This is a genomic window from Thermoplasmataceae archaeon, from assembly GCA_038729425.1.
Lineage (GTDB): Archaea > Thermoplasmatota > Thermoplasmata > Thermoplasmatales > Thermoplasmataceae > B-DKE.
The window spans coordinates 1-57,671 of record JAVYSB010000004.1 but is presented as its reverse complement, the minus strand read 5'-3'; the positions used below and the strand labels follow the sequence as shown (position 1 = coordinate 57,671).

The 57,671-nt window shown below is 44.0% G+C and carries 53 protein-coding genes and 2 tRNA genes (1 of these 55 running past the window's edge); 23 read left to right on the top strand and 32 right to left on the bottom strand.

The annotated features are described in order from the left end of the window. Positions 1-748, bottom strand: partial view of a thioredoxin domain-containing protein gene (locus QW597_04940; protein MEM0155929.1) — the 5' end (the start) only. It extends 1,322 nt beyond the left edge of the window; the window shows 748 of its 2,070 coding nt (coding positions 1-748); its start codon is at positions 746-748; the stop codon falls past the left edge of the window. Positions 749-917: 169 nt separating this feature from the next. Between QW597_04940 and QW597_04935 the strand changes: the two genes are divergently transcribed. Further along, positions 918-1,484, top strand: a complete 567-nt coding sequence (locus tag QW597_04935; GenBank protein MEM0155928.1) for a histidine phosphatase family protein — start codon at positions 918-920, stop codon at positions 1,482-1,484. Between the two features lie 130 nt (positions 1,485-1,614). On the opposite strand, the gene QW597_04930 is transcribed toward QW597_04935, so the two are convergent. Beyond that, positions 1,615-2,082, bottom strand: coding sequence for a GAF domain-containing protein (locus QW597_04930; GenBank protein MEM0155927.1), 468 nt, complete (start codon positions 2,080-2,082; stop codon positions 1,615-1,617). Positions 2,083-2,196: 114 nt separating this feature from the next. Between QW597_04930 and cysS the strand changes: the two genes are divergently transcribed. The 3 genes from cysS to QW597_04915 are packed head-to-tail and all read left to right on the top strand — an operon-like array spanning position 2,197 to position 5,287. After that, positions 2,197-3,567 (top strand): cysteine--tRNA ligase, encoded by a 1,371-nt coding sequence (cysS, locus tag QW597_04925; GenBank protein ID MEM0155926.1) that lies wholly within the window; start codon positions 2,197-2,199, stop codon positions 3,565-3,567. Next, positions 3,564-4,103: an isochorismatase family cysteine hydrolase gene (locus QW597_04920; protein MEM0155925.1), complete on the top strand. Its 540-nt coding sequence runs from the start codon at positions 3,564-3,566 to the stop codon at positions 4,101-4,103. The genes cysS and QW597_04920 overlap by 4 nt, the downstream gene beginning before the upstream one ends. Beyond that, positions 4,100-5,287, top strand: a complete 1,188-nt coding sequence (locus tag QW597_04915; protein MEM0155924.1) for a nicotinate phosphoribosyltransferase — start codon at positions 4,100-4,102, stop codon at positions 5,285-5,287. The genes QW597_04920 and QW597_04915 overlap by 4 nt, the downstream gene beginning before the upstream one ends. Before the next feature lie 135 nt (positions 5,288-5,422). Here the strand turns inward: QW597_04915 and QW597_04910 are convergent, their stop codons facing one another. After that, positions 5,423-6,043, bottom strand: a complete 621-nt coding sequence (locus QW597_04910) for an HAD family phosphatase (GenBank protein MEM0155923.1) — start codon at positions 6,041-6,043, stop codon at positions 5,423-5,425. A gap of 69 nt (positions 6,044-6,112) precedes the next feature. Between QW597_04910 and QW597_04905 the strand changes: the two genes are divergently transcribed. From QW597_04905 to QW597_04885, 5 genes are all read left to right on the top strand, one after another. Beyond that, on the top strand, positions 6,113-7,126 hold the full coding sequence (locus QW597_04905; GenBank protein MEM0155922.1) for a zinc-binding dehydrogenase: 1,014 nt from the start codon (positions 6,113-6,115) through the stop codon (positions 7,124-7,126). A gap of 96 nt (positions 7,127-7,222) precedes the next feature. After that, positions 7,223-8,392 (top strand): hypothetical protein, encoded by a 1,170-nt coding sequence (locus tag QW597_04900; GenBank protein MEM0155921.1) that lies wholly within the window; start codon positions 7,223-7,225, stop codon positions 8,390-8,392. Positions 8,393-8,525: 133 nt separating this feature from the next. After that, positions 8,526-8,879, top strand: a complete 354-nt coding sequence (locus QW597_04895) for a DUF2173 family protein (protein MEM0155920.1) — start codon at positions 8,526-8,528, stop codon at positions 8,877-8,879. 378 nt (positions 8,880-9,257) lie between these two features. Then, positions 9,258-9,425 carry a hypothetical protein gene (locus QW597_04890; protein ID MEM0155919.1) on the top strand — a complete coding sequence of 56 codons (168 nt, stop codon included), beginning with the start codon at positions 9,258-9,260 and terminating at the stop codon, positions 9,423-9,425. A gap of 49 nt (positions 9,426-9,474) precedes the next feature. Continuing rightward, positions 9,475-10,425 (top strand): hypothetical protein, encoded by a 951-nt coding sequence (locus QW597_04885; protein ID MEM0155918.1) that lies wholly within the window; start codon positions 9,475-9,477, stop codon positions 10,423-10,425. Here QW597_04885 and QW597_04880 read toward each other — a convergent pair. The 9 genes from QW597_04880 to QW597_04840 all read right to left on the bottom strand — a co-directional run bounded on the left by QW597_04880 (position 10,418) and on the right by QW597_04840 (position 19,311). Then, positions 10,418-10,918: a winged helix-turn-helix transcriptional regulator gene (locus QW597_04880; protein ID MEM0155917.1), complete on the bottom strand. Its 501-nt coding sequence runs from the start codon at positions 10,916-10,918 to the stop codon at positions 10,418-10,420. The two genes, QW597_04885 and QW597_04880, sit on opposite strands and share 8 nt — an antisense overlap. Further along, positions 10,919-11,191, bottom strand: a complete 273-nt coding sequence (locus QW597_04875) for a hypothetical protein (protein MEM0155916.1) — start codon at positions 11,189-11,191, stop codon at positions 10,919-10,921. 10 nt (positions 11,192-11,201) lie between these two features. Next, positions 11,202-16,343 carry an ATP-dependent helicase gene (locus QW597_04870; GenBank protein MEM0155915.1) on the bottom strand — a complete coding sequence of 1,714 codons (5,142 nt, stop codon included), beginning with the start codon at positions 16,341-16,343 and terminating at the stop codon, positions 11,202-11,204. A gap of 106 nt (positions 16,344-16,449) precedes the next feature. Then, positions 16,450-17,553 (bottom strand): DUF763 domain-containing protein, encoded by a 1,104-nt coding sequence (locus tag QW597_04865; GenBank protein ID MEM0155914.1) that lies wholly within the window; start codon positions 17,551-17,553, stop codon positions 16,450-16,452. 38 nt (positions 17,554-17,591) lie between these two features. Next, the gene (locus QW597_04860; GenBank protein ID MEM0155913.1) at positions 17,592-17,741 is read right to left on the bottom strand and encodes a 30S ribosomal protein S27ae; all 150 of its coding nucleotides are present in this window, start codon (positions 17,739-17,741) and stop codon (positions 17,592-17,594) included. Between the two features lie 5 nt (positions 17,742-17,746). Beyond that, entirely contained in the window at positions 17,747-18,049 is a 303-nt protein-coding gene (locus tag QW597_04855) for a 30S ribosomal protein S24e (GenBank protein ID MEM0155912.1), read from the bottom strand. Next, positions 18,046-18,549 (bottom strand): DUF359 domain-containing protein, encoded by a 504-nt coding sequence (locus tag QW597_04850; GenBank protein ID MEM0155911.1) that lies wholly within the window; start codon positions 18,547-18,549, stop codon positions 18,046-18,048. Before QW597_04850 ends, QW597_04855 begins: the two co-directional genes overlap by 4 nt. Further along, complete coding sequence (gene spt4, locus QW597_04845; protein ID MEM0155910.1) at positions 18,527-18,721, bottom strand: transcription elongation factor subunit Spt4; 195 nt, start codon at positions 18,719-18,721, stop codon at positions 18,527-18,529. The genes QW597_04850 and spt4 overlap by 23 nt, the downstream gene beginning before the upstream one ends. Next, positions 18,718-19,311, bottom strand: a complete 594-nt coding sequence (locus tag QW597_04840; protein MEM0155909.1) for a DNA-directed RNA polymerase — start codon at positions 19,309-19,311, stop codon at positions 18,718-18,720. Before QW597_04840 ends, spt4 begins: the two co-directional genes overlap by 4 nt. Before the next feature lie 203 nt (positions 19,312-19,514). On the opposite strand from QW597_04840, the gene QW597_04835 reads away from it, so the two are divergent. From QW597_04835 to QW597_04825, 3 genes are all read left to right on the top strand, one after another. Then, entirely contained in the window at positions 19,515-20,732 is a 1,218-nt protein-coding gene (locus tag QW597_04835; GenBank protein ID MEM0155908.1) for an acyl-CoA dehydrogenase family protein, read from the top strand. A 3-nt stretch (positions 20,733-20,735) separates the two neighbouring features. Next, positions 20,736-21,740, top strand: a complete 1,005-nt coding sequence (locus tag QW597_04830) for an NMD3-related protein (GenBank protein ID MEM0155907.1) — start codon at positions 20,736-20,738, stop codon at positions 21,738-21,740. A gap of 404 nt (positions 21,741-22,144) precedes the next feature. Further along, a complete protein-coding gene (locus tag QW597_04825; GenBank protein ID MEM0155906.1) occupies positions 22,145-23,416 on the top strand; it encodes an arginine deiminase family protein in 1,272 nt (423 codons plus the stop codon). Between the two features lie 4 nt (positions 23,417-23,420). On the opposite strand, the gene QW597_04820 is transcribed toward QW597_04825, so the two are convergent. The 5 genes from QW597_04820 to QW597_04800 form a co-directional block, all read right to left on the bottom strand. Then, positions 23,421-25,232, bottom strand: coding sequence for a hypothetical protein (locus QW597_04820; protein ID MEM0155905.1), 1,812 nt, complete (start codon positions 25,230-25,232; stop codon positions 23,421-23,423). Positions 25,233-25,452: 220 nt separating this feature from the next. After that, on the bottom strand, positions 25,453-25,968 hold the full coding sequence (locus QW597_04815; protein ID MEM0155904.1) for a hypothetical protein: 516 nt from the start codon (positions 25,966-25,968) through the stop codon (positions 25,453-25,455). A 253-nt stretch (positions 25,969-26,221) separates the two neighbouring features. Continuing rightward, entirely contained in the window at positions 26,222-27,694 is a 1,473-nt protein-coding gene (locus QW597_04810; GenBank protein ID MEM0155903.1) for a phenylalanine--tRNA ligase subunit alpha, read from the bottom strand. Positions 27,695-28,352: 658 nt separating this feature from the next. Next, a complete protein-coding gene (locus QW597_04805; protein MEM0155902.1) occupies positions 28,353-28,535 on the bottom strand; it encodes a hypothetical protein in 183 nt (60 codons plus the stop codon). Between the two features lie 114 nt (positions 28,536-28,649). Further along, positions 28,650-29,666, bottom strand: coding sequence for an aldo/keto reductase (locus QW597_04800; protein ID MEM0155901.1), 1,017 nt, complete (start codon positions 29,664-29,666; stop codon positions 28,650-28,652). Positions 29,667-29,872: 206 nt separating this feature from the next. Here QW597_04800 and QW597_04795 point away from each other — a divergent pair, with 206 nt between their 5' ends. Next, on the top strand, positions 29,873-30,703 hold the full coding sequence (locus QW597_04795; protein MEM0155900.1) for a DNA adenine methylase: 831 nt from the start codon (positions 29,873-29,875) through the stop codon (positions 30,701-30,703). 53 nt (positions 30,704-30,756) lie between these two features. Here the strand turns inward: QW597_04795 and QW597_04790 are convergent, their stop codons facing one another. From QW597_04790 to QW597_04770, 5 genes are all read right to left on the bottom strand, one after another. After that, positions 30,757-31,860 (bottom strand): DUF5808 domain-containing protein, encoded by a 1,104-nt coding sequence (locus tag QW597_04790; protein ID MEM0155899.1) that lies wholly within the window; start codon positions 31,858-31,860, stop codon positions 30,757-30,759. Between the two features lie 36 nt (positions 31,861-31,896). Further along, positions 31,897-32,301 (bottom strand): GntR family transcriptional regulator, encoded by a 405-nt coding sequence (locus QW597_04785; GenBank protein ID MEM0155898.1) that lies wholly within the window; start codon positions 32,299-32,301, stop codon positions 31,897-31,899. A 1,223-nt stretch (positions 32,302-33,524) separates the two neighbouring features. Continuing rightward, positions 33,525-33,597 (bottom strand) — tRNA-Pro (locus tag QW597_04780). 41 nt (positions 33,598-33,638) lie between these two features. Continuing rightward, positions 33,639-34,400, bottom strand: coding sequence for a 3-hydroxyacyl-CoA dehydrogenase (locus tag QW597_04775; GenBank protein MEM0155897.1), 762 nt, complete (start codon positions 34,398-34,400; stop codon positions 33,639-33,641). Positions 34,401-34,421: 21 nt separating this feature from the next. Beyond that, positions 34,422-35,600 carry a thiolase family protein gene (locus tag QW597_04770; GenBank protein ID MEM0155896.1) on the bottom strand — a complete coding sequence of 393 codons (1,179 nt, stop codon included), beginning with the start codon at positions 35,598-35,600 and terminating at the stop codon, positions 34,422-34,424. Between the two features lie 209 nt (positions 35,601-35,809). On the opposite strand from QW597_04770, the gene QW597_04765 reads away from it, so the two are divergent. Beyond that, positions 35,810-36,394 (top strand): hypothetical protein, encoded by a 585-nt coding sequence (locus tag QW597_04765; protein ID MEM0155895.1) that lies wholly within the window; start codon positions 35,810-35,812, stop codon positions 36,392-36,394. Positions 36,395-36,459: 65 nt separating this feature from the next. Then, a complete protein-coding gene (locus QW597_04760; GenBank protein MEM0155894.1) occupies positions 36,460-36,915 on the top strand; it encodes a peptidylprolyl isomerase in 456 nt (151 codons plus the stop codon). Between the two features lie 36 nt (positions 36,916-36,951). Here QW597_04760 and QW597_04755 read toward each other — a convergent pair whose 3' ends face one another. Continuing rightward, on the bottom strand, positions 36,952-38,733 hold the full coding sequence (locus QW597_04755; GenBank protein ID MEM0155893.1) for an ABC transporter ATP-binding protein: 1,782 nt from the start codon (positions 38,731-38,733) through the stop codon (positions 36,952-36,954). After that, a complete protein-coding gene (locus QW597_04750) occupies positions 38,717-40,468 on the bottom strand; it encodes an ABC transporter ATP-binding protein (protein ID MEM0155892.1) in 1,752 nt (583 codons plus the stop codon). The genes QW597_04755 and QW597_04750 overlap by 17 nt, the downstream gene beginning before the upstream one ends. A gap of 278 nt (positions 40,469-40,746) precedes the next feature. Here QW597_04750 and QW597_04745 point away from each other — a divergent pair, with 278 nt between their 5' ends. After that, complete coding sequence (locus tag QW597_04745; protein ID MEM0155891.1) at positions 40,747-41,394, top strand: 30S ribosomal protein S3ae; 648 nt, start codon at positions 40,747-40,749, stop codon at positions 41,392-41,394. Between the two features lie 8 nt (positions 41,395-41,402). After that, positions 41,403-41,495, top strand: a tRNA-Met gene (locus tag QW597_04740). A gap of 319 nt (positions 41,496-41,814) precedes the next feature. On the opposite strand, the gene QW597_04735 is transcribed toward QW597_04740, so the two are convergent. Beyond that, positions 41,815-42,585: an SDR family oxidoreductase gene (locus QW597_04735; GenBank protein ID MEM0155890.1), complete on the bottom strand. Its 771-nt coding sequence runs from the start codon at positions 42,583-42,585 to the stop codon at positions 41,815-41,817. A gap of 46 nt (positions 42,586-42,631) precedes the next feature. Continuing rightward, positions 42,632-43,294, bottom strand: coding sequence for a class II glutamine amidotransferase (locus tag QW597_04730; GenBank protein ID MEM0155889.1), 663 nt, complete (start codon positions 43,292-43,294; stop codon positions 42,632-42,634). 296 nt (positions 43,295-43,590) lie between these two features. Here QW597_04730 and QW597_04725 point away from each other — a divergent pair, with 296 nt between their 5' ends. Together QW597_04725 and QW597_04720 are read left to right on the top strand one after the other, a co-directional pair. Next, positions 43,591-44,430, top strand: a complete 840-nt coding sequence (locus QW597_04725; protein MEM0155888.1) for an ABC transporter ATP-binding protein — start codon at positions 43,591-43,593, stop codon at positions 44,428-44,430. Further along, complete coding sequence (locus QW597_04720) at positions 44,420-45,142, top strand: ABC transporter permease (GenBank protein ID MEM0155887.1); 723 nt, start codon at positions 44,420-44,422, stop codon at positions 45,140-45,142. The genes QW597_04725 and QW597_04720 overlap by 11 nt, the downstream gene beginning before the upstream one ends. A gap of 12 nt (positions 45,143-45,154) precedes the next feature. Here QW597_04720 and QW597_04715 read toward each other — a convergent pair whose 3' ends face one another. Further along, entirely contained in the window at positions 45,155-46,450 is a 1,296-nt protein-coding gene (locus tag QW597_04715) for a DEAD/DEAH box helicase (protein ID MEM0155886.1), read from the bottom strand. 268 nt (positions 46,451-46,718) lie between these two features. On the opposite strand from QW597_04715, the gene QW597_04710 reads away from it, so the two are divergent. Then, complete coding sequence (locus tag QW597_04710) at positions 46,719-48,404, top strand: TIGR04190 family B12-binding domain/radical SAM domain protein (protein ID MEM0155885.1); 1,686 nt, start codon at positions 46,719-46,721, stop codon at positions 48,402-48,404. A gap of 9 nt (positions 48,405-48,413) precedes the next feature. On the opposite strand, the gene QW597_04705 is transcribed toward QW597_04710, so the two are convergent. Together QW597_04705 and QW597_04700 are read right to left on the bottom strand one after the other, a co-directional pair. Further along, positions 48,414-50,042, bottom strand: coding sequence for a thermopsin (locus QW597_04705; protein MEM0155884.1), 1,629 nt, complete (start codon positions 50,040-50,042; stop codon positions 48,414-48,416). A 168-nt stretch (positions 50,043-50,210) separates the two neighbouring features. Next, the gene (locus QW597_04700; protein ID MEM0155883.1) at positions 50,211-51,173 is read right to left on the bottom strand and encodes a hypothetical protein; all 963 of its coding nucleotides are present in this window, start codon (positions 51,171-51,173) and stop codon (positions 50,211-50,213) included. Between the two features lie 213 nt (positions 51,174-51,386). Here QW597_04700 and QW597_04695 point away from each other — a divergent pair, with 213 nt between their 5' ends. Further along, a complete protein-coding gene (locus tag QW597_04695) occupies positions 51,387-52,496 on the top strand; it encodes a hypothetical protein (GenBank protein MEM0155882.1) in 1,110 nt (369 codons plus the stop codon). A 28-nt stretch (positions 52,497-52,524) separates the two neighbouring features. Here the strand turns inward: QW597_04695 and QW597_04690 are convergent, their stop codons facing one another. The 3 genes from QW597_04690 to QW597_04680 form a co-directional block, all read right to left on the bottom strand. Then, on the bottom strand, positions 52,525-53,244 hold the full coding sequence (locus tag QW597_04690) for a hypothetical protein (protein MEM0155881.1): 720 nt from the start codon (positions 53,242-53,244) through the stop codon (positions 52,525-52,527). Between the two features lie 12 nt (positions 53,245-53,256). Next, positions 53,257-53,622, bottom strand: coding sequence for a heavy metal-binding domain-containing protein (locus tag QW597_04685; protein MEM0155880.1), 366 nt, complete (start codon positions 53,620-53,622; stop codon positions 53,257-53,259). Positions 53,623-53,949: 327 nt separating this feature from the next. After that, a complete protein-coding gene (locus QW597_04680) occupies positions 53,950-54,246 on the bottom strand; it encodes a hypothetical protein (protein ID MEM0155879.1) in 297 nt (98 codons plus the stop codon). A 660-nt stretch (positions 54,247-54,906) separates the two neighbouring features. On the opposite strand from QW597_04680, the gene QW597_04675 reads away from it, so the two are divergent. Further along, a complete protein-coding gene (locus QW597_04675; protein ID MEM0155878.1) occupies positions 54,907-57,270 on the top strand; it encodes a plasma-membrane proton-efflux P-type ATPase in 2,364 nt (787 codons plus the stop codon). 120 nt (positions 57,271-57,390) lie between these two features. Beyond that, positions 57,391-57,522 carry a hypothetical protein gene (locus tag QW597_04670; GenBank protein ID MEM0155877.1) on the top strand — a complete coding sequence of 44 codons (132 nt, stop codon included), beginning with the start codon at positions 57,391-57,393 and terminating at the stop codon, positions 57,520-57,522. Positions 57,523-57,671: the final 149 nt, after the last annotated feature.

Below are 57,671 nucleotides of genomic sequence, written 5' to 3'. Positions count from 1 at the left end.
CGCCAATTTGGTCGTAGATGCCGCCTAGACTCATTTTCCTCATGGTCATTTCGACCATTTCCAGTGCTTTTCTTTCTCCTGTTCTCAGGAAATAGCGTATGAGGAAAAGCATATAATGAGGCGTGGGGAATTTTGGGGCTATTCCAAATCCACCATTCTCGACATCGTAATTATCCTTCAGTTCATTGAATGATTCATTGAGAAACCGCTCGTCAACAAGATTTCCCGGGGCCGAGGCTGGCTGCTTCTCCAGTCTTGAGACTATTTCTTCCCCCTTCTCCACCAGTTCTTTCCTGTTGTTTTTCCACAATTCCCCAATGGCGTTTGAGAGATCAATTATGCCCATGCGGTCTCCTCTAGAATTTCTAGGGATATACGTCATCGCAAAGAGCGGCTTGCGGTCAGGTGTGACAATGACATTCAGGGGCCATCCACCGCTTCCGGTGAGCATCTGGCTTGCGGTCATGTAAAAGTTATCTATATCGGGTCTCTCCTCACGGTCCACCTTGATGCAAACAAAGTTCCTGTTCATGGCTTCCGCTACATCTTCGTCCTCAAAGGATTCCCTTTCCATGACGTGGCACCAGTGGCAGGTAGAATAACCAATACTGAGAAATACTGGCTTATCTTCGTTTTGTGCTCTCTTGAATGCTTCCCCTGACCATGGATACCAGTCTACCGGATTATGCGCGTGCTGGAGAAGATATGGACTCCTTTCATGTATGAGCCTGTTTTCGTGCTTGTTCATCTGTCTGGCCACATTGCACAATCAATATTTAAAAGTAACATGCCCCCCGGGCTACTTTCACCTTATAATTCTGGCTGCTATGAATTTACCTGTCTGCGCTAATACGTGAAATCAGGGGTTCCCTCGATTTCAGGTATAATTAATAATGACGAGAGGTATTACAAATTTGATGAAAGAAGCTTTCCTTATAAGACATGGTGAAAGCGAAGCCAATGTCAAGGGTATAGTTTCGGAAGATATTGATCACTACCACCTTACAGAAAATGGCAGAGAGCAGGCAGAACGTTCTGCAAAAATGTTGAAGGGATGTCACATTGACCGGATTTACTCCAGCCCTATTCTGAGGGCACGGGAAACTGCGGAGATCGTTTCAGACGTATTAGGTGTTCAGGTGGAGATCGAGGACGACATACGTGAAAGTGGGCTCGGGAATATGAACGGAAAACCCTTTCATAGCTTACCATTTGGTGGGAGGGAGGAATTTGGAATGGAGCCATGGCCATCTCTGGTGAAGAGGATGGAGAGAGCCTTGCAGAAACACGAAGGTAAGAATATTTATATCAGCCATGCTCTTCCTATCAGGGCGGTAATTGCCAATTACTTGGGGCTCTCTGAACTTGACAGTTATGGTATTGAGATAAGATTCGCCTCTATTTCGGTCGTTGACCTTTCAGAAAGCAGAGTATTAAGCATTGGCTCTCTGAAACCAAGTGAGGCAGTAAGGAAATCATTTTAATTGTGTTGTTTTGACGGGCACTCCGTTATTGCACTACACATTGCAATATATTGAAGCCCACCCCGGACCCAAGTCCATGGAGGATTCTGGACAAAGACGGTATCTCCACGTGGAATACGATTTTGCCAGATCAGGAAAGAGATATGGATCTGACGACATTTGATATCTCGCTTGCTATTTCAGAAATGAAGCTTTCATCTTCTTTTGTAAATGCTCCCCTCGTGTCTGAATCTATATCGATCTCTCCCACCGCGATCCCGTCGTATCGCACCGGAACAACAAGCTCAGAGTTTGTATTAACGAAGCATGCGAGGTATTCGGAGTTCGCTTTAACGTCAGGTTCGTTAACTATGGCGTTCAGCACTATCGCTTGGCTGCAAAGCCCATCACCCAGAGATATCCTCTCATGTTCTGTTTTCTCCCCTGAATAACTGTGGAGAACAAGGGTATCTCCTTTAAGTACGTAAACACCGACCCAGTCATATTTATTATTGAATGTTCTCAGGGTTTTACAGAGTTCCCGCATGTAATTCTTCCCGCTTTTTGCAACCCCTTCTCGAATTTTTTCAATGAACTTGGACCTGTCTACCCGATTCACGAACAATAATTTTATATCCGTATTAATAACTATTGCTTATTTCCCTTAAAAGCAGTCAGGGCACGAGTTTTCTGTTAACTTTTAATACACTCAGAGAATACGGCACTTAATCTTATGTATATAAAGGACACCATGAAGGGAAAAACCCTCTTCAAGGAGATCCATCCCGGAAGAGTAAACATGTTTGTATGTGGTCCAACAGTGTACGACATACCACATATTGGCAACGCAAGAGTTTACGTATTCTTCGATATGGTGGCTAAGTACCTTAGGATTAAGGGGCTTTCTGTATTCTACCTTCAAAATATAACAGATATAGACGACAAGATACTGAAGAAGGCCGTCGAGAATGGGGAAAATTACCAGAATGTCGCTGAAAGATACTACTCCGTCTATATGGATATTGTGAGAAAACTAGGTATTGACAGCGTCAACTTATATGCAAGAGCAACTCTGTACATGGAGGAAATAATCAACCAGATTGAAAGGCTTATTGGGAAAGGATATGTATACGAAACGGAAGATGGGCTTTACTTCCGCATACGAAATTTTCCGGATTATGGGAAGTTATCTGGCCAGAAAATAGAACAGGTTGAACCCGGTTCGAGAGTAGAGGTAAACGAAAACAAGGAGGACCCCGGCGATTTTGTTGTTTGGAAAAAGCAGAAACCCGGTGAACCTTCCTGGGACTCCCCTTGGGGGCAAGGAAGACCCGGCTGGCATATTGAGGATACTGCGATCACTGAGTGCTATTTTGGCCCAGAATACGACATTCACGGCGGGGGCTCTGATCTGATCTTTCCACATCATGAGGGGGAGATAGCGCAGATGAGGGGAATCAGCGGCCTCCCGATCCTTGTAAACTACTGGATGCACCTTGGTATGCTTAACGTAAATGGCGACAAGATGTCAAAATCACTGAAGAATTTCATAACGATAGACGAGGTTATGAAACTGTACAGCAAGGAGCAGATCAGGTTTTTTCTGCTTAACGCGAGCTACAGGAACACAATGATATACTCGGATTCCGCAATGAAGGAAAGTTCTGAAGCACTGAAGAAAATCCAGAATGCGTTTGACAGGCTGAAAGGTCTGTATGGAAATACAGGTTCAGGGAAGCCTGAAAACAGCTCGATAAAGAAGAACCTGATGCGGTACCTTGAGAATGATTTTGATACAAGAGGCTTTTTTGCTGAGATACTGACCATGGTTTCAGAAATAAATAGAAGATTTGACTCCATTAACGAAAGGGAAGGGGTGGAGTATCTGGAAATATTCAGATGGCTCAATTCCTTCATGGGTGTTCTAAATGAAGAGTCTAGTTGCAGTATTCCGTCCAAGTTGATAGACGACCTTGTTGATCTGAGGGGTGACCTTCGTGCTGAGAAGATGTTCGCCATTTCAGACAAAGTTCGCGACATACTTGCGGAGAACGGGATAATGGTTGAAGACGGTGAAAAAGGAACTGGCTGGAGAAAAGCATGATCAACAATAGTGCGATTGTTGTTGTGGACCTTGTCAATGATTTTGTAAACGGCGTTTTTGGCAGTGAAGAGGCAAAGAAAACTGCGCTACGCACTAGGGGCTTTCTCGATAAGCTCCGAGGGAAATACCAGGTAATTTTCACCATGGACAGCCATCTGGAAAATGATCCTGAATTCAGGGTGTGGAAGCAACACTGTGTTGCTGGCACAGAAGGAAGTCACTTGGTGAGTGAACTGGAATCATTTCCAGGGTATAGGATTAAAAAGCGCCACTTCGACTCCTTCTTCGATTCAGATCTGGACGGGATACTGAGGGCGAATTCCATATCAGGTATTTTTGTTTCCGGCATATCCACTGACATCTGTGTTTTGCACACGGTATCTGGCGCCTTTTTCAGAAATTATGATATCACTGTAATATCTGATTTATGCTCTTCCATTGATCTGAAAAATCATGAAAAGGCACTAGAGGACATGCACAGGAATTATGGTGCAAGGATAATGAATTCAAAAAAGACGCTGGAGGAATTATTGTGAGAGAAAGAAAATTCAATGTTGCAACTGACAGGGAAATAAGAGAATGCCAGGCTTCAGATGTTTACTTCGAGAGGTCACTAAAATCCCTGGAGATCATGAGCAGAGAGAATGATGTAGTGGCAGAAGTTACTGTATCCGGTCCACTTGATACCTGGGTCAATTTTTCTGGACTGGACGAGGTCATTTCCCTCCTCAGGGGAAGGAAAATTAATCTTTATGCAATCCCGGAAGGTACCATCATTAATCCTAGGGATTCTCGGGGGCTCCCTGTCCCGTTCGCCTGGATTGAGGGAGACTATTCGCTTTTCGGCAGATGTGAGACGCCGATCCTTGGTTTTCTCTGCCAGTCTTCCGGCATTTCCACTAAATCAAGCAAGATAAGGATCGCTGCTGGTGACTCGAAGTTCTATTCCTTTGGAATCAGGAGGATGCATCCAGCTCTCTCCCCAATGATTGACAGGGCAGCTTATATTGGCGGAGCTGACGGAGTTTCAGGAATTCTTGGTGCTCAAATAATAGGGGAAAAGCCGATTGGAACAATGCCCCATGCCCTGTCTCTCCTTGTTGGAGATAACCGCGCCTGGGAAAGTGTGATTGAAAACTCCGCTCCCGGATCAAGAACTGTATTGATAGACACTTTCAGCGACGAGAAGTTTGCAGCTCTCAAAGCAGCGGAAAGTTTTCCGGACATAGATTATATAAGGCTGGATACCCCATCTTCAAGGCGGGGAAATTTTTCAGCAATTGTCAGGGAGGTCAGATGGGAACTTGACCTGAGAGGCTACAACAGGGTGAAGATCATGGTATCCGGTGGTCTTGACGAAGAGAGCGTTAGGGAGCTAAAAAAAGCTGGAGCAGATGCTTTTGGAGTTGGAACGAGCATATCCGCGGCAAAACCCTTTGACTTCGCAATGGACCTCGTGGAAATAAACGGAAAGGCAGGAACGAAGAAGGGAAAACTTTCCGGCAGGAAGAACGTACTGAGGTGTGACAGGTGCAACACTATTAGGGTATTTCCATTTGGAAATGAGATAACTGAATGCAGCTGCGGTGGAAAAATGGAGCCCTTGCTAAAAAAATTCCTGAGCGACGGTGAACTCACTGAAGAATATGATACTGCAAAGAAAATAAGGGAACGTACTCTTAGAGAACTCACAAGGATTGGTTCATCAGGCGGCAATTGATTTTTCCTGCGATAAAAGGCTTTCACTTTATCCTTTCGATGGCAGTGCCGAGCGATAACTACCGGCAGGGGCTTCTATCCACACATTAATCTGTTGAGGGTTTCCGATTCAATAACAATGATTGAAACCACTGAACTAAGCGCCGGATTTTTCCAGATTTTTTATTACCTTTAGGACCTCCGAAACTTCGTCAACAATGAAGTTTGGAGAATCCGTTTCATAATCCTTTCCATGTTTGATTAGAACTGAAATTGCACCAATGTCATTTGCAGGAATTATATCTGTCATTGCGTCTCCGACAACCACGACGTTCATAGGTTTACTTACTCCAAGCATCTGCATTGCTTTCCTGTAAGGTTCAGGGTCCGGTTTCCCCTTTGAAACATCATCGATGGTCACGATCTTCTCCGTAGGAAGTCTCATCCTGCTGACCAGTTTCCGCCGTGATGAGGTCACTATTGCAGCCGGAATGTTCATGTCACTCAATTTTGCAAATGTGCTTTCCACATCGGGATAGAGTGAAACCTGCGACATACGTTCCTCAAAGAAACGCTCCTCTTCCATTTCGACGGCGTAAGGATCGTCAGAATATTTTGCGGCAAGAGTCTGGCCGGGAAGACCGATCAGCGGCTGTATCTCGGACACTTCAGGCATTACGCCAAATTTAATGAAGGCGTGCGCCCACGCTTCGACCCTGAGTCCGAAAGAGTCTAGGAGGGTCCCATCAAGATCAAAGATGACCGCTTCAATTTTCATTTTTGGCGTATTATGTTGGAGATATTATCTTTTCCGAAGCAAAGAAATATGCCAAACATATAACAGGTCATGAAAGCAGCCTATCTGACCGAACTAAAAAAACCACTGGTAGTCAGGGAAACCGAACCTGAAGAACCTTTAGGAGACGAAATCATTCTAGAACAGGAAGTTACAGGCGTCTGCTATCGTGACATTTTGACAATGGACGGTTTCTTTCCAAGGGTAAGACTCCCCATAATTCCTGGACATGAGATCGCGGGCAGAATAACAAAAATTGGGCCTGAAGTCAAGAATTTCAGGGTTGGTCAGAGAGTTGCAAGCCTAATTTATATCCCTTGCGGAAAATGTGAATTCTGCACCTCTGGCAGGGAGAACCTTTGCCCGAACAAGAAGACATTCGGGGAACTTCTGGACGGTTCATACAGAAAGTATGTGAAAATATCGGAGAGGTCAGCCGTTCCTGTTCCAGAAGGCGTCGGCGATCATGAAGCCGCGATTTCTGCCTGCGTTACTGGAATGATTTACCATGCAATCAAGGTTGAAGGTGGGATCATGGAAGGAGAGACAATCCTCCTCACCGGGTCCGGTGGAGGGGTTGGCATGCATGCCATACAGGTTGCTAAGGCACTTGGGGCACGCGTGATCGCAGAGACTTCCTCGAAATGGAAAACGGATGAAATACTCGCAGCAGGCGCTGATGAAGTTGTGTTTGCTGAAGAGGATTTCAGCAAGAAAGTGAAAGAATTGACCGGCGGCGGAGTCGATATTGTACTTGAGGACGTGGGCAAGCCGACCTTTGAGAGTTCATTGAGGAGCCTTAAAACTGGGGGAAGGATGGTGGTAATTGGCAATGTTATCCCTGATCCCGTAAGCCTCCCCCTTGGACTGGTAATACTCAAAGGTAACAGGATCACTGGGAGTATAAGTTCCACGCGTGAGGACATGAAGAAGGTACTTGGAATGAGCGCATCTGGGAAGATCCACACGATTTCCAATCGGCTAGTTACACTCGACAGGATAAATGAAGCCTACAGTGATATAAGAAACAGAAAGAGCCTCGGAAGGGTGATGATAAAACTATAAAATACCTCCTCCTATGGGCAAACTGCCTCCGACGAGGTTGTTTGTAAAAATTTTCCAAAAGCATATTAATTTATACTTGATTCAACATGCTATTCAATGAAATCCACAAGTATGGTCGTAGTTGTTGTCGCAGTGGTTCTGGTTGCGAGCGTGGGATATATTGTTTATACTGATCCCTCTTTGTTTTCAGGTGGCAAATCTACTCCCCCAACTCTAAATGGGCTCAATATCGTTTCGACCGGTACCGTGAATACTTCAATGGGAGGTCACTGGTCTGAGGTGTTTGCAGTTAACGGAGGAATAGGAAATATCAGCCAACTGTATAAGGGATACCCATACCTCTTCACTGGCCCACTTGAAATGCTAGTTAACAATACGACAGCTCAAGTGAGTTCCCTGCAGCTCGCTGGTTTCCAGTCCACCACGAACAATAGCGCTCTCTTGTTCGGGTACCTTGGCCTGTCATCGGTAAAACTGGCAGACATGATAAATGGATCAGTCTTTAAAAACATATCAATGATTAACGGCCAGCCAGGGTATTATGCCGTGAAGGGCACAACCACCAATGGTGCCCTTTACGCTTATGTATCTTACCATTACGGCCAATCTTACGAAAGTGTCGTCTATGCCATATATAAGCAGAGCCTAATGTATGGGGTATATAACGGAAGTTCGAATCTTTCACTTTCGCATTTTACTGATCTCTTAACTAATCAGGTTAACGTCCTAAATTCCTACAACACTAGCTTCAAGGCATCAGAGAAGCTAATTCAGGCCAGCACCATCAATAACAACCTGTCAAACTCGGGATGGGTTAGCGTATTTAACGCCAGCATAACACTCTTCAAAGCTTCTGGACTAATAAACAGCAGCCTGAACAGCACTGGATACTCGATGGTCACCAACGAGGCTGGTAACTTCACCTCAAATATCAGTTCAATGGGCTTTTCCCTATTCACAAATAAATCAGATGCTGGGCTCGAGCTAGGATATGTTGGAATGACCAGTACAGCAGCTGCTAATGAAACGTTCAAGAATGCAAGCCTCATTCTGGGAGAATTAAGAGGACAGGCTCCCACTTACGGAAACACAACAAGTGGTGTAAAGCTGGAATACGCAAACGCAACTGCGTATTCTAGCGGAAACGAAACCGATTTAACTATTGCCCTGTACGGATCGTATATTATCGAAGTTGAGTATGTTGGAGTACAATTATCTCAAACAAGCCTTTTGGGAGTCATGCAGGCTGAAGCCAGCCTGCTATAAACTCCCAGATTCTTTTTTTTTATTTTCGAGCTCCTGCAATCCGGTGTTTTCAAAAATTTTCGAGATTCATCCTTTTTGATATTCCTTTACCTATAAGGTATCAAACCTTTAAATGTATGAATATTACAATTCTATGGACCTTAACGAATTCGAAAACATGAAAGGTGTCGTCGCAGTAGGCGAATTTGATGAGCTAGGCACTCTAAGATCTTTTCATTCGAAAACACTCACTGGACAGCAGGCAGACTCCACCTCAAGGCTCAGTGGATCGCTGGTGTCTTTCCTGGAAACCATTACTTCACTGTACACCAATTATTGTGGCGTCAATATAGCACCATTCCAAAGCGTTACGATACAGGGCATAGAATACTCTTTGTTCCTACAATGCGGATCCAGGGCCTGCCTTGGCGTGATAGTGAAGGACAGCGAAGTGAATTTTGACGGCATAAAGAAGAGACTATATAGCCTCTGCAATTATGGAAGATAAATGAAGAAGTCATGCCTCTGTTGCCCAGACTTTTTTTCGTGCTGAACATCTTGGGCCACAGATTACAATGAACTTCATTAGTTTTGCAGACATGGTTCTATTCGGGAAATATAAGGAAGACATTTTATTGTTTTGAACCAATTTTGGTGTTCAGCCTGTCACAGGTTATAATCCTCCAATCTGTACATATGGATAACGATACTGTGTGTGAAAGGGCATATGCGCAAAAATAATTACACAGATGTTTCAGGTCCTGTGATCACTGACGGTGAAATCAGAATTAACCGGATTGTGTTCTGATTCATAATTCTCAGAATCTCTTCTGAAGAGTACATAACAAACCAAATGTTTTTATCAGACCGTTAATTGCGATCTTTGGTGCTTCCCATGCAGGAAATGATATGCAATATAGAATTTGACAAAGATGATGATCAGTTTATAGCAAAGCTCAGGACAGAAATAGGTGGGCTCAGGGAATACACGGGGAACACATTTGACGAAGTCCTGAACGATGTGATGGTAGAACTTGAAGAAGAGTTTTCGTAAAGCAAGATTGTACCAAAAATAAATTATTTTACCATGGCATAAATCATAAGTGAACCTCCCGGTAGTTATTCTTGCAGTGGTGCTTATAACAGGCCTAGGCATTCATGCTCTTGGCCCGCGCGATGATGGAGCAGGGAGTGTAATCTATGGTAATATTCCCAATATAAACATTCAGCTTCCAGGAAATATAAGTTATAACCTCACATATCTGGGCCTTATTTATCTTAACCAGGGGCAGCCATCTGTTAATTACTTTGCTAATGATAACTGGCATGGCGTTGACAATAATGGAAACCTCTCATACAGTTCGAATTTCACAATATCAAACAGCGGAGAGGAAAGTGGACATAATCGATATGGTTCAAATGGGCAAAGTTTTCTCGTTATCATCAACGTTACCCCTGAGAATGCTACACCAGAGAAACTATTCTCATTAAACAGCTCTAATCTCGGCAACTTTTCAGAATATACTTACTATAAAGTCAGTGTCTACATTCATTTCTCTTCCCTCACAGCAGTGGGACCAGGTGCCTTGGTCATTCTTGTGTCAGATTTCAGCGCAAAGAACAATACCATGAACCTAGGACGGGATGACTTTTACGGAGATGGACAGATGCCAGGTCACCCAGGATCAATGGTCAACGGGTACTTTTTTAATCCCGGAAAATACCAGGCACTATTTTGGTGGAACGACACCTACAACCTTAACGGTGGGAGTCAGACCTTATTAAATTCAACGGGCAATAAGTATGACTTTAACTTCCCAGAGACCGCAATAAACTTTGTATTCAACGTCAGCGGAATGGCTAGTACCATTTATCAGGACCCTTACCTTGCTACCGCGGGGGTGAATATTACTACCCTTCACATATCTTCGGTTCAGCAGTCCATAGTAAATTTCATTTTGCAGCATGAAGAATTATTGAGCGTGGGAATGGCAATGGGAGCTGTCCTGTTAGCAGTTCCTTACATAATGTACAGAAGAAGGAAGTTTATTTGAAGAGATTTATAAAATTACTGGACGTATAGTCAAGGAAGCTTTCTCTGTACTTAACCAGAGTTTCTATTATTCTATCTCTGTTGTTTATGGAATATATGTTATGGCCTTCTTCCTCTCTCTTTGATACTATGGCCAGTGCTTCAAGCTCCTGAAGAATTATCAGAGCGTAGTTTCTCTTCTTTTCATTAACCGGCATAAGTTTCTCCTCAGGGATGTCCTCCCTGAGCAGTTTAAAAATCATTTCCCTCTTCCTGAGATTCCTGACAAGGAACAGAATCATGTTCTGGAACGATCCCTCCGACAGAGGAAAATACCTGACAAATTTACCATCCTTTTCACCCTTAATGCTTCCGTCTTTCTCCATGGAATACAGATGGTATTCTAGCTGGCCAACGGCAGTTCCTGTCTGTCTCTGGATTTCCCTGAAATGCATCCCTGGGTTTTTCTCGATAAACAGTAGAATTCTGTCCCTGACGTTATCTGGGTCTGGCAATTATCTACCTCTTATAGCCCCCATATAAAAAAATAGGAGTATTATTAGATCAGAAACAAGGAACGCGGGAATAAAAATTTGGCTGGAGAAGAGTATTTCCAGTGAAGACAAAGTATAAATGACATTGTCCAGCAGAATGATAACAAAAGCAATTCCAACGTATAAAATTCCAGGAGATCCTGTCTTCCTCGCACCTTTGAGGGACACCGTTATCAAAAAGATGGAGATAACTATTGAAATGCCAGACACAATGATTCCATACGAGAACGACAAGATACCACACCTACCGGAAGGTCAGGGCAAATCCCATTCTGTTCATTTCCCTACGGATTATTTCCCTGTACTTCTTATCACCGATTATCTTTGTGACCTCAATAATTTTTCCTCTCTTTTTGCCTGTGAATGCGCTGACAAAATCCCCTGAGTAAAGGTAAAAGTAATTCCTCACTGAGAATTTTCTCTTGATAAGTGCAGCGAAATAGAGCGGCAGTATGTCTTTCGGCCCCATTATTATTGTTGTTCCAGAGGGAATCCTCTTTTCTGGTTTATATTTTGTAGAAACGTAACTGACTCTTTTCTCGTCTGCATTGATAACCTTTCTTACCTTCTTCCCAAGAAGAAGCTTATCAACAGCTTCATGATAATCCTTGCCAGCCTCTGACCCAGTAACGCTTTCAAATTTATCCTTGTCGAAGAACAACAGCTCATTAAGGAGAAAATCAAGGATGATATCAACAGCTTCACGTTGTGTGTACTTTTCTGGAACAAAGACGTACTTGCGGTTATAGTCCTTCGCCAGAACGTCGTTTGAATAAAGGCTCTTTATAACGGCCCTGATTCCGGGTATATTCCTTCTCACAGTTTGCAGAATTTCTTCTTCAGTTGCTCCGCTGTTGTCCAGGATCACGCTTACAATTCTGTCCTCGTCATCTGTCAGTTTGTGATTCTTCAATGCCCTGAAAAGGGATATTGTTTCAAGCGCCCCGAGGGCAGGAACTCCAAAAGGACCGTTAAACGTGTACAGCAGCCTCGACTGGAAGTAGTTTCTCAACTGGTTATTGGTTATACCCATAGAACTGGCTTCGATCTCACTCCTGATGCCAATCACTCTGTCCCTTAGAAAATTGAATAGAATTGCCTCTGACGGTCTCGCCCTTGAGAACTGTGAAACTGCTGCCTTCAGAAGCGATTCTTCGCCCATACCCTGGCTTTCGGCTTCAAGGTTTATAACAATATCTCCCGTACGCTTGAAACCATGGTCCTCAAGCCGGTCGGGAAACGATTTTTTTTCGTCATACAGAACAAGAGCATCGAGCCCAATTCTTTTTCTGATCTGTTCAAGGCTTGTAAGAATTTGAACGTAATCTGTGCCTGGAATCTCCTGAACGCTTTCAATCCAGAGCACATTATCCTTCATTTCATACTGGACGTCTGCTATTTCTGTACCGTTACTGAAAAGGCGGGAATTGAATTCTATATCCCTTGTGTAGAGCTTTCCCATGTACATGCTTATTGGATCAAGTATTGTCAGTAAAATGCTGTTACCTTTAGGTCCGGTAACGTTCTGATCACCATAGTAAAGTTCCCGATTGTAGTAGAAAGGTTTCAACCCGCTTGCCTTGATCTCCTCGTCGCCGTGAAACCAAAATGTCCGCGAAAGCTCTCCCAGCGTTACAGGTCCATACAGATTCACAAGGAACCTTATGTCACCCGCTGATCTCTTGTCTCCAAAGAGTACTCTCAGATTGTCATTCTCGTCCCTGCAGATCGCGAGTTTGTACTCGAGCACCCTGATAATCTGCCGGATGATCTTTATATCATATGCAGATCGTTTTACAATGGCCCTATCGCTGTCATACCCCTCCCCAATGTATGATAGAATTTCCGATTCCTCCTTGGAAATTCTATCATATCTCAGGTAATTCAATGTGCTGGCAAGGCCCATTGACATGTAAGTTGAGCGGTGTTTTATGAACTTGCCATAAACTATCTCTCCGGAAGATAACGCTTCTCGGAGTTCTCTCAGGGTGAACCCGGGATATCTTGCCCTTATGTCCCAGGTATCCACGGCAAACCCGTAAACTTCGAAGAACTTCTTCAGGGTGTCTACGGGTTCACTGAATCTCTTTATCCTTTCCGACTGAATGTCCCGCTTACTTTCGCCCACAAGAGCATCCAGATCCTCTTTCATTATGTACTGTTTGGAGAAAACAGGAGATATATAGTCAAGAACTACCTCACCTCCCGAGACCATGTTTTTCAATACACCTTCCAAATCCTGGGATTCAAAGGGTAGACGTATCTGGATTTCATCCAGCGTAAGGGGGCCATAAGATCCAAGAATCTTTTTCAGGCAGTATTGAACGTCATCCTCAGTCCAAGGCTTTGTTGCAAAGGGTGTTGAGTAATATTCGACGATCCCGCCCCGGAGCTTCCTTCCTATGAGAAAGGCAGACTCCAGCCTTATCAATTCGTCTTTCAGCTCAATTTCATTCATTCCCGATCTGGATTTCAACTCATTGAATGTGGATCCATCGCACAATTCAACCAGTTTCTTCCTTGTATGGTTCATTTCCAGTTTCCTGGCAAACAACCTTCTCAGTATTCCATAACTTGTCCTCGAGGCCCATGCTGATGACCTGATGTACACCGAGGAAATTACCCCGTTATTAATGAGTCTCTCCGTGATCTCGTTTGGATCAATATCACTGTATGGGAAAGGTGAATTGAAACGATCCCTGAAGGGATCGATGTAAAGGAAGTGATCGGCGAGTGCCGCATATGATTCTTCGTCCCTTATGCGGGGAACCTTGCTCCTGAAATAGTTTTCAACGACCTTTGAGTCGTTGAACATGAAGCTTATTTTCTGTTCCCCGAAGACCCTGTCAATGATCTTGCTCTGCAATTCCTTGAGAAGCTTGGACCTGTCCTCCATCAGGACTATATCAGAAACTCCCGTCAGAATGATCCCGTATGAAAATGGACTGGTATCCTCCCTGTAATCGAGGATCGAGACGTTGCCTCTGTCTATGACGTCCTTGACGTAATTCAGAGCACGTGGAACATCCATCATGTCGTTCATTATTTCGTGGTATGTCTCCTTGATGACTGGAAAGTTCTTTATGCTCTCTAGGCTTCGCAAGACCTTGTCGCTGCGCAGCTGTTGCCTTACGATTGATATGTCATAACCTTTGTATTTTCTCAGAACCATAAGTGATCTGGCAGCGCAGTGCCTGAAACGCTGCTTGAAGACCTCAGTATTGATTATCGATCTTGAAACCATGTCCTCAAAGTTGCTGGCATTTATGAGCGTCAGCTGCTCCTTGAGTGGGATTTTCTGCGGAGCCGTCAGCATGAAACCATCATCCGTCACTGTGATCCTTGTGGTCACAGAATACTGGTTGGATATGGCCTGGGCGTAGGCACGCGAAAGTGCGTCATTTATTCTTCTGCCTAGGGGGATGTGAAATATTATGCTGTAGAGGTTCTTGGAATCAATGTATCCCTCGACAAGCAGTTTCCTGTCTGTTGGAAGAGCGAATTGACTTTGAGTCTTGACATAGGATATAAGACTGTTCGCCCCGTACTCGTCGAGTTTGTAGTACTCCATTAACCAGTGAACAGTTTCTTCTCTGTCTCTTATCCTCCTATACAGTTCTTCCCTGAATTCTCCCACAAGAACACCGAGGTCGTAATTTCTTGGCAACATCTCACCTGTCCAGGAGGGGACTGTGGGTCTCATCCCAACCGCGTCTTTCACGCTGACTCTGTTACCAGTGGACCTGATGTACATATATGTTTTAGCCCCGAGCACGAACACATCGCCGTGTTTGAGCCGTTCCACAAACTTATCACTCAGTTGCCCAAGGTGCTTGCCCCTTTCATTCACGACCTGGTAATCAGCCTCTTCCGGGATGGTACCGACATTCATGAAATATATCATCCGACTGCTCTTCTTCTTACCGAATGTGTTCTTATCCCTGTCAAACCATATTTTTGAATATATGGTGCTATCCTCTATTTCGCCGCTGAGGTAGTTTATCGTAGATCTGTAATCCTCTATCTCAAGAGTGTGAAACGTGTAGGATTTCCTTATTAAATCGTAAGCTTCATCGAAGCCCCAGACCTTCTCCAGAGACATGCCCACCAGTACCTGCGAAAGAACATCGAGCGGGTTTTCCGGAATAACAACCCGGTCAATCTCCCTGTCGTAAGCAGCCTTTGTAAGAACAGCGCATTCCATCAGATCATCAAGATCAAAGACAAGGAACCTGCCCTTTGAAAGCTGATTCAGTCCATGACCGGATCTTCCTATTCTCTGTAGACCTTTAGACACAGACTTGGGACTGCCTATCTGCACAACAAGGTCTATGTTACCTATGTCTATTCCAAGCTCCAGCGATGTGGATGTGATTACACATTTCAGTTCTCCGTTCTTGAGTTTGTTCTCAACATCCAGCCTCGTTTCTCTTCCGAGAGACGAATGGTGCGCTTCAATGCTCTCAATCCCCCTTGCCTTAAGACGCAACGCCACGTGTTCCGTTCCGCTCCTTGTGTTGGTGAATACAAGCGTCGTTCTGTGTTCTGATATCAAGCCTGCAAGAACATCATACATCTTGTCATTTGCGACTTCGTAATTGGCCCTGCTGAGGTCCTTTACAGGGGTAATGGTGCTGAGGTCTAGCGACTTCTTCGTGTCGACATCTACAATTTCAAAACTTCTCGGCTCCCCGTTTGAATAACCGCAGAGAAACTGCCCTATTACATTTAAGGGTGCCTGAGTGGCAGAAAGCCCGATTCTCACGAAATGCCCGGCAATATTCTCAAGCCTTTCAAGATTTATGGAGAGCAGCGATCCTCTTTTTGTGGCAGACACTTCATGAATTTCGTCCACAATAACGTACTTAAGCCCTAGAAATTTCTCGCGGAATTTTGGAGCGGATAGTGCCAGGGAGAATGATTCTGGAGTGGTGATAAGGATGTGCGGAGGTTTCTTCAGCATCTTCTGGCGCTCTGACTGCGGAGTATCCCCGGATCTGACTGATACCCTTATTGCAGGAAAACTGTTATTGCTTTCCTTTGAAATCTGTGCAATTTCAGAAAGGGGTCTCTTAAGATTCTTGTCGATATCATTGGCTAGCGCCTTTAAAGGGCTGATATACAGGCAGTAGATTTTATCCTCCAGTGTTCCTTCCCGGGACATTAGAAAGAGTTCATTAAGTATGGAAAGAAAACCGGTCATAGTCTTTCCGGTTCCGGTTGGGCTGGACACAAGGACGCTTATTTTCCCGTGTATCAAGGGAATAGCCCTTTTTTGGGGCTCAGTGAGACCTGTGTAGTTCCTGTTGAACCATTTTGCTATCACTGGATCTAGGAACGGTAGTTCATCCTCTACCCTATAGGATATCTCACTTGCCACATCCATCTGTTAAATCCTTCTTTTAGTTAGAATCCATATATAACGATTTTGGATAGAAAAGGCATCGGCGATAAGGGTTGTAGAATCAGTATGACGCAGAATCCTTGAGAATTTATTGCTGTCTCCCCGTGAAACTGTAACTCATCTCCGAAAGATTCCTTATCAGTCTTCTCGTGTTGGGGTCACCGGATCCAGCCTTTCCCAGTGCGTCCCTGTAGAATGATATCGCAACATCATAGTCGTGGACATTCACGGGTTTCGGAACCCCGTCTTTCCCGCCAAGAGCGAAAGAGAACTTGACAGGATCTTCAAAGGAAGGGCTGTTGCCATAGATTATTTCTGCGAGGTACGATAGGGCTCTGATTGTAGATTTCCCCACACCTTTCAGGTTCATGAGTTCATTGAAATCCTTCGGATCATATTCATAGATAGCCTGCAATCTTGCCCAGTTTATGGTATAGTCCATTCTCAATTCCGGGAAAAAATTCCCGAATGAATCCAGCGTTCTCTGGCCCCCAACCATCAACTTCGATCGCGTCTCGCCAGGCTTTTCTCCCGCAACCTCTACCATTGAATTCCTGTTTCCAGCACTCTTCTTTGTGGATAAGTCAAGAGTCATGGGCCTGATATCTGAAGAAGAGATGCCAGATCTGGAATCATTGTACATGTCTCTGGCGGCGGACCAGATCCAGTGGTACCTGCGCGCCATTCTCAGTTTTTGGTCCATCCCCTGTTGTATCACAGACCATTTTCCAGAAGGGGTTGTTATTATGAATTGCAGGTACAGATCATATCCATCCTGCAGAAGATTGTTGTCTATTTTCGCCACTTTCCTGGCGTTTTCGAGAATGGGGTGGACTTTTGTATCGCTCATATACCCATCCTTGATCAGCTTTTCAGCCTCTCCACGGACCATGGACATCTTTTGTCCTTTTCCCCCCATGATTGCGATCTCGCCGCTGTGTTTTTCGTAATACTCCTTCAAGGCCGCGAGAGTTGCAGTAGTAGTCCCGCTTGAATTCCAGTCAAACCCGATGACAAGGGAGAAGGAATGAAACCAGAATGGGTCGGATAATTTCTCCAGGAAAGTTTCAACACCATACTCATTTATTATAATCTCACTGAGCGTCCCGCCAAGTTCAATCATTCTCTTGAAAAGGTACTCCGGAGGGTGTCCGTAATGCAATGGTAAAATGGAAGTACCTCTTCTCTCCATAAAAAGCTAATAAAAATTATATTATAAAGAGTTTGACTCTATTTCTTCTTTATCTCAGTATATCCACACTTACCGCAGGTTAGCCTGTTTTCGTGTTCAGCCAGGAATGTTCCCGGTCCACATCTTGGACAGAATCGCCTTAGCCGCGTAAGTTTGTCACCATCTATCCTGTAAAGTTCTCTTTTCATCATGTTTATTCACTGGCCTCTTTCTTTTTTAGACCGTTGCGTATAAGTTCGTAGTCTGGTTCGTATAGCATTGCGCTTTTGTTGTCGTCATAAACCTTGCAGTAGCCTATGAGTTCCCTCTTCCCAGATTCCTGCTTCAGGGAGTCAACTATTACAAGTTCCTTCTTTGATCCCGTATTCTTGGCAATTATGTCTCTGACAGAGTCTCTATTAGGAGAACCGCTTCCAGAATATATTATCCTGTACCGTATTTCCTTCCTTTTCAGCAGCACGTTATCCTTTGTCGATTCTATCTTGATTTCAGTCATTCCAGTTTCATCCTCTCAACGAGCTTATTAACAGTATCCTTAATGGCGGGGCTCACCTCAATACAGCCAAGCCCTTTGTCAGGTATGCCGTAAGCAACAACTGTATCAAAGTCTGAATAATAAATTATTGGTATTACAGCCAGATCCTCTTCTCCGATTACCTCTATTCGCCCACCGGTGTTCTTTCGAATCAGGCGGCCTATGAGATTGAACAGCTGAAGGGAAATTGTTCCAGGATCATTCACCACCTCGAAAGAACCAGGCACATGGGAAAAATGGCGGTGTTCGTTTCTCTTGGTCTTAAGATCAACGACTTCTATGAAGAGGTTGATTCTCGCTTCAGTGAGTCTCTGTGCCGTGACATCTCCAACGGCTATTATTTTTTTCGATTTTGCCTTCTCTAAAAGGTCTTCTAGCTGGCAGAGATTATTGCTACCCGAAGCAATTTCCCTCCGGAGATCCTCGGAGACAATATACTTACTGCCTGACTTTAATGGCATACATGCCTTCAGATGTTATGCCTGCACGTTCGGCTATAACTGAATACCTGTGCTCCTTTACGTAAATGAAACCGCTCCACTCAGAAGAAAGTTTCTCTTCTGGATGTGAAATGCAGACTTTGCCGTCAGTCAGGCGCTTGCATTTTTTGCATGCTTTTAGTACGACTTTCATTGTTGACCCTGTTCCTTGTTTCTTGCTTTTTCCAGCCACTCCAGCTTCCCAAGGCCGATCTGTTTCATCGTGAGCCCGATCTGGCTGTCATGAATCGATGAGGAATTGAGATTCATGGCCACAATTCTCACCCTGACACGGTCTCCCACCTTCAGATCCCTCTTTGTATCTTTCCCGATAAGTCTCTGGTTTGCTATGTCTTTATCAATTCGATCATCCATAATCTGGCTGATGTGCAGAAGGCCATCAAATGGACCGATTTTAACGAAAGCCCCAAATTCCTTGATAGAAATTATGACCCCGTCAACGACTTCATGCATCTGTGGATAGTATGCGATCGCTTTGTACCTTATGGTCTGGTAAACTCCGCCGTCTCCGTGAACAATTGCGCCTTCGCCGATTGGCTTCACGTCTACAACTGATACCACATAGCACTTTCCCTGAACCTTTAATGTTTCTTCATCTTCCACATCAATGAGTTTCCCTTCAATCGTCTCCCTCGCGACATTCATTAGGGACTCTGAATAGTCATTTACCAGCATATCGGGTGGGATTCTTGCTATGTTTTCGCTCTCAATCATTATATACATTTAGAACTCGCTCCTTTGCAATCTAACTTGAATTCGTGCTTGTTCCGATACCAGAGGAACAGCAATCAGGTCTCCAGGAAACAACGGCAATCTGCACAGCGGCAATAATGACTCCCGCGGCCGTCCAGGCACAGACCCGAAGTGGCACAGTTTGGAGATGTTTATCCTAACTATTAATGTTGTGTTATTTAGGGTCAATCTTCTTGATACCTGTATGTGAGGCAGACGTAACTTATAATTACGGTATCGCGTATACTTATTCTATGCTGGAAATGTCAGGCGATGATGTTTACGGAGCCCTGAGAGAATCCGTGAAAAAGTTTGTGGAAAGAGAAATCGCACCCGTTTCCGTTAAAATGGACGCGGATGATGTTTTTCCCATGGATATTTTCAGGAAAATGGGTGATATGGGTTACCTTGGTATTACCATCCCTGAGAAATATGGTGGAGGGGGGATGGATTACGTGGCACAAGCCATAATAGAGGAAGAACTTGGCTACGCATCAGCATCGTTCGCCCTTTCTTACGGTGCGCACAGCAATCTCTGCCTCGATAGTCTATATAGGAACGGTTCGGAATACATAAGAAGTGAGTACGTTCCAAAGCTTGCGAGCGGGGAATGGATCGGATCTTTGGCGCTGACTGAACCCGGATCGGGTTCTGATGCACTGTCCATGAAAACCACTGCAGTGAGGGACGGAGATGAATATGTCATTACTGGGAGCAAGACGCTCATAACCAATGCACCATACGCCGATCTCTTTCTGACCTATGCCCGCACTGGAGACGAATTTACTCCCTTTGTGGTTCTGAGCAGCGATAGAGGATTCTCCCGAGGATCTAAATTCAACAAAATGGGGATGAGAGGCTCGCCCACAGGAGAGGTATTCTTTGATTCTATAAAGGTTCCCAAGGAACGAATAGTCGGAGAAATAGGTGCTGGCAGGGAAATAATCCTCAGTGGCCTTAACTCTGAAAGAGTGATACTTGCATTTATATTTATAGGGCTTGCGAGAAGGGCGATTGACCTTTCTGTTAGATACAGCATGAGAAGGAAACAGAGTGGAAAATTCCTCTATGAGTTCGAGATGATTCAGGATAAACTTGCGAACATGTACGCAAAGTACGAAGCGGGAAAACTGCTGGCAATGAAAGCTCTCAGGAAACTTGAGGAGGACCGTATGGATGCGATGTCAGCTGCGACCGCCATTTTTTACGTTGCAGAGTCGGCTGAAAGTATAGCCAGGGAAGCGATCCAGATCCACGGAGGCTATGGATACGTCAAGGACTTCGAGGTTGAAAGGCTGATGCGAGATGCAATCCTCGGTCAGATAGGAGCTGGAACCACAGAAATTCGGAAGAAGATCATTTCATCAGGATTGATTAAAAGCTATATGAACTATGACAGAATGCCAGACTAGAATATGAAATGTATCCTCTGTGGCAAGAAAGAATCCGTTGAAAAAGGGCTCTGCGAAGATTGCCTATTCAAATCTGTCTATCTTTCTTATAATCGTGGAGAAGAAGTAGTGATATGCCCAAAATGCGACGCAGTGAAGATTGGCAAAAAGTGGTATCACCGAGATTCAGAGACGAGCATGAAGAGGATACTTTCCGCAGGAATTCGCGTCAACGGAATGGTGGATTCAGACCTGCATACCTATTTTCAGCCCTTTAACCTTATTTCTGACCACATGATCCATTTTTCTTCCAGAGTAACAACAACGGGAGGAATATCTCACATTTTCCCAGGGGATACAATACTGAAAAAGACCTTTAACAGCTGCCCGGAGTGCAACAAGAAGACAGGTTCATATTATGAGGCCGTAGTCCAGATAAGATCCTCTTACGGACAATATGATCCTTCCGTGGATGATGCCGTATCAATTGCACTGTCAATTGAACACAGTCTTGAGAAGAAGCACGCTAATTCCTTTGTGTCAAAAATTGAAAAGAAGCCAGAAGGGATAGATATTTTTCTCGGAAGAAAGAACGACGCTATGCGGATAGTCAAGAGCATAACCGAAACACGGCCGGCGAGCCTTGTCGTTACCAAGTCACTGAGCGGGAGAAAAGAGGGTGAAGATTTCTACAGGTTCACTTATGGGATACGTATTCTGAGCCTAACTGAGGGTTCAGTCATTTCAACGAGAGAAGGCACTTTTCTCATCAGGTCTGTTGGGAAGGAAATTACTCGGGTAACTGATATCAACAGTGGCAAGGACAGTGCGATAAAGTCCGAGGCTCTATTGAAAGATGACTACAAAGTGCTTGAGAAAAAATTGGAAAGGAAGAGATTCATAGTAGTGTCCAGAGATGGCGATGAAACTCAATTAATGGATCCAGATGGATTCAAGCTAACAACCTTACGAGTCAAAGCAGATTCGCAGGATGTCTACCTCTATCAGTACAACGATAGATTATTTTGAGCGTCAGCACAGAATTTTACAAAATGTGTTGAATTTTTTAAGCTGTCAATATCCAATCTATTGCCAGTTTCCGTGACCTGGATCACATGGCAAAGCCAGGTATTCCCCATTGACCTAAACGCTTTTTGAACACAATTCCTTTAATAATTACCCAGCACAAAGAGTAAACCGCAGATCGATAGTACAGCACCAGAAGACCATCACGGTTTTATCGTCAATTATTGGATTCCCTTGACCACTTTCGAATATACCGTAAACCTGACCTGCTGGGATCAGATCTAAGAGAGGGATGCTTCATTCAGAATCGAACCTGTATTCAGAAGCACAAAAATTTATGTTCAGTACTGAGCCGTTATCCAAGCAAAGCAGCCAAGATTAATATTTCAACCTCGCATTCCATGGACATGAGAATCAAAGCCGAGTGGGACAGGCTTAATGATGTTATGATACACAGGCCAGGTATAGAGATTGCTTATGCAATGTTGGCCCCTAGGCCCTTCCTTTTCGAGCGCCCCTTCAGGATATCCAGAGCAGCAAAAGAACATGAGCTTCTGGAACAGACAATGAAGGAAGCGGGAGTAAATGTGAGAGTCTTGAGGGACATGGTAGTCGATGAAGCTGAGAAGTCCTCTGATTTCAGGAAAGCACTTGAGCAGAAGGTGATATCGACTGTCAGGTTCTTTGGCACCGTGGACTCAGCGAACAGAGCTTCCGGTGAGTTTCGCAAGAACATAGAGATAATAGACTCGTCAACGTTGCTCCAGATACTCACGCTTGAGCCCTCAATAGACCTCAAGAGAGATGCTGAGGATATGCAGGTAGAATACCCCACGGTTTATTCCAATATACCTCTGGCAAACCTTTACTTCATGAGAGACCAGCAGGCTGTTGGAAACAATGGCGTTGTTGTAGGGAACATGAAGAAGGGGCAGCGATCGAGGGAGACTGAAATAACTGAATTCGTTATAAGGCATATCCTTCACGAAAAGGAAGTTTTCAGGGTTTCAGATAATGGTATTTTTGAAGGCGGAGATTTTATTCCAGCTGGAAATTTCGCGCTTATCGGAACGGGCCCAAGAACTGACATGAATGGTGCTATGGAAGTAATAAATTCCGGGAAATTTGATTATGATGAAATACTCGTTGTGGATAACCCTGTATACGATTTTATGGAAGAAAATACCAGAGACTCCATGATAAACATGCATCTTGACACTTATTTCAATATTGCTGGTGATGGCATAGCTGTGACCTCACTTGACCTTGCAAAAAAAGCCAAGGGCATAGTGATGGAAAAGGAGTCTCGTGGCGTTTACAGAAATGCCAGGTCAATCAGCCTGTTTGATTACTTGAGAGAGAAGAACTTCAGTTTCATAAATTTGAGGCTAAGTGAGCAGATGGGTTATTCTTCAAACTTCCTTACACTTTCCAATAGGAAGATACTGACAGTGAACGTTAAAGACGTTATTCAGAAACTGATGAGCAGGAAGGTATTTTCGGACACGCTGTACAGCAAGGTCAGAAGTGATCTTGAGAAGTCGGGTCCTGATAAGTTGTTTCCAGATCGGAAAGAAATATCTGACTATGGCATTGACAATATCACGCTGGAGCTAAGCGAGCTCACGGGAGGATACGGCGGAGCACACTGCATGACAGCTGCTCTCAATAGAACATGATATCCTAGATATTCCCAAAAAATGAGAATGCGACATTGATTGTGACAGCATAAGTTACCCTGACATGAGACCCAGTGGACGTAGACGATATGTATACAACGAAAGACTCCACTCCATGTCCGTAACCATCTGGCACTATGGATATTGCCATTATCAGTCTGCCTTCCGGTGAAAGAGTGACATACGTTCCAGAAGTGGTAGTATTGTTATTTTTATAGGAGAACTGTGACACCAATGATGAACCATTGGAAAGGTCAAATGTCAGGCTCATATTGTTTTTAATTCCGGATACGGCATAAAGACTCGCAACTGACATCCAGGAACCACCATTAAGAGACACCAGTGACCCAATAACAAGATTGGCCCCGGCTAGTATTCCCACCCCCCAGGCTGTCCCGCTGGTAAGGCCGTACTCAATGAAGAAAACACTGCTATTTTCGCTGGTGGAAATTCCAGGAGAGTAACTTAGGTTAAAGATATAACCCGAGTCTAGAAAAGGTGATGCGAAGCCACTTGCAACATGGTAGGAAGGGTCGTATGGAGGAAATGGAAACAGAGAAAAAGCCCATTCAACGTTACCCATTATGCCAAATACGCTGATGTAATAATTTTCTGAGCCGCTGAAAAAGGTGTCAGGAACCATAAGGGAATACCAGTTTCCTGATGATCCTGAAGTTTTGATCGTCTCGTTTTTCATTATCTGGTTTCCGTGCGGCGTGTAACCAAGGGATACGTTTACGCTACCAGTGCCCTTCAGCATTACCGCAATGTGATTGATTATGCCGCCATCTGCAACATTGAATTTCTGTGAGACACCGGTAATACCGTACGCCACCATCGACGAATTGATCCCGGCAACAGGCGTCTTTGCTGGGTCATAGAAAACCACAGGAACAATTTTGGGATAGGAAGACGTATTTACTGCAATGGTACCGTCAGCTATCAGTGGGAGCATCCCGCTGGCTGATCCCGCCTTATATGTAAAGGAACCCTTAAGCCCGTCCACCTGGATAAATCTGTTCTGACTCGTATATGTGGTACCATTAAGAGTTACAGACCATATGCTACCGTTATTCAGGCCGTAATCATAGAAAAAAAGAGCGTCTCTCGGAAGCGCTCCCGTTTTAGGATCAAATCCAATGGTAAAAGTGCCAGTAAAAACGGCATGTGGATTACCATGGTTTCCTCCAGTTATCACGGAGACAAACTGTGATCCCTGTTGGGATTTCTCCGAGGATGCAGTCACGCTGAGGTTACCCAAACCCGTGGAACTCACGCCACTTTCAATCGAAGACCTCAGTAGATGGTGTGAAGACACATTATAAAGGTTCAGGAAATATTGGGTATTCCCTGCAAGAAACGCATCTGGAAATGCTACAGTATAATAATTCAGACCGTTCACATGAACGCTTTCCTTCTCCAGGACCTGACCACCCAGAACAGTAGTACCTATAGAAACATATATGACCCCCTTTCCAGATAGCAGCAAAGATAGTGTATTAACAAATGCTCCATTAGATAGGGTAAATTCTTTTACCGTAGAACGTATTCTGAAGTGCCACGAGTGAGGATCGCTTTCTGTCGCGAACGGTTTCTGTTGGAATACTGTGGATGTTGAGAAGCTATAGTTTGTAAAATTAAGCGGCTGATATAAAATCCCGTAGAAATTAGCCTGTGAAGAAGCGTTTATGAAAATTGGGTTAATAGAGGTGCTGTAGTTGTTTGGGATATTCACATCCGAAGAGTAGTTCCCTTCTTTCAACGTAATCTCAGAAGTTGAATGGTTTGAACTGGTAGCAAAACCTTTAAATGACACGTTTGCACTCAATGAAGTTAAAGATGATGATAATAAAGAATTCACTCCAGGAGAAGAGCCAGTGGTGGAAAATTCCATACCTGGAGGATTATTATAAGATGAAATCTCTACTGGATTATTAAAAAGTATACTGGCAGTGGCAACACCGGAAATTGTAACTAGGGATGCCACAACGATCGAAAATACTATTACCCGTTGTAGGCCCCCCATATTGGCGTCCTCACGATAGAGTATATTGTAGTGTTAGATCGGCGCTGGTGATGTATCCCGGGCTGTTAAGCGTATTAATAACCACAGTTATGTAGACCTGGCTATTGGCATTAACAGTAATCGGAGTACCCGTAGTAATCGGAGTACCGTATGGTGCTGTAGCTGATGAAACCGGGGAAGCTGAGTAATACCACGTTATGAAATCTGGCAGTGTACCATTGAGATAAACGCTGGCAGCGGAGGAAGCCCCATTGACCAGTTCAAGCGCGTTTGTTATGCTGACACCACCGTGCTGGGTATAGTTGAGATCAATTGTTACATTTTCCCCCGCAGCAGAGTAATCAGTTGACATAAATCCATATGCTTGGGCCTGTGCATATCCTGGTCCATTGGCAATGTAGACGACAGCATTATTCTGGTGTGTTGACACTAGGATAGGATCATTAATGATGATCGCAGCAGTCGCAGTTGCCGGCAGTAACGCAGCAGTTACAATTGCAAAAAACAGGAAAGTTTTTCTGTTCATATTTTCTCGTGGGAATTTAAATTCTATATATAAATATAATTGTGTAGAATCTAGTCATCTTCAGATAGCTCGCGATAGTGATAAATAACTCCAAGGTATGCTAATAGAGTGTCTGTGAAAGGGCTGTGCCACATTTGCGGATCGCCTTCCACGTCCATATGCAGGATGTGCCATGAACCGACATGCGACGCGCATCTCTCAAAGCGCGGTAACATTTGTATCCATTGCCAGGAAAAATTTGGCGGCTTGGTCTTTAACTCCTAAATCTATATGACTGTAGCCATTTGAGGTCTGAGTTGTATATTTCGCGTATGTCAGATATTCCAAAATACATCATTGCCAATCTTTCGAGACCCAACCCCCATGCTATCACCGGCTCTTTGAGCCCAAGTGGTACTGTTACCTCTGGCCTGAAGAGACCGGAACCTCCCATTTCAACTTCTTTTCCGTTAATAATTGCCACGACGTCCATGCTTGGTTCGGTATATGGGTAGTAAGATGGAATTAGCCTGACTTCTTTGAACCCCAGCCTAGAGTAGAACTCCTTTATCAGCCACTTCAGAGAGGAAACGCTTGCTTCCTTCCCGTAGAATACCCCTTCGATTTGGTGCAACTCAGCAAGATGCGTCCAGTCAACACTCTCATGCCTGAATGCTTTTTCTATCGAAAATACAGCTACGGGGGGTTCCTTATGATTATACAGATATCTGATCGTATTGACTGTAGTATGTGTTCTTAGTAGAGTTCTACGGGCCTCATCCTCACTCCATGGATATCCCCAGCCGCGGTACCCTTTAATACCATTTTCATGTGCTATTTTGACCGCTGGCAAAATCTCCTGGTTTTCAAACTCTAATTTTCTGTCGACCTCGACATAGAATGTGTCCTGCATATCCCTTGCTGGGTGATGCTGTGGAATAAAAAGAGCGTCCATATTCCACCCTGCGTATTCCACATAGTGTCCTTTAATTTCGCTGAAACCGAGCTCCAGGAAGATCCTCCTTACATTTTCTATAAGGTAGGTAATTGGATGAACACTAGCCCCCCTGAGTGATTCCACAGGGGATTCGAGGTCATAGGTCCTGAATGATCGTCCTTTCCAGATCCCGGAAGTTATTACATCTCGGTCAATTTCCTCAATTTTCAGTTCTGATGAGTCAGGTAACCTGTAAGTTTCTCCTTCATCAGTAAGCGAAACGATTCTTGAACTGATTCTCTTTATTTCCAACATGTTTCCGCGGGACCTGAAATTGTCCAATATCTCCTGATCTACGTTCAAGTTTCCAGAAGCGATAAATTCCAGCGCGTTCTGCCTAGCATTGACCTTTTCTGAAATTGTTGAATTATCTGCAAGGTTAAGCATGCCAGATTTTGGCTTTATTCCTAGTTTTGAAAACTGTGTTATTGCTATTGTTCCCGTTTCCTTTCCGAGCTCCCTGAGAATCCTTTCAAAATTGGAAGGACCTGCATTTTTAAGCATTTTAACAAGCCTGAGCTCAGGCAGACCCTCAACCAGATATTTTTCCCCCTCTCGGCCTATTCTAATCTTTTCTCTTTGGATGGTCTCTATCCTCACGAGCCCTTTCTTTTCCAACCAAGATATGGAACTTGATATTTCCCTCAAATTGAGCCCTTCTGCAACTATTTCATTTTCAGATATCCTGCCTCCTTTGATCTGCTCACGTATCAATCTAAAGACAGTTATTTCATTGGGGCTTAAGTCCATCCGATGCCTAACATACCCTCAAATATGAATCTTTCCTGGATCTTTTTCACGTGATTTTTGTCGGTTCCTTACGGGTCATATTTCCATCAAACTATTAGAGGTCATATGATGCCGGAGGTTTAAGTGATTTTCCAGATGTGTTGTCTCAGTGAAAACAGGTTTATTGATTAGAACATGCAATGTTTGAGAGAAGATGTCTTTCAGCCTTTGAAAATCTCCGCTTGCGAGATACTTTTATAAGAATGTTATTTCCTTGGATAGGCTCTCTTGCCCTGAATAAGTACCTCAAAACACGGTGGCATGGGTAAATGTTTCTTTGGAGACCTTGAACCATCCTACCTCCTGACCGATGGTTTATGGTGACACTTACCATGAATGTCGATGAAAAGCTGGTAAGTGCCGTGCTCAAAATCTTTCAAGACAAAAGCCACTGTCATGGGCATATTACAAGGAAGATATCAGAGGTGAGGCGTGAACGAATGTTGTTGAAATTGACATGAACTCATTGTGAAACACCTTAGAGATTCATGGTCGAAGATAAAATTCTTAAAAATCTATTGTTTCTGGCAAGAGACAATGCGAACCTACTAAGAAACCTAGTTTTGCCAACTTCGATTCCTCATGGCAGTAGCTATGATTGCCCGGTATCATCACTCCATTAATGAGCATAGCCAGTTTCAGAATATAGAGGTAAATTATACGCTTCATTAGCAAATGCAGATTCAATGAACTTGGAAATGTCAGGATCCGCAAATAGTTCAGTATTAAAGAGAAGAGATGGAGTCTCTGTAACAATGATGACAACTACCTTAACCTCAAAGGGTACCAATGAATCTGGCATTCTTAAATCAGCTCAGCATAATGCAGATCGCTGAAATTGCTTAACAGGAAAGACGAACAAACAACCAGATTTTTGGTCTGGGAAGATTTGTAAAATGAAGAGCGGGAAAGGATTTTATTCCTTGATCTCCCTGTCTCTGGTCTGCTGCTCCTCCGCCCTCTGGTCATAGGGGTAGCTGACTTCAGGAAAGCTTACTCGATTTATGGCTTCAATCTGCTCCTTTGTCAACTGCCACCCCGTAGATCCGAGGTTTTCCCTCAATTGATCAGTGGTTCTGGCTCCGATTATTGGCGAAGTGACCGCTGGGTTTCTCATGAGCCAGTTAAGTGATATCTGGGCCATTGTCTTTCCTATTTCCTTGGAGATTCTTTCAAGCTCTTCAAGCACCTTCTTTGTTTTCTCATTCTCGTATCTTCTGTACATTTCCGGGGAAGACGAGTCCCCGACTCTTGTTCCCCTTTCTGCTTTGCCTATACCAGACTTGTACTTTCCACTTAGAATTCCACCTGCAAGTGGGCTCCATGGGATCACTGCTATGTTCTCGGCAAGAGCCATCGGCAATATTTCAAATTCAGTCGCTCTCACTAAGATGTTATAGTGGGGTTGAATACTTATGGGCAGGCTCCAACCTTTGGATTTGCATAACTGAAGTGCCTTTTCAAACTGCCATCCCCTGAAATTGCTTATCCCGACGTATCTTATGAGTCCCTCTTCAACAAGTGAATTTAATGCCCCGAAAGTTTCCTCCAATGGGGTCAGTGGATCCCATGCATGGGTCTGAAGTATGTCTATATAGTCAGTATGTAACCTTTTCAAACTGGCTTTAACGCCGGAGTAAAGGTGCTTCCTTGTAAGCCCCACACTGTTTTTCCCAGCTCCGGTCCTGAATCTCGATTTCGTAGCAAGGATAACATTTTCGCGATCATTCCCCTCTAGCCACTTTCCTATGATTTCTTCAGACTTGCCATCAGAATAGACATCTGCAGTATCTATGAAATTGCCTCCATTTTCAAAGAATTGTGAAAGTATTTTATGGCTACTGCTCTCATCAGCCTGCCAGCCGAAAGTCATTGTCCCGAGACAGAGTTCACTAACGATAATTCCCGTATTGCCTAGTTTCTTGCTCTTCATATAAACAAGAGTCCCATAAACGATATAATCCTTTTTTCATCTCAGTCGTTAAAGGATTATTTACTGCACCATTTTTGCGATATTCGGTATGTCTTCGGTGCACGATCTTTTTCATGTTGGTTTTCGCAAAACTAAGCCCAAATAAACTCATTCTTCTTCTCTATGCAACCTGAAAAAAAGGTTATAGCGGATTCAAGTTATGCTGTTTGGAAAAGTTCATGAAATATTTGAGGCTCATCAAGTACCCGGGCGCAAAAAGCGCCCTTATAGGCGATCTGTTAAGGCTGGAGAAGGTAGCCGGACCAGGGGTATTCGTCGATGTCTTCGGTGGGTCAGGCACTATGGCATTGAATCTACCCACGAAGCGTATTGTTTACAATGACATAAACCTGCGATTGGTTGAAATGTTCCGATCAATTCAGCTGAATCCAGAGGTTATATACGCAGGGCTGAAGAGAGAAATTGCGAAATTGGATGTTGGTCACAAGTATGTTAGATATTATATATCCAGTGAAACAGTTGGGGTGGTAAATAACAGGAAATCAATACATGAATCAGAAATAAAAAGGGCGTTGGATACAATCCTGACTTACAGTAAAAGTTTCGGGGGTGAGGGTGAAACCTATGCAACCAGTCACGAAAAATCGGTGGTTCCATATCTGGCCAAGACCATTGGAGAATTTGGGAAAATATCTGAACGGGTTAGATTGTGGACACTTGAAGACCTTGATTTTCGTGAGATAATCCGGAAATACGATTCCAGTGGGACTCTATTTTATCTTGACCCTCCATACCCCGGGAAGAGATGGTATGAAGCGTCATTTTCTGATATTGATTACAGGGACTTATCCGCAGCTCTCGGATCCATAGAGGGAAACTATGTCATGAATTTAGATCGCGTTGACGACAATCTCCTTGAAATATTCGGGTTTCCAACGTTCACGAAGACATATGGGAAAACGGATATGCAAAGAGCACACGGAAAAATGAAACCCAGAGTGGTGTCATTCTACACAAACTTACGTATGACAAGGTAATGGGATAACCTTTTCAGCAAAAGTCTTACCTCGAAACTTGTAAAAATACATTTTTAGAGGGCGTTGAAGAAAACTCCGGTCAATAAAAACCCTACTACGACGAAAGAGATCACAACCCAGGTCAGGGGATTTCCAAAATTCATAGACCATCCAACGCCAAACCTGTTCGCTACCACAAAAGAACTGTCTCCAGGGTTGAAATAGAATATGCCTCCTTTCCAGTACTGGTCATCGTTCCTGTTCGCAAGACTCGTATAATCTTCCTCGAAATCAACTTTAATGTGGCTCCCCTGCTGTCCAAGGAGGATCATTGGTAAAAAGAAGACAAGAAGAGAGCTGAGTGGAAGGTAGGAAATCAGTGATGAATAACTCTTGTTAAGTAATCCCCAACCTATTATCGCGATGAGAAGAAACGAAATGTTGATCATTATGGAAGAGGCCATTATTGTGTACCTAGTGTATCTCTTGAATTTGTACTGCTGAACATAGGAAGTCCGTGGTCTAAACACTTCCAGTTCCTGTCTGGATCTCATTATCACGTATGAAAGTAATGCCAGAAGTGCGGTCAGAAAAGTTTGCGCGATTGATATTGAAAACGCGTTCAGCAGGCTTGAACTATATACCAGTCCTGTAGCCTCTCCCTCTTCGGCAAGTATATTTATCTGTGCAAGAATTCTGGAGTCCATTAAAGCTCCCATTATTGCGGTCGCCGCGATAATCAAAGCCGACATTGCCAGGAGGGCACTGTAGATCTTGTCACCTCTATCGGTGCTATTGTTTTCTAATATTATTATACCTGCCGCTTCCTTAATCCCCTGATACCACCCCCTTTCCTTTTTTACCCTGGCCAGGCTGTGATGAGCAAGAACAAAAAATACATGAGCGAAAATGATCTCGGAGAAAATTGCGGCAAGCTCGATCTGATAAGCTCCAAATAAAGTCGGAACTACAATCAGCGCAAAAAAAATGGAAATTGTGGCAAACTCGAGCCTTTTGCGATACAGTGCATTGAAATAGACCAAAATGGGATCATGCATCCTATTTGGCGGTATCCTTACACCAAATCTGATAGTGTTTTGTGAGGTATAAGGCACTACCCAATATAGGGCAGCTATTAAGAAGAAAATTACGGGGAACTCTACTGCCACGAGCTGCATATTTGCACCCTTCCTAAACAAACCTCAGATTAAATATCAGGTTATCTGATCACCAGTCTTACCGGAAAAGACAAGTTTCTTCAACAGCTCCATGATCTTGTCCGGTTGAAATCCCATGGCCCTAGCTTCGTTTATCAGGCTGATTTCCACCGAACTCCAGTCGTCAAGAAATCTTTTCACCTGAGCGCCACTGGCAGGAAGAACAAGAAGCTGTTTCTTTGAGTTCATGCTGATAAATCCTTCCAGAGTCAGTATATTGTAAGCTTTGTTGACAGTGTGGTAATTTATCTCAAGGTTCTTAGCCATTGCTCTGGCAGATGGGATTATTTGTCCCTCCCTAAGGGAGCCATTTGCAATTGCTTCAACTATCTGGTCCCGTATTTGCTGATAAAGTGGTATATCAGAGTTGAATTCTACCTTGATAAACAGTCCCTTTTCCATTGGATAATAATGTATTAGCTATATAAAAATATAAGTAAAATACTCACAGCCGACTGATCCTGGAATTCATATGCAGACATTATACGAGTACAAAAATCATCATGTAAAATTACTTTGTCTACCTGGGGAAATTCCCTGAATGCAGCATACTGCCAATTTTTATGTCATACTCCTAGCGAAAGAATTTCTCTTGAACACTACTGTAGCAAGAGTAGTAGCTAGAATTCCTGCACTTTCTAAATTAATTAAGGTTAAGGTATTCGGCATTCATCCGGTTTTTAGGTACCCGCCCAGTTCAAAATACCGATTATCTCGAATATTACAAGCAAAAAGTAAAAGAAGGAAAAGACACTCTTATCTTTCGCCATTTTTCATCTTTTACGCTAAGTTACCTTTACTCCGTATCTCCCCAGAGGTAGGCTTATTGGCGATCCATGCTGGAGGATACAAATAAAAGTGGCAAGCCAATTAGTTGATTCCGCAGGATATATCCCTTGGTACCAGCCTATCTAGTTGATAAGATCAAGTACTAAAGCGGATGAGACGAGAGCAGGTGCCACGATTGCCGCAACTAGCCACGGCACCGGTACCAACCAGACTGTCAGTCCATGGGTTTTATAATTATCAAAACTGTAAGCCCAGCCGAACCAGCAAGATGCGTAAGTTCCTGCGTGTAAAAACCGCACCTTAAGTGTTGCACTTACGGTGCTGCTATTCAATGCAAGTAAATCTATTGGTGAAACCATGTTTAAACCGGAATTAAAGCTTTCCGGCCGTTTTATAATCGTGGAAAAAAAGGTGAAAAGGATATATTAACGCGAATTTTCAAAAGTATGAACTGCAAAAGGACAGACCTACTGGTTTTACCACATGCAGAGCTGATTTATCGGTTTGGAAGTAAGCTATTGGCAGTAAAATTTCCGAGCTTTGCTTTATATAAATAATACCTTGGATTTTTCCTGATATCCCCTATAATCTGCTGTTGGTCTGCCCTTTAATCTGAATCTAGTCAAAGTGTCTGTGATCACCTCAGCACTGACTATGAAGAATACAGGACATTGCAAAAAAAAATGAATCCAGCAGAGACTTTATGAAACTAACTGAAACCGTGATGATTTTTCTCTTCTTGTCGGGCAAACTGCCCCGGACAATAACTGGGTACCCTGCTTTTAATCCAAGCTTTTACTTCATTCGCCATAACATTTCTTGGATAACCTTCTGAGTGGGCCTGTCCGGATTTGGACCGGAGTTTCCAACTCCCGAAGCTGGAAGGATACCAGGCTACCCCACAGGCCCCTTGAATGAAGGAAAATGTAGCTTCCTTAATAATATTTCACCTAACGGGGCTGCATCCTTATGGCTCCGTCTAGACGTATGGTCTCACCGTTAAGCATTGGATTTTCTATGATATGAACGGCCAGAGCTGCGAATTCCGAAGGCTTTCCGAGCCTGGAAGGGAATGGCACCTGTTTGCCCAGACTTTCTCTTACTTCCTCTGGCATCTTTCCGAGAAGCGGTGTGTCGAATATGCCTGGGGCAATGGTAACCACACGAATTCCGAAAGGTGCAAGATCGCGCGCTATTGGGAGAGTCATTCCAACTATTCCGCCCTTTGAGGCAGAATAAGCCGCCTGTCCTATCTGTCCCTCAAATGCCGCAACCGATGAGGTGTTCACTATGACTCCTCTTTCCTTTCCCTGATCAGGTGAATTGTTCACGGCATGCTCAGCAAATATGCGAATGGCGTTGAATGTACCAATCAGGTTAACAGATATGACCTTTGTAAAACTTTGAAGAGAGTGGGCCCCCGTCTTCCCGACTACTTTCTCTCCTATAGCTATACCTGCACAATTTACGAGTCCTGATACTGATCCGTACTTTTCAATAGCTCTGCTGAAGAGGTTCTTCACACTGTCTTCGCTAGTTACGTCTGTATTTACATAAATGCCGCTAAACTTTTCTGCCACTGCTCTTCCATGTTCTGAGTCCAGATCGGCTATTACAACATTCCCGCCAGCTGAATGGATGAGTTCAGCTGTGGCTGCCCCAAGTCCAGATGCAGATCCAGTGATAACGAATGCCTTTCCACTTATGTCCATGATCTCATATCATCACAGTGGTCATAATCTTTCCACTATTAGGCCGTTGGCCATTCCGCCACCTTCGCATATTGCAATAAGCCCGGTCTTCTTTTTTTCCATTTCTAAGGCGTTAATCATTGTTGAAAGGATTCTCGTACCAGTGGCCCCAAGGGGATGACCAATGGCTATGGCGCCGCCATGTACGTTCAGGTTTTCCGATGGCACATGAAACTCCTTCTGCCACGCAAGTACCACAGAAGCGAATGCCTCATTAACCTCGAAAAGGTCTATGTCGTCGATTTTCATGCCTGCTTTCTGGAGTACCTTTTTAGTTACGGGAATTGGGCCGGTGAGCATGGTAACCGGGTCAACACCGACAGCCGCGGATGAGATGATCCTGGCCCTAGGACGAAGACCATGTTCGTCCACAGCTTTTTTTGAAGCCAGGATGGCGAGGCTTGCTCCGTCCGAGATCTGGCTTGAGTTCCCGGCCGTGATCATGGTAAGTCCCGGAAACGCAGGCGGGAGTTTCGCCATTTTGTCCATGTCTATTTTTTCTCGTACCCCCTCGTCCTCGGAAACCAATATTTCAGTGCCATCGTCCAGACTGGAACTGACCTTTACTATCTCTCTGCTGGTCCTTTCCTTTGACTGGTAGGCGAGTCTGTGACTGCGCGCTCCCATATTATCCAGATCTCCCCTAGATATGTTCCATTTTTTTGCAATCATTTCCGCTCCAGCAGCCTGGCTGAACCACCCGCCATCCATTCCGTATCTTTTTCTTATTCCTTCCGATAGAGGGGAATACCCATTATTGAAATTGCTGTACATCGGGACACGGGTCATTGACTCCACCCCGCCAGCGACAACAAAATCGTAATTCCCTGACATTATTCCATACGAAGCGAAGGTTGCGGCCTGGAGACTGGATCCACATTGCCTGTCTATGGTAGTGCCGGGAACAGATTCAGGATAACCTGCGGAAAGCCATGCATTCCTTGCAATGTTAGTAGATTGCTCTCCACTCTGAGTAACACAACCAATGATGACATCCTCCACCAGAGGAAAGTAGGCATCATTACTCCCGACAACATTTTTCATGAGATCGGAAAGAAGGTCCACTGGATGCTTGTTCTTGAATTTTCCATTACGCTTGCCAATTGCTGTTCTCTTGGATTCCACCACATACACATCACCGGCCATGCCACGTTTTTCCAACAAAATCCCCACTTACTTAAGGGTTATTTATGAATAAAACTTACTGGCACAACTTCATGGTATTAACCTTTCTTTTTTAACGGGACGGTATCAGGCTATTAGACGGCAATCCAGCTGAAACATTTGAAATACCGGTTATCCCTCTTCAGGGAATAATTGATTTTATGTTTTTGACATAAAGCTTTATAAGCTATACGCAATTTCAAATTGTGGAAACCCGAGAGTCCGACGATTATCATAAGATGCTTACCAGAATAGACAGCATCAATCGTTACAGGAGTCTCATTGCGCTGCAGGATGAAATCTGGAAAATGCACAGCAAGTATCCATTTTCAGTCTATGCAAATATCAAAGGAAGGCTGGCCGAAAAGATCAGGCTGTTTGAGAGCCCAAACTGCGATAATGTTTCCATGAAAATCATTTTCATAAATGCCACCTGGGTGAACCTTGAAAAAGGAGACTGCACCGCAGCGCAGCAGAAAGGGATGAAGCTGCCAGATTATATGGCCATCAAATATCCTCATGCGGTCGACTTTGAAATTCCGCAGGATGCTCTTAAAGGCACAGCAACCGTCAAAGACGGAGAGACACAACAACAGACGGGTAGCTCTGGGCAGGAGTTTTCTATTGCCATTGAGGTGCTGCAGACCCGCCTGGAGTATCTCATAAGAATTGTAGATCACATGGAATCCCTGTACACAGCAGCGATTCCAAGGATATCTGAAAATATCAAGGAGATAAACGTCAAGCTTGACGAGCTATACAGGCGCCTTGACTCTTTCAAGCAAAGTTGAGCCAATTATCAATCGCAGTGCTAATAAGTTAGATAAGCAATCAAAGCATAGTGGAGACGAACAAAATGTCTACAGTCCTTATAGAAACTAATGTTGGGAATATAAAACTGGAACTTTTCGAAGATAAGATGCCGTTAACGGCGGGGAACTTCAGGAAACTGGTAGAGAGCAAATTCTATGATGGTACCATATTCCATAGGGTAATACCTAATTTCATGATACAGGGCGGAGACCCAACCGGCACTGGAATGGGAGGGCCTGGCTACAGTATCAAGGACGAATTTACGAAGACAAATAGAAACGACAGGGGAACAATTTCAATGGCAAATGCAGGCCCTAACACCGGTGGGAGCCAGTTTTTTATAAACGTTGTCAACAATAATTACCTTGACGGAAAACACCCAGTGTTTGGAAAAGTTATCGATGGCATGAACGTGGTGGACTCGATAAGCAAGGCAAAAACTGATAACAACGATAGCCCCCAGAACAAGATATTTATCAAAACAGCCAGAATTCTCTGATCTGAAAGAGTGAGTTTCGGGTGGTGCACTTAAAATTCATCCTTCCGTCTGGATCCTGTAGAGTTTAGCGAAGATCCCATTTGATTTTACGAGGTCTTCAAACTTACCCTCCTCTACGAGATTCCCATGATCCAGTACTATTATTTTATCCACCAGTGAAACCATGCTGAAACGGTGGGTAATGAGTATCAGTGTTTTTCCCTTCAGGTATTTTAAAAGGGCTTCCTTTATAATCCCTTCGGATTCGGGATCAATCTGAGAAGTGGGTTCGTCCATAATCAGTATCTCGGGGTCCCTGACCAGTGCCCTGATAATGGATACAGCCTGTCTCTGTCCCTCTGAGAGGTTCCTGCCCATTTCACCTATATTCGTATCAAACCCGAATTCGAGTCCCGCAAATATCTTGTCAAATCCAAAGGTGCTGCAAAGATCGTCGATGTTTTTCCTGCCTATCTCAGGCCTGTTAAAGTTTATGTTTTCATATATCGTGCCGCGGTACAGGAACTGTTCCTGAAGCACAGGTGCGATGATCTTCCTGTAACTGGTGGTCTTGATTAATTTCAGGTCACTCCCATCCACCGTTATTGATCCGCTGTCTATGTCGTAGAATTTCAGGAGTATATTGCTCAGTGTCGTTTTCCCGGCACCGGTATGGCCAACGATGCCTATCCTAGAACCCTTTGGGATCTGGATCGTGACGCGGTTGAGTGCGTTCTCGCCGTCGTAGGCGAAGCTGACTTCCTTCAGGTCTATGCTCTCGTTAAAGATCATTTCCTTTCTCCCTGAAAATGAGTCCGGTTCTACCTCACTGTCTATTATGGCGTAAATCCTTCCGACACCAACAATAGCGGACTGGTATGATGTGTATGTCTGTGAGAGCTGAATTACCGGTGCAAAGAACTCCTGCAAATAGCCGACGAAAGCGACCATAATCCCAATTGACAATGCACCAGAAAAAACCTGATCTCCTCCCGCAATGATGACTATAGCTATACCCAGTGCTTCAATAATGCCGGTTATAGCTCCATATGTCGATGAAAGTCTGTTTGCTTTCAAATTGGCAGCATAGTTCTTTCTGTTCAGGTCGTTGAAATTGTTCGCGGTCCTATCCTCAGTATTGAAGGATTTTATGAGCCTTATTGCATTTATGTTCTCGCTGAGATTGCCGGTTATGGCAGCAATAGTCCTTCTCGTTCTCAGATAATTCTTTCTTACCCTCGGCTGGATGGTAAACGTAAATGCTATCAATATAGGTATCACGATCAAAGAATAAAGGGTAAGAGTAAGGTTTAGATAAATCATAACCGAAATTGACACTAATACGGTAACCACGCCTGAAACTACCTGAGGAAGTTGAAAAGTCAGGAATTCGCTCAGTGCTTCACCGTCATTGGTTATCCTGCTTATAAGATAACCCGTTTTAACTTTACCGAAGAATGTCAGGGGAACTTTCTGTATGTTTGCAAGAGCACGATCCCGCATGCTCTTGATCGTAGCCTGGGCAACCTTTGTGGATGATATTGTTCTTATCCTGTTTGAGAAGAACTGAACCAGATAAAGACCAAAGAATGCTACTCCGAAGAAAATTAAGTCTGGAATATTATGTGAGAGAATGCTATTTATTGCAAGCCCCAGCGATACCGGGTATAGTGTGCCGGATATGGCCGTAATAGCCACGGAAATAACAACCAGCCTGCTGTCCCTCTTGAATGAAAAAATATCGTGGATGAGCCTGATAAGGCTTTTCCTGGTATCTAGCTTTCCGAAATACTGATCTTCCCTGTCGTCATAAGATCCGGCTTCAGGCGTCCATTTCACCCCCCGAGGAAAAATCGTTAGTTCCTAAATCCCTCACCGCTGCTTCACCGTCTCCAGAATCGAGGATTACAGAACCGCGATCAACTTTCAGTATTCTATCCGCGTACTTTAGAGAAGAATGCCGGTGGGTTACGTTTATTATGGTTGTTCCGGTTAGTTTTTCCTTTATTTTCCTGAACATCTCAAGTTCTGTTTCCGGATCCACGCTTGAGGTTGCATCATCAAGTATGAGAACTCTTGGATGACTAATAATGGCCCTTGCCACAGCGACTCTCTGTTTCTGCCCACCAGAGAGAGTGATTCCTCTCTCCCCTATGATTGTGGAGTAACCTTCTGGTAAACCTTCTATAAATTCAGATATATTGGCAATGTCCGCTGCCTCTCTTACCCCTTCTGTGGTTACTTCGGGGGAGCCATAAGCTATGTTTTCCCTGATAGTTCCTGAGAGCAGCGTAACCTCCTGAGGGACCATTGTGACAAACTTGCGCAGGACGTTCAAAGGAATATCCCTTATATCCGTCCCTCCCAGTTTCAGTACGCCAGAGGCTGGTTCGTAAAACCTTAAAATTAAATTAACCATGGTGCTCTTCCCAGCCGCGGTATTTCCAGTTATCCCAACAAATTCCCCCGCGGGTATGGAAAAAGTTACGTTGTTAAGTATAACCCTCTTCCCCCTTAGAAAAGTCACATTTTCGAAAGAGATCACTGATGATTCGGCACCGGATCCACCGGTCACGGAGTCCTCAATGTCACTTTCATTTAGTATGTCCCCAATCCTCTGTATACCGGCCCTCGCATTTTCAGAGAATACAACGAGTCTCCCCATGGAGCTCACAGATGGGCTTACAAGAGCGAATATATTTAACGCCGAAACAAGCGGGCCCACGGCTATACCAGAGAACATGGTGAAGAACCCGCCATATACCAGAATAATTGTAGAGGCAGCACTTAGTACCAGCGGGAGCAAATTATTGTAGAACCCCCTAAGCTCTGCGACCTTGATATATTCTTGATAGTAACTGTCGGTGGTACCTCTGAATTTTTCGACTTCGAACTCCTCTGCAGAAAACCCTCTCACAACTCTTTGCCCGATGATGTTTTCCTGCAGTTCTTCATTCATCCTCCCATAATAGCCCCTTATGTTTCTCCAGTGTAACCTTTGTTTTTTCTGGAATACCATCCCTATGTAAAGCATCACGGGAACCGAAAAAATGAAGACAATGGCATATAGAGTATCAATTGTCAGCAGGAAATACACCCCGAAAATAATCATAAACACTGTTGGAAATAGCTGAGAAAGTGTTGAAGTTATGAAATTCCTTGATGCTTCAATATCCATTGTGGTTCTCGAAAGCAGGTCTCCAGTGGTCTGATTCTCGAAGAAAAGAAATTTCTTTTTTAAAAGGTGCTTGAAAACATTGTTTCGAAGATTGTATGAATAAGTCTGCCCAAGATATAATGAGCCGTAGTTTACAATGAACTGAAAGAAGCCGGAAATGACCGAGACTTCTACGATCAGTATTGCAAAGTGTTCAAGGTGAGGGAGGTTAAGTCCCTCGATTGAAGTAACTGAGTCTCCAATCAGAATGGGAATGTACAATCTTGCAATTGTTGATACGATGGCGGCTCCCAACACAACATAAATCGCGTACTTGTTTTTAGAGAGATATTTCAGACCGAACAGCAACGGGTCGAAAACCCACAGAATTCTCCCAAAAAAACTGCCATTTGCCAAATGTTTGTTACTCCTGAATGTTGGATTTACCTAATTCTCAGATTCTCCCGTATTTATTCTTTGATTTTATTATTTTCTTCTCAGCTAATGCTATTTATATTGAGGCGAGGCAGCCTATACAGGTTGCAATTGAACATGCATCCCTCAGCATAGACCAATGCTGCTCCTTTACTCCTATCAAGAGGTTGGAGAGGCACGCAGTGAAACAGAAAGATTTAATTCGGTTTCACTATTAGGTGCCTATTACGCTTCATATTGATGGAGTTTAGAGGGATTTAATGGCAACCGAGAAGGGTCAGAAAAAAGGCAAAGACAAGTGGAAAGAAAAAACATGGTATACTCTAGTTTCACCAAATTATCTTGGTGGAAAGGAGCTTACGACTACACCTGCAAGCAGTGCTGATTTCATAATAGGCAGGAATATAGAGATTCCAGTTTCAGATTTTACGGGTAACTTTAAAAGATCCAGTGCAAAGATAGTTTTTAGAGTTGTATCTTGCCAAGGTACTAAGTGTGAGACTATGTTTCTTGGTCACAGCATAAACGATGATTACATCAGGAGGATGGTCAGGAGAAGAAAAGAGAGGATAGATATCATCACCCCGTTGAACAGCACCGATGGTTACAAGCTAGCAGTGAAAACGGTGATAGTCACTGATGGGAAGCTAACTACCTCTAAGAGAGCTACAATCAGGAAAGTGACAGAAGACTTTCTTCATTCTAAGAGCCAGCCCATGAATTTCCAGGACCTTTCTAGATATGTCATTGGTGAAGAGATCTCAAATGATATTATAGAGGCAGCAAAAGACATCTATCCGATTAAGAAGATAGAAATAAGGAAGTCTGAGGTTCTCGCCATGGGAACAACTACTGAAACTTCTCCCTCAGAGACCGTGCCAGAAACTACTTCCGAAGCCGTCTCATAGATATATTTGCCGGGGTGGCTCAGTTGGTAGAGCGTCGGACTCATAAGAGATGGAAAGTCTGAGAAATCCGAAGGTCTCGGGTTCGATCCCCGATCCCGGCATACCGATGCTGCCCGGAATGGATTGTCCATAAATGCCTTAGATATATTCGTCAAAAGATCACTAGAAAGAATTCTTGATATGCCAGCAGATCTTCCGGAGACGGATCCATTCATCCTTTAAGGCCTCGTTTCCAGATTCAAGGCAATATTTGACAATATTGAGAAGTTACAGGACAGGCTTACATATATTGGGAAAATATGAGAAAGACGAAAATACCTGTGGCCATACCAGGCATAATGCAGTTTACAGGATAATCTTTTCTCCGCCCGCCAGTCTTTTAGATCAAAAAAAATAAGGGTTAATAATTGATCTTTGAATTCACTGGGCGGTGTATCCGCCATCTATTACGAGTTCCGAACCTGTCATGAACGATGATTCGTCACTTAACAGGAAGATAATTCCATTTGCGATCTCCTCAGGCCTTCCGAGCCTTCCCATCGGGTGAAGTGCCTTAAGTGCATTGAGGATTTCATTTTTGTTTCCAGCCGATTCTGCGAATCCCTGAACCATCGGGGTATCTATGAATCCTGGATGAACGGAGTTTACCCTTATTCCGCTTTTTGCATAAAGTAGGGCGTCTACTTTGGTCATCAGCCTAACAGCACCCTTTGAGGCGTGGTATGGTGGCGCATCCTGCGATCCAACGATACCATATATGGATGAAAGGTTCACTATGCTTCCGCTCTTCATTCTCAACATGTCTGGTATAGCGTATTTTGTGCATAGGAAAACTCCGTTGAGATTTATTTCTATGACCCTATTCCACTCCTCAAGAGAAATTTCGTGCGTGGGTTTGCTCGTACCAGCGATTCCAGCGTTATTTACAAGACCATATATCGGACCCAGATCCTTTGAGATTCTGTTAAAGCCTTCCTTTATTTCATTTTCCCTTGAAACATCGAGGTGGTAAAATTTTGCTTGACCGTTTCTGCTATTGATTGCATTCTCCGTGGATTTTCCCTCTTTGTCGTTAAAATCACAGATTGCAACTCTCGCCCCCTCCCTGGCTACAGCCATCGCTGTTGCTTTTCCAATGCCCATCGCAGCACCCGTAACAACCACAATTCTACCTTCCAGCTTTCCAGTCACGGTATCACCAATTATTCATAGTGAGGTATGAAATTAAGGTCAAACCTTACAGATAAGTTATGCTATTTCTCTTCACTTCTTTCGCTGGATAGCCTTCCGGAAAGTATTCGGATTTTAAAATGCTGGATGAGAAGATGCCAGACCAATTTCCCTGATCTATCCTGTATAATTTGTTGTATTCCACATACTGTTCATTCGAAGCACTGTCGGTATAGTACAACACTTCAGGCTCCTTCCTGTTTCTATCTATTCCAATGAAAAGTAAATTTGGAGTACCCTTCAATAAGTCATCATCACGGATCTCATCGATGGACCTGCTTACCCTTTCCGAAAGACTGCCTCCCTTTGAGAGAACGAGATGAAGGAAAAGCTCGCTATCCGTGATGTTAGAGCAGTCTGAAATGCCTAACCTTTTCGCAATCCCTTTCTTTTCAAATGCTCCATTATGTGCCATGAAAATCTCGATCTCTTGAGTCGTGCCGTGATATGGGTGTGAGCTGAACAGTCCTTTTGGCTCCCCGGGAGAAGCTTTCCTTGCGTGCATCATTAGGATGCCGTTTTTGATAACAGGTATTGGAGACTCATAAACAGGTAGATTGGACTTCCAGAACGCAAGATCGCCATCGCTTAAATTTGCGTATCCCCAGCCATCGGGATGACTAGGTAAAAGTTCCGATCCGGATTCAAGAAGCGGATCATGCTGTGCCACATCCTGAAGAGCCAAAAATATTGAATTAAAATCTTCGCTGAACTCCCCATTTAAAGCAAACATTCTGCACATAATCATCAACTTCTCGCAGGTACTATCGACTTACTCATGTTATCCCGGTATTTTTGCTTACCCTTACAATATTAATGATTATCTGATAAAGTCCATCACATTGATTCAGTCATTTACCGAATAATATTCTCATCTCTTGCCATTCTGTCCCGTCAAACCTCTGTTTGACACACATTTTAAATATTCAGGCAATATAGCAAAATTCCACCGAAGGCACGCGAAAAATGATACAGATAGCCTCTTTGAGAAAGGTATACGACGACGGAACCGTGGCACTTGACGGCATAGACGCAAGTATAGAACGCAGAATCACCTCCGTTATAGGCAGAAATGGGGCCGGCAAGACGACTTTGATGCGTATACTGTCAACACAGCTGGAGCCAACCTCAGGCACCGTGACAATTGATGGGCTTGACATAATGAAACAAACTGCCGCTGTGAGAAAGAAGATCGTGAGCATACCCCAGGAAGCAACACCGATAGGCATACTAACTCCACTAGAACACGTAACCCTTTACCTTTTGGCCAGAAATTTCTCCCACAGAGATGCACAGAAAGAGGCAAAAATAGCCCTAGAGAACCTGGGCATTTCCGAATACGTCAACCACCCTGCAGATACGCTTTCCGGCGGCACCAAAAGGAAGATATTTGTTGCCATGGCAATAGCAGCAAATGCCGACACAGTATTTCTTGATGAACCTACAACAGGCCTCGACCCAGTGTCCAGAATGGAGGTGTGGTCTTCCATAAGAAAATTGAGCAGCAAGATCATAGTAACGACGCATTATATGGAAGAAGCAGAAGAGCTTGCTCAGGAGGTATACATGGTTGACAGAGGGAATATCATTGAGAGCGGAGAAGTGAAGTCACTTCTCTCAAGGTTCCACGGAAAACTACGCGCAGAGAGTCACGTTCCTATAGATGGAGCTTACCAGATTTCAAACACCTTTATCAAATATATACCAGAAGCAGACGCACAGGAATACATTTCACTGGGATGTACCATTAAGAAAGTAACCCTTGATGACATTTTCATAGATCGGGGGGTAGACCTTGAATCCTAAGTTCTCCTTTTACTTTGCATGGTATTATGGATTCAGGGTAATCGGGAGAGGTACTTCATATGTAATCGCATCAATTGTGACTCCTCTGACCCTTTTATTCCTAGTTTTTGTTCTGTCTAACGGTCGGCTCGTGCAATTCGCAGTAGTGGGCGGATTTGTTACCATGATTGCTTCCAACGGGCTTACAAGCGCATCTGATGCAGCATTCCTGAGACTGCAGGCAAGAATCCAGGATCTCTTCATTGCTACCAGCATAGGTTCCGTAGATTACATGATTGGGCTGACATTGAGCTTCCTACTGTTCACAACGCCTGGCATCGTGCTTTACGCTGCCCTGGCAGTCTTATACCACCTATTTACGGTTTTGAGAGTCCTTGAGCTGGTAGGAGTTCTTTTCCTGCTGTCACTTTCAACTTCAGCAATATCGTTTATAATTGCCGGTGCAATAAAGCACATAAGGAATGTCTGGGGCATAACCGGCATACTTTCCATCATAATGACAGTAATACCGCCGACTTTTTATCCCTATACATACCTGCCAAAATTTGTGATATATTTTCTCGCGATTTCACCGGCCACACCTGCTTCGATCATTCTGCAGGGAGCCTACGGGCTGTCACCTGTGTTTATCCTTATGATACCGGTACTACTGGTAGAAACTGTGGTTTACCTCTTGCTTGCAAGCTACTTTACAAGATGGAGAGAAAAATAATGATAGAGGTAGTTATTCTCCGGTATAAGGACGATCGGAATAATCGCCATAACTAAAATCGACGCCTTTCTTCTCGTTCCTATAGCTCGGCCGGTTTCTCTCCCTGTTTCTGCTGAAGCCGGTTCTCCTAGTATCCCGCCTGTCACCATAGTGGTTTTGCGTTACATTTACCATTTCCTTGGAAACTGCGGCCCTTATCTGGCTGTCCAGTTCTATGTGCTTAATTCTTATCTTCACTGAGCGTTCGATGTCCCTAATAAGGACAGACTCGTCCGGACTGACAATCGAAAATGCTGAACCATCCGCGCCCATTCTTGCGGATCTTCCAACTCTGTGGACATAAACATATGGTTCCGACGGCGTGTCATAATTAATAATATCTGACACATCTGTAATGTCGAGCCCCCTGGACGCCACATTAGTGGCAACAAGAAACTGCGAATTTCTCCTGAATGCCTGAAGTGCCTTCTCCCGCTGCGACTGGGAAAGATCCCCGTGCATCACAGACGCTTTGTATCCCTGCTTCACCAGTGCTCTGTACAGAAAGTCTGCATTCCTCTTCGTGTCGGAGAAGATTATAGACTTTCTAGGTTTATATTCACGTATGAATGTCAGGAGCGTCTGCAGTTTGGATGATCTCTCTGAAAGTGCATACCTGTGCGATATTGAGTTGACTGTCAGCTCCTTGTCCTGGCTGATATTGAGGTAGTGAGGATCTTCCATGTACTTCTTAGATAGCCCGGCTATCCTGTCCGGTATTGTGGCTGAAAAAAGCATTATTTGCTTTTCCGAGGGCATTATCGACATAATGTACTCAATGTCCTCTATAAACCCAAGATCAAGCATCATGTCGGCTTCGTCAAGTATCAGTATCTTTGTGTGGTTTACCTTTAGCTCTCCTCTTTCCATCAGGTCTATTATTCTGCCCGGGGTGCCAACAACAAAGTTTGGAAGTCTCCTGAGCGAATCTATCTGAACATTTATGGATGCGCCGCCATAGACAAGGCATCCCTTTATGCCGGATCCTGCTGACATTTTCTGGAAAACGTCAAATACCTGTATTGCCAGCTCTCTCGTTGGCACTATTACGGTGGCAGCCATTTTATCCTTGGGGCTGAGTTTTTGGATTATCGGAATAAGAAAGGCGCCGGTCTTTCCAGTGCCTGTTTTTGATTTTACTACAATATCCTTGCCTTCCAGGGCAATGGGTATTGCCCTCTCCTGAACTTCAGTTGGTGTTGCGAATCCCATGCTGTCAAGTGCCTTTACCAATTGTTCCTTTAAGTTAAATTCCTCGAATTTCGTCATTTTAACACGCTTGCAAATAAAAATCAGAATGTTCTATTTATCCCGCTTTTATTCTCACTCCAGTATCTTAAACTAGTATTTAACTGAAGCAGCACCGCTAATGCGATCCGTGAATGATCACTTTCACATATGATTTTAGTCTAGAAATGAACCCAGATAGTGCCTTAAGATATACGTACATCAGTGTTTTTCCTCATCGTACAACTGGTAAACCTGTATATGTCATCTGGCAAGTTTAAAATCAATACAGTAATACTGTTTAGATACCATGGGTTCGGTGAATGTTTGCTTCCTGCATGCCCCCAGCATCTATGATTTCAGAACGAGAGATTTGAAAGAGGGGCCAATCAGTGACGTTGTTCCCTCGACCCCGGTATTCGAGATGTATCCTGTTGGCTTCATTAGCATGCTCTCCTATCTGGTTAGGAATGGCTTTTCTGCGAGGATCTCGAATCTGGCCGTGCTGATGCTCTCTGACAGGAATTTCAATGCCGAGAAATACATCAAGAGGATTGATGCGGATATATTCGGTATAGACCTTCACTGGCTCCCTCACACGCAGGGGGCGTTTGAGGTATCAAAACTTGTCAAAAAAATTCACCCGGAATCGAAAGTTGTGTTTGGCGGGTTTTCCTCTTCATATTTTGCGGAAGATATTCTCAAGAACAACAGCAGCGTTGACTATATTCTTGCTGGAGATTTCATGGAAGAACAGATGAGAAAACTGGCGCTGGCGGTGGAAGACAACCTTAACCTTGAAACCGTGCCAAACCTCGTATACAGAGTAAACGGTGCAATAAAGAGAACCCCAAGGGCTGATGATCCAGATGCCGTTAAGAAAGTCTTCATAGACTACAAAACACTTGTCAGGAATGCCATTTTCCATCATGATATCCGGGGCCATCTCCCTTATTATGCATGGGTAGAGAACCCTGTTGCGATGACCATACTGCAGAGGGGCTGCCAGTTCAACTGCGGTTTCTGCGGCGGGTCACATTATGCTTACTCAAAATATTACAACAGCATATCACCCGTAAGGAGAGACCCTGAGGTTATAGGCTTGGAGCTGGAAGGCATTCATGAAACCATCAATTCCCCGGTATTCATGGCAGGCGATCTTAATGCAATGGGGGAAAAATATTATACAGCACTGTTAAACATAATACAAAATAGGGGGCTCGATCTCCCTCTGCTTACGGAATACTTTGTTCCGCCACCTGAGGAGTATTTCGCAACACTGAGTCGATTTGTCCAGAATTATGCATGCGAAATCTCCCCCGATTCTTCCGACCATTTGATACGGAGGGAAACAGGAAGATTCTATTCAAACCACGATCTTGAAAGATCCATTGAGAACGCGGCCAAACATGATTCAAAGAAATTTGACGTGTATTTCTCCATAGGTCTTCCCGGCCAGGATATGAACAGTGTCCTGAGGGATGCTGATTATCTTGAAACCATTATGAAAAAATACTCGACTAAGAAAATGCCAGTTTATGGATTCATTTCTCCTCTTACCCCATTCCTTGATCCGGGATCGCTGTTCTATGAGATGCCAGATCGCTATGGATACACAATAACCGCCAAGGGGATCATGGATTATTACAATTTACTCGATAAGGGAAGAATATGGCAGGACTTTCTAAATTATGAGAGCAAATCCATGAGCAGAGATGATCTTGTTGAGGCGACGTATCGTTCCGGAATCAAGATGGTTGAATCGGGAACAAAGCTCGGTTATATTGACAGCGTCAACGGCAAGAGAATTGTGAATAATATCCTGAGTTATATGAACGGGGAATCCTATACAGCGCAGAGTGACAAGAGCAAACATCTCACTTACCTCGTGAAGGAGATAGACTGGTCAAGGAAGCATGGAGTGAGAGCATTTTCACTGATGCTCCTGTCTTATTCGCTGTATGAAACCGTCAGAAGAGCCGTAACGAGCAACTGACCCTGTGAATCACTTTCTCCGTCTCAACCAGAGCCCTATCCCTATGAGCGCTACCAGCATAATGGCAATTGCCACAACACCAGTTGTAAATCCAGAAACGTTTACCTTTTGAAAAACAACACTGATTGTTGAATGGTCTGAACCATTAATTGTGAACTGCCCAATTGTCGAGTTCACGTAATTTGAGTCAGACGAACTCACGCTGTAGGAATAGGTTCCGTTCTGAACCCCAAAAGATAATGTTGACAGCTTTGAACTGAAGGTGTTTTCAATCCCGGAATAGTTGTAGATCTTCACAGACCACGCCGTTCCATAGGGAAGACCTGTTTCAGTGAATGTGATCTGATAAATCCTGCCTGAAAACAGATTCAGTGTCTGCCCGGCTGATATCGTGAAATTGCCAATTCTATAAATTTGATTTGACGAGACAATCGTTGCGTCATAAGTCCCAGGCATAATTGTTACATTCACATAAGAGCCTGTGAACTGGTAACTTGTTCCATTCAGTAATAGGGAACCGCTCGTAAATCCAAGAACGTTAACATTGAGAAAAGAGACAGAAGAACTGTTGTATATCATGCCAAGGCTGCCGGTACCGGCACCCATGTTCGCTGATGGTGAAACGCCCCCGGAAGCAGGCCCCTCAGTGACTGCGACGTTGTTTATTCCTTCTGCAGTGTCGCTTCCGTGATTGAATGCATTTGGAACATTCTGGTAATTGTGGCCGTTCCAGTACATAAGCTGCAGCGAAAGGTTTCCGCCGACCGCGGAGGTATTGGAACTCCCAGCAGGCCCACCCAATATGAGTTCAGAGTCATAGTACGTCCCTAGCGGTGTATAGCTGTTGCCATCCACCAAGAATACAGGAATGGTTGCTCCTTCGGCAAACGTGAAAACAGGCGTATCAAAGGTCTGCCACCCGAAACCATCATTATACTGGAAAGCCACCTGCGGCTTGCCTGACGCAAGTGATGCAGTCATCCTCAGTTCCAACGTGAAATTGGCAGTCAGGTTTTTATAAGAACCTTGTAAACTGTGAGAAGCAGTTGCAATATAGAAATTCTGTAGAGGAGAATTAGATGTGGTGTATAGTGTACCGTTTCCCGAGATTGATCCAGGGTGTAGATAAGATGAACTTGACGAGAAATTCCAGATGTTATTTATTATCATGGGTGTATAATTCTGCACACTGAACAGAACCACGTCCTGAGTCCAGTACACGTAACTCTTCCCCGCCAGGCTAAAGGTCAGGACCGTGTTGAGCTGGAAAGATAGGCCGTAATAGCCTCCATAATATTTATCTGGGTTCAGGCTGCTATTATAAGTTGACAGGCTATTTACGTTTATAATACCCTCAAACGAGGAGCTGTTATATGAGTAAGAAGAACCCGAAGGCCCGATCCCGAAATCTGCTATCCCCATTGGAGCGGGTTCGTTCTTGTAGAGTTTTGATACATCCACTTTTGACTGGGTAATGAATGTATTAGTCGGAACGCCCCCTTTTGTCATAGAATGCGTTGTAGCGGGAACTGCCATCATCCCTGAATGCCCTGCTCCACCGATAACTCCAGAAGTAAATGATAACGAAAGTAAAAACACGATAACAGTGGACAACACCACGATCCTCTTGGACTTCATTTTCACAGATGTCATTATAATTAGTTATAGAAAATACTTTGTGTTATTTGCTAGAAAAAATTTCGCACTATTTTTAAATTCCCTAAATTATAATCTGCAACAACCGAGACTGTTCAGCAAAGAGAAATTTTGGCAGGACAATGTCACAATATGAAATTTCAGCTTTTTTCAGTCAAGCCCTTGATCATTGACCTTTGATACTCTCACAACCGCATTGCTGTGATTTTTTCTAGTAGCTATATTCCAGTGGTTTCTCAGCCCGATAAGAAACTTGTTGATCAGTGAAGTATCTATAATGAAATTCGAGGTCATCACCTGACCTTTTACCTCCGCCCAGTAAAAAAGGGTACCATAATAGGCCATGATAACTTCCCTGTACACATCTGAGAAAAACTTCGATTCCAGATCCATTTCTATAAGGTTGTCATCATTGACTGGCCTGTATAATGCTTCGCCCATAACTTCCTTGGAATAAAGCTTGAACAGTATGGTATCGCTGACAGCATTTGTAAAGAACTTTGGAACAAGTATCCCGTTGTTCCTGAAGATCCCCTTATTTTCTAGGTCTATTTCCTGCGGCGTCATATTCCACTCTGTCTTAACGAGCGTGAGGTCATCCATGGGGCAACCAAAATCCCTGTAGAGCTTGATCAGGTATGGATAAGCGGCAGGCTGTGGTCCCATGTATATTATCTCATTTTTTTCAATCAGGGAATTCAAGATTTCCATCGCAACTTTAAAATTTTTCCCGAGGGATTGCTCATCGTAGTCAATCTGAACGTACAAATCGGTGGAATGAGAAAGAATGCATGGGTTCATTCTGAATCCTGGCAAACCGTTTATTTTATTCAGAATTTTCCAAAATGTCTCAAGCACAGAAAGTCTCAGCACGGTGTCCCCCATAACAAATATGCTTGAACCACTCCCACTATAACCTTCAATATTGTTTCTCTCTAAGGGTGAGATCTTCTCGCCAAGGTTTCGATAAATGTAAACCCGCTCCCCTTCGATCCCGATCAGAAAAAAGGTATTGTCAAGCTTGATCTCTCTACCGTGAAGTCCAGCTATCTTTGGCAAGATCCCTCTTACCCTGACAATAATACAGTTTCGCAAGACCTCGGAATCCCACATATGTAGATCTCTTTCGTCCATTAATATCATATTTAATTATCTATGCCCTGAAATTCGTGAAGCCATTCTCAGATCAGTAGGGTTAACCGTGTCTTAGCGGTCAAACCTGAATCGCTACTTCAACTGAATGATTTCAATCCTGAAACCCTATCCCAGATTCTATTTAGACCACATATAATAAAGATTATTAACTAAGTATAGCTATTCACTATTGTGTCGCGGAAGGATGTTATGGTGGTTGTCTCGACCCAGAAAGGTGGAGTTGTTTTGCAGTCGGATGAAGACCGAGATCAATGGTATAACGGCGATAGATTCCTTGCCGATGAAGACGTAAATAAGGTAATCACTGATAGCAGTGGCCGGATGTACGCTGCCACCCTTTCCGAGGGCGTTTTTACGTCCGAGGATTCTGGAAAAACATGGAAACCGTCGAGCAGGGGGCTCAATGTCAGGAAAGTTTGGTCACTTGCAGAGGACGTACATGAAAAAGGTGTTGTTTACGCTGGAACACAATACGGGCACCTTTTCAGGTCAGATAACGCCGGAAGAAACTGGACAGAAGTCGTTGGGCTACATGAAGCTCCAGGAAGAAAAGAGTGGGGCGTAGACTGGGGATTCGGCACTACTGGTCTGACTATCCACACTATAATATCAGACCCGGAAAAAAGTAAAAGGATTTTCATTATTGCGTCGGGCAAGGGTATTTACAGGAGTGATGATGCCGGGAATACATGGTCGATCCTGAAGGAAGGTCTTAAGGACAGTTGCCCCGTGAGTAATGCTGATTTGGCGCCTGGCATCCCAAATGAGGAACGGAAAGTCAAGATGAAAGAACACCTCGAAAGCGTTCATTCTTGCTCCCACAAGATCGTAATTTCACCTAATAACCATGCGACGATTTACCAGCAGAACCATTGCGGCGTTTATGTGTCCAATGATTTCGGGAATACCTGGACTGACATAAGCCCTGGTAATGACATGCGACATGGGTTCCCTATTGATGCCGTACATGAGAATGTGTTCGTGATACCATCGGGCCAGGGAATATGTGACGAGCATAATTCGTGCATACAGGGCCAGCTTTCCGTATATACAACCCCTGATTCAGGGAAACAATGGAAGAAAGAGACACAGGGCCTGCCTGGAAACGTTCATACCGCTGTTTTGAGGGATTCTTTCAGTCATGATTCACTTCGAGTTCCCGGTGTCTACTTTGGAACCACGACAGGCGAAGTTTACTGCTCCACTGATCTGGGAAATAGCTGGAGACAGGTTGCAAGCGGACTGGGAAGAATTCAGGGAATTACAGCACTGGTTTCATGAAGCCATATGGGGGAACAGTTCGGGGCCCTTAGAAAACTATGGCTTCACTGGGCTGCCTTTCTTCCATTGATCTTTTCAGCTTGATTACTCCAACAGTGAAAATTATTACGCCCGTTAGCAGTGTAAGTGCCCAGTATATGATTTTTATGGCCAGCGAACTGCCTGGATGGAAAAAAACCAGGTAGTCGGCGCCTACCAGGCCCCCGTCAACTGCGGAGTGCAGAATGATACATACTGCGAGATAAACCCTGCCTGATCCTGATATAAGGCCAGATTTCAGAAATGCCGCAGTACCAGTGTGAAAGAGGATGGAAAATATAATATTCAGAACCGAAAGAATCATAAGTAGACCTGCGTAAGCTGCCCCGGCTATGATATTTAATAACAGGAGATCAATGATATCCACGGCTGCAAAGCCAAGGCCAATGAAAATGGTGAGGAATTTATTTCTCGTGTCTACTGCAACATATTTCGCAGTTTCCTGTAAAATTCCCGCAATTGCTCCAAGATAAATAGAAAAAATGATAAAATTGTTCCTCTCCAGTATTGAATAGGCCTTTGCGGATGCGGTTATTCCTGACCCATGGATTTCGGCAAAAATGAATAGTGGAGCGACCTGAAATACAGATTGCACAATCAAAGCTACAAACATGAAAAGAATGCCGAGGAGGAATGCCGTAATTGCCTTCTTTCCGCTGGATAATTTGTCCTCAGGCGTTAGAAATCTTCCTCCAGTTTGCGGAATCAATCTAGAACTTGCTTATGATAGGGACACTCTCTCCATTGTGCCGGAGACATCCTCAACAACCACTGCAGTTCCGTATGCGACTATTTCATTCATTACATTTCCGACCTCGGATGTGTCGAATCTGACCTCCACGACTGCATTGGCGCCAACCTGTTCCGCTGTTTCCCTTAGGCGTTCCATGGCCATGTTTCTAGCATCGCCAAGCATCTTCGTATATTCCTTTATTTCGCCACCAGCAAGGGACCTCAATCCAGCCATTATGTTTCCGCCAAGTCCGCGGCTCCTCACTGTAATTCCAAAAATCGTTCCTATAAGCTTCGTTATTTTCATACCGGGTACATAATTAGTTGTTACAAGGATTATTTTTTCGTTCACCATTTCAAACACTCCTCCTCATTACAGTTCTACCTGTTCTATTAGGGATATAACACCCTAACTTCACTCCATTTATAAAACTTTCCGTACGATGTTTCCATGACGGCGGATTTAGGTTGCCAGGCATCTTAACCGATATAATAGAGGAGAACCGATCTTTACTATTCTGGGCGAGGTAAACCCACCGACCCATGTTTCTTAAGCATGCCGCGATTTTTCTAAAACCGTGCGGCTGTTTCTAGTTCGTATGCTACCTGATCTTAATATCAGTACACTTGCATATCATTCCGTGCAAGAGCAATTTCCGTACAGCAGTTAACCAGAGAATTGTTATTGCTTCTCCGAGTCTTCCTCGAAATTAGCCCTGGTGCCGCCGTGGGGAAAGGAAATAATAACGTCCAGCGGAATTGAAAAGGTATTACCCACTGGGACGCGCTTTCCCTGTTCGTTCCATGCAGTTTTGCGAACCATGGCTTGCTTTCTGTCCAAGCTCTCCAGAAGGAATTTTCCAGTATTCGTGTTTGGTCCTTCACCTATGACGTACGAAATTTCAATAACTTTTCCGATTTTAGTCCTAAGAGCATTGTATACGAAGTTTTCCTCAAAGTTCTCACTATTGGGTTTCATGCTTTACTCCTCACGCGTTCATCTCTCCAGTTCGACTTATTTTCCCGAGACCTCCAATAAACGTAACAGGCAGCTGATGGAATAGATCATCTACTCCTGGAAACAATGAGCAGACCCGTGTTCCAGCTTTCCTGGACTTCAGCGTTAGATGCCAGGAATGGACTGATATTTCTTGAACATAACTACTATGAATAATTATCCTGACATTGAGCAAAGGCATATTATGACGTGATCCTGCATGCCGCATTTGTCCATTATTTGCATCCACACAACGCGGAAACGACCCTGGAAACACTGTTAAGGCTATATGAAGAAATATAATTAATTTATGCTGCCACTGCCATAGTGTGCATAAAAATCATTTTCTGGCAGCAAGACCTAATTCCGGAATTAGAAACTGATAATGCGGAGGCAACTCGTTTAGCTCTGGCTTTAGAATAATGTCATTGCCGAACTTCAATTTTGACAACATGTTTTGTTAGTCATTCAGCGTTCCCGCAGATATCGCAGAGAACATCTTTAATACTTATGAATTCATTCAAGGCACAGTGCCAGCAATATTGATCGCACACAAATGGGAATGTTCGGAATTTTTGAAATGTTTTATTTCCACAGGAACACATTGCGAGGAGTACAAAACAGAAATAGGGGGCAGCTTCTTTGCCAGATAAGTTTGATGAAGTTTCATCTGCAGAAAGCCTCAGAATATTGAATTCATCCGAAAATGGACTGAATACTGGGGAAGTTACCCAAAGGCAGGAGAAATATGGACGCAATGTAATAGAGGAAAAGGGAGAAAGCGGTGTCGTAAAACTGCTCAGGAAATTCTGGGCTCCTGTTCCTTGGATGCTGGAGATTACCGCTGTGTTCACCTATTTAATCGGGAAACAACTTGACACATACATCATTGTCGCATTGCTACTCTTCAACAGTATAATAAGCTATTTTCAGGAATCAAAAGCTGATGATGCGGTCAAAATGCTCACTGAAAGGGTTAATGTTTCAGCTAGGACACTCAGGGATGGAACTTGGAAACTTATTCCATCGGCTGAACTCGTTCCAGGAGATATTGTCCATGTTCGGATGGGTGACATCGTCCCTGCCGACATCAAGGTAATCTCTGGAGAGGTTCTCTCGGACCAGTCTGCACTCACCGGAGAATCCGAACCCGTACGAAGGTCAACTGATGGCAGGATATATTCTGGCTCCGTTACCAGGGGTGGTGAGGTAACTGGTGTTGTTGTTGCTACCGGAAGCACGACCTTCTTCGGAAGAACAGCTGAACTGGTTAATCAGGCAAAGGCAGGTTCCCATCTCGAATCACTCATACTTTCCATCGTGAAATATCTTGCGGCCATAGATGCTGTTCTTGTCGTGGCTCTCATAGGATTCGCAGTTTTATATGGGGTTTCCATACTGGATGCTCTGCCTTTTTCACTGGTTGTCTTAATAGCCTCGATTCCAGTTGCCCTTCCAGCCACGTTTACGATTGCTACAGCGTACGGCGCAATTGATCTTTCGAAAAATGGCGCCCTTGTGACCAAGCTAAGTGCAATAGAAGATGCCGCCTCAATGGAATACATATGCTTTGACAAGACAGGGACGCTGACACAGAATAGGATTTCCGTGGTAGCCCCCATCGCCTTGGGATGCGATCAAGCAGATCTTATCCGATATGCAATGCTTGCGTCTGATGAGGCGAGCATGGACTCCATCGATAATGCTATACTTGCCTATGGGAAAGCGAACGGAATTGATACCCATTCCGTCACCCGGATCAAATTTACTCCATTCAACCCTGCGCTCAAACGTACTGAATCCGAAGTCGAGATCAACGGTTCGAGAGTGACTGTGACCAAGGGAGCTCCGCAGGTAATTGTCAGCGTGTGTCATCTTGATAACCAAGAAGACGTAATGTCCAGAGTCAGAACTCTTTCCCTTAAAGGTTACAGAACTCTGGGTGTAGGAGTGAGGAGAAATTCTGAATGGCAATTCTGCGGTATAATACCTCTTCATGACCCTCCGAGACCGGATTCTTCTGAACTTGTCGGGCAGCTCAAGGATCTCGGGATCAAAACGAGGATGGCCACGGGCGATTCAACCGCAATTGCCCTAGAAATCGCAAAAGAAGTGGGTATCGGAGAGAGAATTTGCAAGATTGGCGATCTTAAGTCTGGCAAGGTGAAAATTGATGATTGCGATGCCTTTGCAGAGGTCTTTCCCGAAGATAAGTTCGCCATAGTTACGAAGCTGCAGGATCAAGGCTATATTTCCGGCATGACCGGCGACGGAGTGAATGATGCTCCAGCACTCAAGCAGGCTGAGGTGGGCATTGCCGTTGCCTCTGCGACTGACGTTGCGAAGGCTTCTGCGAGTATTGTGCTGACGCATGAGGGACTCGCAGACATTGTCAGTGCAGTGGAGAACGGCAGAAAAATATTCCAGAGGATGCTCACATATACCCTTAACAAGATTATAAAAACTATACAGGTCGCGTTATTCCTCACAACCTCTTTCTTCATTTTTCGTTTTTTCGTAACAACTCCATTTGACGTGATACTGCTACTTTTTGCGAATGATTTCGTGACCATGGCAATTGCCACGGATAACGTAACTTATTCCAGACGCCCTGAGAAGTGGAATGTAAGATCACTTGTTGGATCATCAATGAGCCTTGCCCTTATGATACTCCTTGAATCATTTGCTATACTGGAAATCGGTATTATACTGGGACTGAACATAAGCCAGATAAATACGTTCATATTTGATATGCTTGTGTTTTCCGGGCAGTTCACGGTTTACATGGTAAGATCCAGGAGAAGGTTCTGGGATTCCAGGCCGTCCCGGTGGCTGCTCACAGCATCCACAGCTGATATTGTTGTGATAACCCTGATCTCATGGTTGGGAATACTCGTCACTCCAATTCCACTGGCAGACGTATTAATGGTTCTCCTGGTGACGTTCGTCTCCATGGCGATCATTGATCTTGCGAAAAATGTCGTTTTCCGCCATTTCGGCATATGATTACCCTTTATATGTGAGAGGATTTGGAGATTCAGTAGCTACGGAGAACCGTTCGTTCATGCGTGGTGCCATAACTCTGTTTCTTGATTGCAATCGCAATTCGTATCTAGTTTCCTTTTAGTGGATGACACATCAGTATACACGCAGGGATGGCTCGACAATGCCAAAACCGACGGGGATGAGTTCGGGAAGGAGAACCTCGACAGGATTATAAATAACGCCAGGGAAAAGGAAAGCCAAACGCATAAATAAGTCAACTCTATGGTATCAAAAGAATATGCTGAATCAGGGGAAAGCGATTAAAGTTTATAATAAAACAATGGTGAGGATCGAATGAGCGATAAAGTCCCTGTTGATTATGCATTATGGAAAATCAACGAAATGTTTAAGGTAGTTGATAT

What these genes read in the sequence shown, in the direction of transcription:
- QW597_04935 (MEM0155928.1), top strand. Translation starts at nt 918, where the DNA reads ATGAAAGAAGCTTTCCTTATAAGACATGGTGAAAGCGAAGCCAATGTC.
- cysS (MEM0155926.1), top strand. Translation starts at nt 2,197, where the DNA reads ATGTATATAAAGGACACCATGAAGGGAAAAACCCTCTTCAAGGAGATC.
- QW597_04920 (MEM0155925.1), top strand. Translation starts at nt 3,564, where the DNA reads ATGATCAACAATAGTGCGATTGTTGTTGTGGACCTTGTCAATGATTTT.
- QW597_04910 (MEM0155923.1), bottom strand. Translation starts at nt 6,043, where the DNA reads ATGAAAATTGAAGCGGTCATCTTTGATCTTGATGGGACCCTCCTAGAC.
- QW597_04905 (MEM0155922.1), top strand. Translation starts at nt 6,113, where the DNA reads ATGAAAGCAGCCTATCTGACCGAACTAAAAAAACCACTGGTAGTCAGG.
- QW597_04900 (MEM0155921.1), top strand. Translation starts at nt 7,223, where the DNA reads ATGAAATCCACAAGTATGGTCGTAGTTGTTGTCGCAGTGGTTCTGGTT.
- QW597_04895 (MEM0155920.1), top strand. Translation starts at nt 8,526, where the DNA reads ATGGACCTTAACGAATTCGAAAACATGAAAGGTGTCGTCGCAGTAGGC.
- QW597_04870 (MEM0155915.1), bottom strand. Translation starts at nt 16,343, where the DNA reads ATGGATGTGGCAAGTGAGATATCCTATAGGGTAGAGGATGAACTACCG.
- QW597_04865 (MEM0155914.1), bottom strand. Translation starts at nt 17,553, where the DNA reads ATGGAGAGAAGAGGTACTTCCATTTTACCATTGCATTACGGACACCCT.
- QW597_04860 (MEM0155913.1), bottom strand. Translation starts at nt 17,741, where the DNA reads ATGAAAAGAGAACTTTACAGGATAGATGGTGACAAACTTACGCGGCTA.
- QW597_04855 (MEM0155912.1), bottom strand. Translation starts at nt 18,049, where the DNA reads ATGACTGAAATCAAGATAGAATCGACAAAGGATAACGTGCTGCTGAAA.
- QW597_04850 (MEM0155911.1), bottom strand. Translation starts at nt 18,549, where the DNA reads ATGCCATTAAAGTCAGGCAGTAAGTATATTGTCTCCGAGGATCTCCGG.
- spt4 (MEM0155910.1), bottom strand. Translation starts at nt 18,721, where the DNA reads ATGAAAGTCGTACTAAAAGCATGCAAAAAATGCAAGCGCCTGACTGAC.
- QW597_04840 (MEM0155909.1), bottom strand. Translation starts at nt 19,311, where the DNA reads ATGTATATAATGATTGAGAGCGAAAACATAGCAAGAATCCCACCCGAT.
- QW597_04830 (MEM0155907.1), top strand. Translation starts at nt 20,736, where the DNA reads ATGAAATGTATCCTCTGTGGCAAGAAAGAATCCGTTGAAAAAGGGCTC.
- QW597_04825 (MEM0155906.1), top strand. Translation starts at nt 22,145, where the DNA reads ATGAGAATCAAAGCCGAGTGGGACAGGCTTAATGATGTTATGATACAC.
- QW597_04815 (MEM0155904.1), bottom strand. Translation starts at nt 25,968, where the DNA reads ATGAACAGAAAAACTTTCCTGTTTTTTGCAATTGTAACTGCTGCGTTA.
- QW597_04810 (MEM0155903.1), bottom strand. Translation starts at nt 27,694, where the DNA reads ATGGACTTAAGCCCCAATGAAATAACTGTCTTTAGATTGATACGTGAG.
- QW597_04805 (MEM0155902.1), bottom strand. Translation starts at nt 28,535, where the DNA reads ATGCCAGATTCATTGGTACCCTTTGAGGTTAAGGTAGTTGTCATCATT.
- QW597_04800 (MEM0155901.1), bottom strand. Translation starts at nt 29,666, where the DNA reads ATGAAGAGCAAGAAACTAGGCAATACGGGAATTATCGTTAGTGAACTC.
- QW597_04790 (MEM0155899.1), bottom strand. Translation starts at nt 31,860, where the DNA reads ATGCAGCTCGTGGCAGTAGAGTTCCCCGTAATTTTCTTCTTAATAGCT.
- QW597_04785 (MEM0155898.1), bottom strand. Translation starts at nt 32,301, where the DNA reads ATGGAAAAGGGACTGTTTATCAAGGTAGAATTCAACTCTGATATACCA.
- QW597_04775 (MEM0155897.1), bottom strand. Translation starts at nt 34,400, where the DNA reads ATGGACATAAGTGGAAAGGCATTCGTTATCACTGGATCTGCATCTGGA.
- QW597_04760 (MEM0155894.1), top strand. Translation starts at nt 36,460, where the DNA reads ATGTCTACAGTCCTTATAGAAACTAATGTTGGGAATATAAAACTGGAA.
- QW597_04745 (MEM0155891.1), top strand. Translation starts at nt 40,747, where the DNA reads ATGGCAACCGAGAAGGGTCAGAAAAAAGGCAAAGACAAGTGGAAAGAA.
- QW597_04725 (MEM0155888.1), top strand. Translation starts at nt 43,591, where the DNA reads ATGATACAGATAGCCTCTTTGAGAAAGGTATACGACGACGGAACCGTG.
- QW597_04715 (MEM0155886.1), bottom strand. Translation starts at nt 46,450, where the DNA reads ATGACGAAATTCGAGGAATTTAACTTAAAGGAACAATTGGTAAAGGCA.
- QW597_04710 (MEM0155885.1), top strand. Translation starts at nt 46,719, where the DNA reads ATGGGTTCGGTGAATGTTTGCTTCCTGCATGCCCCCAGCATCTATGAT.
- QW597_04705 (MEM0155884.1), bottom strand. Translation starts at nt 50,042, where the DNA reads ATGAAGTCCAAGAGGATCGTGGTGTTGTCCACTGTTATCGTGTTTTTA.
- QW597_04700 (MEM0155883.1), bottom strand. Translation starts at nt 51,173, where the DNA reads ATGTGGGATTCCGAGGTCTTGCGAAACTGTATTATTGTCAGGGTAAGA.
- QW597_04685 (MEM0155880.1), bottom strand. Translation starts at nt 53,622, where the DNA reads ATGGTGAACGAAAAAATAATCCTTGTAACAACTAATTATGTACCCGGT.
- QW597_04680 (MEM0155879.1), bottom strand. Translation starts at nt 54,246, where the DNA reads ATGAAACCCAATAGTGAGAACTTTGAGGAAAACTTCGTATACAATGCT.